Annotated in this window: 42 protein-coding genes (2 of these 42 only partly in view); 21 read left to right on the forward strand and 21 right to left on the reverse strand. The window is 73.1% G+C overall.

The features are described from left to right. From WMF34_RS14605 to WMF34_RS14620, 4 genes are all read right to left on the reverse strand, one after another. Positions 1-1,048 carry the 5' portion of a hypothetical protein gene (locus tag WMF34_RS14605; RefSeq protein ID WP_437993661.1) on the reverse strand. 338 nt of this gene lie to the left of the window's left edge, so the window shows 1,048 of its 1,386 coding nt (coding positions 1-1,048); it begins with the start codon at positions 1,046-1,048; its stop codon lies off the left edge, out of view. A 210-nt stretch (positions 1,049-1,258) separates the two neighbouring features. After that, the gene (locus WMF34_RS14610; RefSeq protein ID WP_012235428.1) at positions 1,259-1,663 is read right to left on the reverse strand and encodes a hypothetical protein; all 405 of its coding nucleotides are present in this window, start codon (positions 1,661-1,663) and stop codon (positions 1,259-1,261) included. 147 nt (positions 1,664-1,810) lie between these two features. After that, positions 1,811-2,569, reverse strand: coding sequence for a CDP-alcohol phosphatidyltransferase family protein (locus WMF34_RS14615; RefSeq protein ID WP_437993662.1), 759 nt, complete (start codon positions 2,567-2,569; stop codon positions 1,811-1,813). A gap of 88 nt (positions 2,570-2,657) precedes the next feature. Continuing rightward, on the reverse strand, positions 2,658-3,854 hold the full coding sequence (locus WMF34_RS14620; RefSeq protein WP_012235430.1) for a serine/threonine-protein kinase: 1,197 nt from the start codon (positions 3,852-3,854) through the stop codon (positions 2,658-2,660). A 75-nt stretch (positions 3,855-3,929) separates the two neighbouring features. Between WMF34_RS14620 and WMF34_RS14625 the strand changes: the two genes are divergently transcribed. After that, complete coding sequence (locus tag WMF34_RS14625) at positions 3,930-4,667, forward strand: 2TM domain-containing protein (RefSeq protein ID WP_437993663.1); 738 nt, start codon at positions 3,930-3,932, stop codon at positions 4,665-4,667. Between the two features lie 357 nt (positions 4,668-5,024). Continuing rightward, on the forward strand, positions 5,025-6,041 hold the full coding sequence (locus WMF34_RS14630; RefSeq protein ID WP_437993664.1) for an AAA family ATPase: 1,017 nt from the start codon (positions 5,025-5,027) through the stop codon (positions 6,039-6,041). A 247-nt stretch (positions 6,042-6,288) separates the two neighbouring features. Here WMF34_RS14630 and WMF34_RS14635 read toward each other — a convergent pair whose 3' ends face one another. After that, complete coding sequence (locus WMF34_RS14635; protein WP_437993665.1) at positions 6,289-7,530, reverse strand: hypothetical protein; 1,242 nt, start codon at positions 7,528-7,530, stop codon at positions 6,289-6,291. Positions 7,531-7,795: 265 nt separating this feature from the next. On the opposite strand from WMF34_RS14635, the gene WMF34_RS14640 reads away from it, so the two are divergent. The 4 genes from WMF34_RS14640 to WMF34_RS14655 all read left to right on the forward strand — a co-directional run bounded on the left by WMF34_RS14640 (position 7,796) and on the right by WMF34_RS14655 (position 18,249). Continuing rightward, complete coding sequence (locus tag WMF34_RS14640; RefSeq protein ID WP_437993666.1) at positions 7,796-12,289, forward strand: DEAD/DEAH box helicase; 4,494 nt, start codon at positions 7,796-7,798, stop codon at positions 12,287-12,289. A gap of 339 nt (positions 12,290-12,628) precedes the next feature. Beyond that, positions 12,629-13,510 carry a hypothetical protein gene (locus tag WMF34_RS14645; protein ID WP_044964891.1) on the forward strand — a complete coding sequence of 294 codons (882 nt, stop codon included), beginning with the start codon at positions 12,629-12,631 and terminating at the stop codon, positions 13,508-13,510. Between the two features lie 235 nt (positions 13,511-13,745). Continuing rightward, the gene (locus tag WMF34_RS14650) at positions 13,746-14,945 is read left to right on the forward strand and encodes an efflux RND transporter periplasmic adaptor subunit (RefSeq protein ID WP_437993667.1); all 1,200 of its coding nucleotides are present in this window, start codon (positions 13,746-13,748) and stop codon (positions 14,943-14,945) included. Position 14,946: 1 nt separating this feature from the next. Continuing rightward, positions 14,947-18,249 (forward strand): efflux RND transporter permease subunit, encoded by a 3,303-nt coding sequence (locus WMF34_RS14655; protein ID WP_437993668.1) that lies wholly within the window; start codon positions 14,947-14,949, stop codon positions 18,247-18,249. 27 nt (positions 18,250-18,276) lie between these two features. Here the strand turns inward: WMF34_RS14655 and WMF34_RS14660 are convergent, their stop codons facing one another. Next, complete coding sequence (locus WMF34_RS14660) at positions 18,277-18,669, reverse strand: DUF423 domain-containing protein (protein ID WP_437993669.1); 393 nt, start codon at positions 18,667-18,669, stop codon at positions 18,277-18,279. A gap of 114 nt (positions 18,670-18,783) precedes the next feature. Between WMF34_RS14660 and WMF34_RS14665 the strand changes: the two genes are divergently transcribed. Then, complete coding sequence (locus tag WMF34_RS14665) at positions 18,784-19,752, forward strand: hypothetical protein (protein WP_012235439.1); 969 nt, start codon at positions 18,784-18,786, stop codon at positions 19,750-19,752. Between the two features lie 72 nt (positions 19,753-19,824). Here WMF34_RS14665 and WMF34_RS14670 read toward each other — a convergent pair whose 3' ends face one another. Both WMF34_RS14670 and epmA read right to left on the reverse strand, forming a co-directional pair. Further along, entirely contained in the window at positions 19,825-20,376 is a 552-nt protein-coding gene (locus WMF34_RS14670; RefSeq protein ID WP_437993670.1) for a hypothetical protein, read from the reverse strand. Then, complete coding sequence (gene epmA, locus WMF34_RS14675) at positions 20,373-21,692, reverse strand: EF-P lysine aminoacylase EpmA (RefSeq protein ID WP_012235440.1); 1,320 nt, start codon at positions 21,690-21,692, stop codon at positions 20,373-20,375. Before epmA ends, WMF34_RS14670 begins: the two co-directional genes overlap by 4 nt. Positions 21,693-21,927: 235 nt before the next feature. On the opposite strand from epmA, the gene WMF34_RS14680 reads away from it, so the two are divergent. Further along, positions 21,928-24,189 (forward strand): MYXO-CTERM sorting domain-containing protein, encoded by a 2,262-nt coding sequence (locus WMF34_RS14680; RefSeq protein WP_437993671.1) that lies wholly within the window; start codon positions 21,928-21,930, stop codon positions 24,187-24,189. A 152-nt stretch (positions 24,190-24,341) separates the two neighbouring features. Here WMF34_RS14680 and WMF34_RS14685 read toward each other — a convergent pair whose 3' ends face one another. From WMF34_RS14685 to WMF34_RS14715, 7 genes are all read right to left on the reverse strand, one after another. Continuing rightward, entirely contained in the window at positions 24,342-24,833 is a 492-nt protein-coding gene (locus tag WMF34_RS14685) for a hypothetical protein (RefSeq protein ID WP_437993672.1), read from the reverse strand. Positions 24,834-24,877: 44 nt separating this feature from the next. Beyond that, positions 24,878-25,534, reverse strand: a complete 657-nt coding sequence (gene pgsA / locus WMF34_RS14690; protein WP_012235443.1) for a CDP-diacylglycerol--glycerol-3-phosphate 3-phosphatidyltransferase — start codon at positions 25,532-25,534, stop codon at positions 24,878-24,880. Continuing rightward, positions 25,524-27,197: a tetratricopeptide repeat protein gene (locus WMF34_RS14695; protein ID WP_012235444.1), complete on the reverse strand. Its 1,674-nt coding sequence runs from the start codon at positions 27,195-27,197 to the stop codon at positions 25,524-25,526. The genes pgsA and WMF34_RS14695 overlap by 11 nt, the downstream gene beginning before the upstream one ends. Positions 27,198-27,234: 37 nt before the next feature. After that, positions 27,235-27,960: a 1-(5-phosphoribosyl)-5-[(5-phosphoribosylamino)methylideneamino]imidazole-4-carboxamide isomerase gene (gene hisA / locus WMF34_RS14700; RefSeq protein WP_012235445.1), complete on the reverse strand. Its 726-nt coding sequence runs from the start codon at positions 27,958-27,960 to the stop codon at positions 27,235-27,237. Between the two features lie 74 nt (positions 27,961-28,034). Next, on the reverse strand, positions 28,035-29,006 hold the full coding sequence (locus tag WMF34_RS14705) for a hypothetical protein (RefSeq protein ID WP_437993673.1): 972 nt from the start codon (positions 29,004-29,006) through the stop codon (positions 28,035-28,037). A 97-nt stretch (positions 29,007-29,103) separates the two neighbouring features. Further along, the gene (locus tag WMF34_RS14710) at positions 29,104-30,636 is read right to left on the reverse strand and encodes a protein kinase domain-containing protein (RefSeq protein ID WP_437993674.1); all 1,533 of its coding nucleotides are present in this window, start codon (positions 30,634-30,636) and stop codon (positions 29,104-29,106) included. A 120-nt stretch (positions 30,637-30,756) separates the two neighbouring features. Further along, a complete protein-coding gene (locus WMF34_RS14715) occupies positions 30,757-31,875 on the reverse strand; it encodes a formylglycine-generating enzyme family protein (protein ID WP_437993675.1) in 1,119 nt (372 codons plus the stop codon). Positions 31,876-32,210: 335 nt separating this feature from the next. Between WMF34_RS14715 and WMF34_RS14720 the strand changes: the two genes are divergently transcribed. The 4 genes from WMF34_RS14720 to WMF34_RS14735 all read left to right on the forward strand — a co-directional run bounded on the left by WMF34_RS14720 (position 32,211) and on the right by WMF34_RS14735 (position 35,787). Further along, on the forward strand, positions 32,211-33,053 hold the full coding sequence (locus WMF34_RS14720; RefSeq protein ID WP_437993676.1) for an SIR2 family NAD-dependent protein deacylase: 843 nt from the start codon (positions 32,211-32,213) through the stop codon (positions 33,051-33,053). Beyond that, a complete protein-coding gene (locus tag WMF34_RS14725; RefSeq protein WP_437993677.1) occupies positions 33,050-33,619 on the forward strand; it encodes a non-canonical purine NTP pyrophosphatase in 570 nt (189 codons plus the stop codon). The genes WMF34_RS14720 and WMF34_RS14725 overlap by 4 nt, the downstream gene beginning before the upstream one ends. A 287-nt stretch (positions 33,620-33,906) precedes the next feature. After that, entirely contained in the window at positions 33,907-34,944 is a 1,038-nt protein-coding gene (locus WMF34_RS14730) for an aldo/keto reductase (RefSeq protein WP_044964900.1), read from the forward strand. Between the two features lie 156 nt (positions 34,945-35,100). Beyond that, complete coding sequence (locus tag WMF34_RS14735; protein WP_157907617.1) at positions 35,101-35,787, forward strand: HAD-IB family phosphatase; 687 nt, start codon at positions 35,101-35,103, stop codon at positions 35,785-35,787. 76 nt (positions 35,788-35,863) lie between these two features. Here the strand turns inward: WMF34_RS14735 and WMF34_RS14740 are convergent, their stop codons facing one another. After that, positions 35,864-36,340, reverse strand: a complete 477-nt coding sequence (locus tag WMF34_RS14740; RefSeq protein ID WP_012235453.1) for a pyridoxamine 5'-phosphate oxidase family protein — start codon at positions 36,338-36,340, stop codon at positions 35,864-35,866. A 381-nt stretch (positions 36,341-36,721) separates the two neighbouring features. Here WMF34_RS14740 and WMF34_RS14745 point away from each other — a divergent pair, with 381 nt between their 5' ends. Beyond that, the gene (locus tag WMF34_RS14745) at positions 36,722-37,672 is read left to right on the forward strand and encodes a sensor histidine kinase (protein ID WP_437993678.1); all 951 of its coding nucleotides are present in this window, start codon (positions 36,722-36,724) and stop codon (positions 37,670-37,672) included. A 19-nt stretch (positions 37,673-37,691) separates the two neighbouring features. Here WMF34_RS14745 and hisH read toward each other — a convergent pair whose 3' ends face one another. Together hisH and hisB are read right to left on the reverse strand one after the other, a co-directional pair. Next, positions 37,692-38,369 (reverse strand): imidazole glycerol phosphate synthase subunit HisH, encoded by a 678-nt coding sequence (gene hisH, locus WMF34_RS14750; protein ID WP_012235455.1) that lies wholly within the window; start codon positions 38,367-38,369, stop codon positions 37,692-37,694. Between the two features lie 3 nt (positions 38,370-38,372). Continuing rightward, positions 38,373-38,960: an imidazoleglycerol-phosphate dehydratase HisB gene (hisB, locus tag WMF34_RS14755; RefSeq protein ID WP_044964903.1), complete on the reverse strand. Its 588-nt coding sequence runs from the start codon at positions 38,958-38,960 to the stop codon at positions 38,373-38,375. 168 nt (positions 38,961-39,128) lie between these two features. Between hisB and WMF34_RS14760 the strand changes: the two genes are divergently transcribed. From WMF34_RS14760 to WMF34_RS14775, 4 genes are all read left to right on the forward strand, one after another. Continuing rightward, the gene (locus tag WMF34_RS14760) at positions 39,129-40,751 is read left to right on the forward strand and encodes a serine/threonine-protein kinase (protein ID WP_437993679.1); all 1,623 of its coding nucleotides are present in this window, start codon (positions 39,129-39,131) and stop codon (positions 40,749-40,751) included. Then, a complete protein-coding gene (locus tag WMF34_RS14765; RefSeq protein ID WP_437993680.1) occupies positions 40,748-41,863 on the forward strand; it encodes a PEGA domain-containing protein in 1,116 nt (371 codons plus the stop codon). Before WMF34_RS14760 ends, WMF34_RS14765 begins: the two co-directional genes overlap by 4 nt. Continuing rightward, positions 41,860-42,768 (forward strand): hypothetical protein, encoded by a 909-nt coding sequence (locus WMF34_RS14770; RefSeq protein WP_437993681.1) that lies wholly within the window; start codon positions 41,860-41,862, stop codon positions 42,766-42,768. Before WMF34_RS14765 ends, WMF34_RS14770 begins: the two co-directional genes overlap by 4 nt. Before the next feature lie 731 nt (positions 42,769-43,499). Further along, the gene (locus WMF34_RS14775; protein ID WP_012235464.1) at positions 43,500-44,348 is read left to right on the forward strand and encodes a hypothetical protein; all 849 of its coding nucleotides are present in this window, start codon (positions 43,500-43,502) and stop codon (positions 44,346-44,348) included. Positions 44,349-44,366: 18 nt separating this feature from the next. Here the strand turns inward: WMF34_RS14775 and WMF34_RS14780 are convergent, their stop codons facing one another. Both WMF34_RS14780 and WMF34_RS14785 read right to left on the reverse strand, forming a co-directional pair. Then, positions 44,367-46,463 (reverse strand): thrombospondin type 3 repeat-containing protein, encoded by a 2,097-nt coding sequence (locus WMF34_RS14780; RefSeq protein ID WP_437993682.1) that lies wholly within the window; start codon positions 46,461-46,463, stop codon positions 44,367-44,369. 88 nt (positions 46,464-46,551) lie between these two features. Then, positions 46,552-48,321 carry an OmpA family protein gene (locus WMF34_RS14785; protein WP_437993683.1) on the reverse strand — a complete coding sequence of 590 codons (1,770 nt, stop codon included), beginning with the start codon at positions 48,319-48,321 and terminating at the stop codon, positions 46,552-46,554. Positions 48,322-48,496: 175 nt separating this feature from the next. Here WMF34_RS14785 and WMF34_RS14790 point away from each other — a divergent pair, with 175 nt between their 5' ends. The 4 genes from WMF34_RS14790 (at position 48,497) to lon (ending at position 54,863) form a co-directional block, all read left to right on the forward strand. Next, positions 48,497-49,507, forward strand: coding sequence for a PEGA domain-containing protein (locus WMF34_RS14790; RefSeq protein WP_437993684.1), 1,011 nt, complete (start codon positions 48,497-48,499; stop codon positions 49,505-49,507). Between the two features lie 5 nt (positions 49,508-49,512). Then, complete coding sequence (locus tag WMF34_RS14795) at positions 49,513-51,468, forward strand: hypothetical protein (RefSeq protein WP_437993685.1); 1,956 nt, start codon at positions 49,513-49,515, stop codon at positions 51,466-51,468. Positions 51,469-51,544: 76 nt separating this feature from the next. After that, positions 51,545-52,396, forward strand: coding sequence for a hypothetical protein (locus tag WMF34_RS14800; RefSeq protein WP_157906679.1), 852 nt, complete (start codon positions 51,545-51,547; stop codon positions 52,394-52,396). A 52-nt stretch (positions 52,397-52,448) separates the two neighbouring features. Then, the gene (gene lon / locus WMF34_RS14805) at positions 52,449-54,863 is read left to right on the forward strand and encodes an endopeptidase La (RefSeq protein WP_012235470.1); all 2,415 of its coding nucleotides are present in this window, start codon (positions 52,449-52,451) and stop codon (positions 54,861-54,863) included. Positions 54,864-54,933: 70 nt separating this feature from the next. On the opposite strand, the gene WMF34_RS14810 is transcribed toward lon, so the two are convergent. Continuing rightward, positions 54,934-57,671, reverse strand: the 3' portion of a protein-coding gene (locus WMF34_RS14810) for a UvrD-helicase domain-containing protein (protein WP_437993686.1). The gene runs 1,306 nt beyond the window's last position; the window shows 2,738 of its 4,044 coding nt (coding positions 1,307-4,044); the start codon falls outside the window, past its right edge; it ends in the stop codon at positions 54,934-54,936.

Consider the following 57,671-nt stretch of genomic DNA (forward strand, 5'->3'; position numbering starts at 1 on the left):
CGTCGCCGGGCGCCTCGAGCGACACCCGGAGCGATCGTGGCGTGTCCGCTCCTGCCGAGAGCTCGATATAGCTGGTGCCGAGCAACATCGGCGCGCGCTCGCGGACGTCGATCCTGCCCGGCCTGGCCTCGACCTGGGCCGCCAGCGAGAGCTTCGCCGCCGCGAGGTTCTGGAGGCCGCCCGCGAAGTGCCGGAAATGGCGGTCGTCGATGTGATCGCCGGTGTACCAGCGCCAGCGCGCGAGCTCGGGGACGGCCTCGACATACCTCATGCCCGCCGCCTCTCGGAGCATCGCATCGAGCGCATCGACGAAGTCAGGCTCGTTGGGCCGCGCGCCGCCGCCTGTGGCGGGGGCATCGCGCGACCCGAGCCACATGCGGGAGACGAACCGCGGATCGCCGTCGAAGAACCGATCTTTGAGGTAGAGCAGCACCATGGAGGCGCCGTACATGGACCATGTCTCGTAATGGTCGTTGTGGTCGATCGCCCATTCCGGGTGCCTCTGGAAATCGGCCAGGCCCTCGCTCGTATAGCGATCCGCGCGGACCTGGTCGAGGAACGTCGCCGACATCTCGAAGACGACGGGGCTCTCGCTCCAGTCGTCCGCGGCCTGCGAGGCGTGCGCCATCTCGTGCACCACGGTCTCCTCGAGAGCGGAGCCGCCGTAAGGCCCCCACGGATCGACGATCATGTACGGGTGCCGATCGTCCCATGAGGTCGACGGCTCGCCTCCGAGGACGTCGACGAGGCAGCTGCGGTGGCCTCTCCACACGAACACATCGAGCGCGTCGTCCGGCCCGCACTCTCCACCATCGCCGATGGGCGGGCGCATGCCGATCTGGCGCACATGATAGTCCCAGCCCTCCTCGACGAACGCGAGGACCTGGCGCGCGGTGTCGCGCTCTTCCGCCTTGTAATGGTGCACGAGCACGGGGAGGGTCGAGGATCGAAGGGAGAAAGGAAACATCTCCTCGAAGTCGGCTCGCCCACAGATGCTCTCGCCTTCCGGCAAAGGGTGCTTGTATTCCGGCGGTGTGGCCTGGGTCATGTCATCGCCCTCTGTGCCGCAGCCAACGGGCCCGAGGCCGAGGGGGACGCAAAGCAGCCAGGGAAGGGCTCTCCGCATCGAGGCGCTTTAACTGAGCCTCCGGGGAGCTTGCAAGGAGCGGCCGCCAGCATAACCGCGCGGCGCGCGAAGTGGAGCAGCACCCGGCTGCGTGCGCGCCAAGGGTGCTGCCCTCGAACCGCGGCAGTCGTGTCAGGCGGACTGGTCGAGTTCTCGCACGATGTCGCGGAGCGCCTGGGCCTCGGCACGCTCGAGGATCACGGGCGCCGAGAGCGGCGTGGGCGCGTGGTCGCGAAACTCCACGGGCTGGAAGGCGGCGAGCGCACCGGACGCGGTGTAGGCGAGATCCAGGCGAACCGCGGAGGTGTCCGGGTCGCCATCCCCGTCCAGCGCGAAGGGGAGCTTCGCGATGGCCGCGAAGTCCCGCCTCTCGAGGGCGGCGGTGAGCGCTCCGATCGGGCAGGTGAAGTAGCGGAAGCCTTCTTCCACCTTCTCACCCGTGGACGTGTAGACGAACTCGCTCAGGATCAGCCACTTGCGACGGGTGGTGAAGCGAGGATCGGCGCGCAGGAAGTCAGACAGATCTTGGATCTCCATCGCGCGTTCATACCGCAACCGGGCCCAGGATCTCCACCAGTCCGTCGAGGCGGATCACGCTGCTCGGTCATCGCACACAGGAACGCAGGGTGGTCGTCTCGACGCCTTCGCCTTGGGACATGGCCCCACGGCGGGGGCGATGAGGGGCTACGACCGACCGAACCTGAGCAGCAGCCCGAGCCAGCCCTTCGCCAGGTAGAGGAGGTTGATCAGCACATACATCCAGAAGAACACGTCGAGCCGGTCCGCGAGCGCGAACGCCCAGATGTGGCTCGGGTAGTGGTTCAGGAAGCGCAGGAACGTCATCACGAGCCCCGCCGCCCGGGCGGCGGGCGACCGGGGCCGCTCCTCCGTGGCGGTCTCGTAATAGGCGGAGACCGAGGTCTCCTTGCCGCTGATCTCCGGGCGGCGGACGAAGTTCGTGAGCGAGATCGCCGAGGCGATCACCGCGACCCCGACGACGCCGGCGAGCAGGAAGCGCGGGTCTCCGCCGGGCCAGCGGTCGCCGTCCAGCCCGAGGCCGCCGGCGCTGAAGAGGCGCATCGAGAGGGCGCCCGAGAGGAGCACCGCCTTGAGCTCGTCCGTGAAGAAGTCGAAGAGGTGGCCCTCCTTCGACGCGAGCTGCTTGTGGCGCGCCAGCATCCCGTCGGCGCAGTCGAGCAGGTAGCTCAGCTCGAGCACGGCGACGGCGACGAGGCCGCCCGCGGCCGTGGGCAGCGCGACGAGCAGCGCCGCCGCGACGACGAACACGGCGAGGTTGAGCAGCGTCACCTGGTTCGGCGTGATCGCGGTCCGCGCGAGGAGCGCGACCACGCCGCCGGCGAGCGGACGCATCAGGTACGTGTTGAAGAGCTGATCGTGCTTCTTCCGCGTGGCCAGGTAGATCCGCTTCGCTTCGCCGAGCATGGCCGGCGCATCCTAGCCGAGCGGCTCCCGTCTTGCTCGGGCGGCAGCGGCGCTTTCGCCACGACGGATGGACCCGCCCGCCGTCCGGTCAGCGCCGTGCCGGGCGCGAGGCGGGCGCGCCCGCGTCGAGCGGCTCGTCGCTCCAGTCGACGGCGATCGAGTCCTCCTTCGCGGCCTCGGGGCGCACCCACTCCTTGGTGATGGAGCCGCCGCTCACGGGCGGCTCGTCGCTCCAGTCGACGGCGATGACATCGATGGAGGTCGAGACGCTCGCGGGGTGCACCGGGATCGTGGCGGGCCCGCCCTCGTCCGTGGCGCCCCGGGGCGACGGCTGCTCTCGCAGCGTGATCGCGTCCGGAGCGAGCGCGTGCGCGAACCGCGACGCGCGCGGCGGCGGCTCGCTGCGCAGGAGGGCGCGCACGTCCTCGAGCATCTGGCGCGCGTCGGGGTAGCGCTGATCGCGGTCGAAGGCGAGCGCGCGATCGACGACGAGGCACACGTCGCGCGGCGCGTGCGGCGCGCGCTGCGCGAGCGGCGGCGCCGGCTCTCTGCCCATCTTCAGCAGGAGGTCGAAGTCGGTGCTCGCCTCGTGGACATGGCGGCCGGCGATGAGCCGGAACATGGTGGCGCCGACGGCGAAGAGGTCGGCGCGGGTGTCGATGTCGCGGCCCTTCGCCTGCTCCGGCGGCATGTAGGGCGTCGTGCCGAGCACCAGGCCCATCCGCGTGAGCTCGCCCTGGAGGCTGGAGTCCTGGCGGATGCGCGCGAGCCCGAAATCGAGGACCTTGATGCGCGGGCCGCCGCCGTGCGCGGGCGAGTCCGCTGCGCCGTCGCCGACGACGTACAGGTTGGGCGGCTTGATGTCGCGGTGGATGATCCCCTGCGCGTGCGCCGCGGCGAGCGTGTCGAGCACCTGCGCGGTGAAGCGGAGCACCTCGGCCAGCGGGAGGCCGCCGAGGCGGCGCTCGCGCTCGGCGAGCGACTCGCCCTCGAGGAGCTCCATCACCAGGAACGGCGCCCCGTCCTCGGCGACGTCGATGTCGCGGATCTCGACGGCGCCCGGGTGGCGGAAGCGGTTCGCGGCCTGGGCCTCGCGCTCGAACCGGTCGCAGATCTCCTTCGATTTTGCGGCCTGCGGGTGCAGGATCTTGAGCGCGTCCCGGCGGCCGATCCGGTGGACGCCGACGTAGACGGCGGCCATGCCGCCGGCGCCGAGCAGCCGCTCCAGCGTCCACTTGTTGCGGATCGTGGTCCCCACGCGTTGTGAGGCGGTTTCGCTGCTCATGGGGTCCTTGCCTTCATGGAAGCGGCGCGGCCGCACGCGGTCAAGCGTATGCTCCGCGCGGTCGCGAGGAGAGCGATGGTGAAACCGGGCAAGCAGAGCGGGCGGCGGTACACCGAGGCCGAGGTGCGGGCCATCCTGGAGCGCGCCCTCCGGGACGCGGAGACGCGCGGTGTGAGCCATGACGAGCTGGTCGCGGCGGCCGAGGAGATCGGCATCTCGCGGGGCGCGATCGAGGCCGCGTCGCGCGACATCGAGCATGTCCGGGGCGAGGAGGCGGCGCGCGAGGCCATCCTCGCGCGCCGGCGCAAGGGGCTCCGCTCGCACCTGTTCTCGTTCCTCCTCGTGAACGCGTTCCTCTTCGCGGTGAACGCGCTCACGGACGGGCCATGGTGGTTCTTCTGGCCGCTGCTCGGGTGCGGCCTGGGGCTCGCCTTTCACGCGCTCGGCGCGCTCTCCAGCGACGTGTCCCCGCGGCAGATCCGCCGGGAGATCGAGCGCAGCGCGGAGCAGGCGCGGAAGGAGCAGCACCGGCGGCTGAAGGAGCAGCGCCGGGTCGAGCGTCTCGAGCGCAAGCAGCGCCTCGAGCAGAGCGCGGAGGACTTCGGGCACGCGGTCGAGGAGGGGGTCGCGACGGTGCTCTCGCGGATCGCGCAGGAGATCCGCGGGAGCGCTCCGCCGCCGGCGCCGGCGCGAGGTGAAGACGCGCCGCGGGGGCGGCGGATCGCGCCGCTCGATGCAGAGGAGGCGGAGATCGAGGAGCTCGGCGAGGAAGAAGCGGATCGCGCGGCCCGGCGAGGCCGTGGCGGGCGCTGAGAGCGGCGCAGGAGGGGGGAAGTGTTGCGCAGGACACGGAATGGGGCGCGTAGGAGGGGGCGGTGCGGCGCACGAGGGGTGGCGGGGCGGCGCAGGAGGGGTGGCGGGGCGGTACAGGAGCGTGGCAGGGCGGCGCAGGCGCTGATTCATGGTTGCGCAGGAGGGCGGCGGGGCTGCGCTGGAGCCGCACAATCGTGATGCGGGACACTGAAATGGGTGTGTAGGAGGGGCGGCGGGGCCGCATAGGAGGGGCGGCGGGGCCGCATAGGAGGGGCGGCGGAGCCGCATAGGAGGGGCGGCGGAGCCGTATAGGAGGGGCGGCGGGGCGGCGCAGTGTACGAGCATGGAGGCCCCGGCGTGCACATCCCCAAGATCCACCGCGTCCGAGTCGAGAAGTTCCGTCGCATCCAGGAACCCCTGGAGCTCGATTTGACGTCGCCCAAGGGCGTGCCATCGAGGAATGTCGTGCTCGCCGGTCCGAACGGCTGCGGCAAGACGAGCGTTCTTGAGGCCGTCCTCCTCGGGCTCGGGCAGGAGCGCCTCATCGTCCGAGACCTTGAGAAGGCGCACCGCGCGCAGCACTGGCGCACTGAGCTGCCGGAGGGCGCGCGTGTCGAGCTCGACGTTACGATCGATGACGGCCCGCTTATGACGTGGATCCGCACGCGCGAGGCGCACGTCACGCGCGCGCCCGCCTCTGGGATCGAGCTCCCTGTCAATCCAGCCTGGCTGCAGCACCTGGCCGTCGAGAACTTCTCCTCTTGGCGCACGCCGGATCTCGCCGGGCCCGTCAAGCCGCTCGTCGGCCGCGGCGGGCGTCCTCAGGATACGGAGACCAACCGGATCTGGCGGCTCAAGCAGAGGATCAACGACGAGCGCGCGCGCGGCGGGTACGCGCCAACACTGCCGGGGTTCGGCAAGGCGGATCTCTGGCTCGAGCGCATCAACGAGGCCTGGACGCGATTCCATGGCGACGACGGGACAAGGATCGACGCGCAGATCGTGGCTCCGGACGACGAGGAGCTGCTCGCGGATTTGTACGTGCTTCGCGGCGAGACGCGGCTCTGCTCCGTCGACGAACTGAGCTCGGGGGAGATCGAACTGCTCTCGTTCGCGGGCTGGATCATCCTGAACGGCTTCGAGGCCGGGCTTCTGGTGATCGATGAGCCCGAGCTCCATCTCCATGCAGCTTGGCAGGCGGCCATCTTCCCGGCGCTGCGTGCGCTTGCGCCGAACGTTCAGATCATCGCTGCGTCGCACTCCGACGCGGTGTGGGATCAGGCGTACAGCTTCGAGCGCTTCCTCCTCGTCTTCGAAGGCGACCCGCGCTCCGCCACGTTCCGCGCGTCGAAGGCAGCCGGGAGCAGCGCATGAGGATTGTCCCCGCGCACCTCTCAGCGCTCTACAAGAACAAGCTCTGCTACCTGTGGGTCGAGGACGAGGACACGATGAGCCCAGCGCCGGAGCCCTCCTCGGTCATCCTCTCCGCCTTATTGCGCCTTGGCGCCTTGGCGTTGAAATCCGAGAATCTCGACGACGCCAGCTGGAGGCGCAATGAGGCGTGCTCCCCAGACGAGGGAGCTCCGGGACGCCTCATGCAAGGAGGAGCGGCGCAGTCGGTTCAGGAGCGCTCGCGAAGGGTGAACTGCCCGCACAGCATCCCTTTCTTGAAGCTCAGCTCGTCCAGGCCGACGGCCACGTCGAGGCCGGCCGACTTCGCGAGCTTGTTCATGTCGAACGCGACGAGCTGGATGTTGGAGGCGAAGCGCGCCACCTGGTCCAGCACGGCGTCCAGCAGGGCGTCGATGGTCTTGTTGAGCGACTTGCGGGCGAAATCGAGCGGGCCCCAGCTCCCCTTGAGCTCGACGTCGATCTCTGAGCGCTTCACGTCGAGGTGGATGGCCGCCTTCGCGTCGCCGTCCAGGCGCTCGAGCCGCACGACGGGCTTGAGCACGCACTCTCCCTCCAGCTTGATGGACTCGCCGATGCCGGCCACTTTCCCCGAGACCTTCGCATACGCCTTGACGCGAAGCGTGCATGTCGCCTTGCCGTCGGAGATCTCGAGGTTCGGGGAATAGACGGTCGCCTTCACCTCGGCCTCGCCCGAGAACACCGAGTAGCTGGCCTTCTCCTTCTCCTTCCAGGAGGGATCCTTGACCAGCTCCTCGAAGGCCACGTTGATGGCGTCCTCGCGGACGACGAGCCGCACGCGCCCGGCCCCCTCGATCGGCGTGAGGTCCGTCCGGGGGATCGCCATGCCAGGCCCCGTGGCCTGATTCCCGCCGAACACCCGCGCATACCCGTTGATCTGGTCGTGCTCGACCTGCGCGCTGATCAAGGTCGCTCGGATGTCGCCGAGCCCCTGCGTCAGCTCCGGAATCAGCAGACGCTCGAGCCACTTGACGAGCGCCGGCACCACCACCCTGTCGAGCACCTGGGTCGCGACGGGATCCACCTGGCCCTGTGTGGTGGCCACGGCCTTGTCCACCTTCATGATCAGCCGCGGCCCGGCCGCTGCGCACGTCGCCAGGATGTCGGCCCTGGCGATGAACTCCAGCTTTCGGTCCGGGAAGGTGAGGGCGAGGTGGATCGTCTCCACCGTGCAGAGCGTGTTGGACCTGCCCACCTGGACCTGGGGCGGCAGCGGCGCCAGGTTGAGCTTCGGCGACTCCGGGATGGAGTACAGGTAGCTCACGCCGAGCTCTGGCAGCGTTCCCTCCTGCTCGAAGTACTCGTCATAACGCCGGTAGTAGTAGTCGACGACGAGCTGCATCAGCGACTCGTCGGCCGCGAGGTACACGGCCTCGGTGCGCTGGGGCTGGATGTTGGGGAGCTTCACTTCTGCGGTCGTGGGGGTAGACATCGTGGTTCTCCTCTCGGGGCTGGAGAGAAGCCTCTGTGAGCCTCGCTCCGGCAGCATGTGCGGTCTCGGGGTGCGTCTCACCCCGCCCTCCGCGCGCTTCACTCCTTCATCCGGAAGGCCAGAAAAGAACCCGACAGGCATCTGTCGATTTCTTTCGTCGAGCGCTCGCACAGGTCGCCGCGGGCCTTCACCCCGCGCCGCCTCCCGCACCGGACGCCGCCCCTCTCGCTTTCGCCTCTCCCCCCGCCGGGCTACCCTCGACGGGATGTTTCACCCCGTCGTCGACCGGTGGTTTCGTGACCGCTTCGGCGCCCCCGCCCCCGCCCAGGAGCGCGCCTGGCCGGTCATCGCGGCCGGCCGCGACGCGCTGATCAGCGCGCCGACCGGCGCCGGCAAGACGCTCGCTGCCTTCCTCTTCTGCCTCGACCGGCTCGTCCGCGACGCGGTGCGTGGCGCGCTCGAGGACCGCACGGATGTCCTTTACATCTCGCCGCTGAAGGCGCTCTCCCACGACGTCCACCGCAACCTCGAGCAGCCGATCGCCGAGATCTCCGCGGCCATGGAGGCCGCGGGCCTGCCCGCGCCGGGCATCCGTGCGCTCGTTCGGACCGGCGACAGCCCCGCGCAGGAGCGGCGCGCCATGGCGGCCCGGCCGCCGCACGTGCTCGTCACGACGCCGGAGTCCGCGTTCATCCTGCTGACCAGCGCGTCGGGGCGGCGCGCGCTCTCCGGGGTGCGCACCGTGATCCTCGACGAGGTCCACGCGATCGCCGGCGACAAACGCGGCGCCCACCTCGCGCTCTCGCTCGAGCGGCTCGAGGACCTCGTAACCAGCCAGGGCGGCGCCCGGCCGCAGCGCGTGGGGCTCAGCGCCACGGTCCGCCCCATCGAGATCGCCGCCCGGCTCGTCGCCGGCGCGCGCGAGCTGCCCCAGATCGTCGACGTCGGGCAGCGGCGGGACCTCGATCTCGCCATCGAGGTGCCCCGCGACGAGCTCGGCGCGGTCTGTACGCACGAGCAGTGGACCGAGATCTACGACCGCATCGCGGCGCTCGCCGAGGGAGCGCGGTCGACCCTGGTGTTCGTCAACACGCGCCGCCTCGTCGAGCGGGTCGCGCACGCGCTCGGCGCGCGGCTCGGCGAGGACGTCGTGGCGGCCCACCACGGCAGCCTCTCGCGGGCCCGGCGCCTCTCGGCGGAGCGGCGCCTCAAGGCCGGGGAGCTCCGGGTCGTCGTCGCGACCGCGTCGCTCGAGCTCGGCATCGACGTCGGCGCGGTCGACCTCGCCTGCCTCGTCGGCTCGCCGCGGTCGATCAACGTCGCCCTCCAGCGCATCGGCCGCTCGGGCCACGCCCTCGCCGCGACGCCGCGCGGGCGGCTCTTCCCGCTGACGCGCGACCAGCTCGTCGAGTGCGCGGCGATCGTGCGCGCGGCGCGCCGCGGCGAGCTCGATCGGATGACGTCGCGCGAGGGGCCGCTCGACGTGCTCGCGCAGCAGATCATCGCCGCGTGCGCGTGCGAGGAACGGGACGAAGAGGGGCTCTACGCGCTCGTCCGAAGGGCCGCGCCTTACGAAGGCCTCTCGCGCCGCGACTTCGACGCGGTGGTGGCCATGGTCTCGGGCGGCGCCGCCGCGGCGGACGACGGCGCGTCCGCGGCCCGCGGCGCGCGGCAGCGGGCCGGGTCGCTCGTCTACCGCGACGCGATCGGCGGCCGGCTGCGCGGGCGGCGCGGCGCGCGGCTCGCGGCGCTCACCTCGGGCGGGGCGATCCCCGACATCGCGGCGGTCGACGTGGTGCTCCAGCCCGACGGCACCAAGGTCGGCACGCTCGACGAGGATTTCGCGATCGAGTCGTCCGGGGGCGACGTCTTCCTGCTGGGCAACACCTCCTGGCGGGTGCTCCGGCTGGAGGGCGGCCAGATGTGGGTCGAGGACGCCCACGGCGCCGCGCCGACGGTGCCGTTCTGGCTCGGAGAGGCGCCGGCGCGCACGCCGGAGCTCTCGGCCGAGGTCGCCGCGCTCCGCGCCGAGGTCGCCGCGCGCCTCGACGAGGAGCGGGCCGATGGAGCGCGGCCAGCGGCCGAGCGGGGCCAGGGCGGCGAGGAGGCGCGGGCGGCGCGGTCCCGGGCGGCGCGCTGGCTCATGGGGGCGTGCGCGCTCGACGCGCGCGGGGCGCTGCTCGTGCGCGACTACATTGAGGCGGGGCGCGCGGCGCTCGGCGCGGTCCCGGGCGGCGCGACCGTCGTGGTCGAGCGCTTCTTCGACGAGGCCGGGGGGCAGCAGATCGTCGTCCACACGCCGCTCGGCGGCCGCGTGAACCGCGCGCTCGGGCTCGCGCTGCGCAAGCGCTTCTGCCGGTCGTTCGACTTCGAGCTCCAGGCGGCGGCGACCGACGACGGCGTGCTGCTCTCGCTGTCGGCGGAGCACGGGATCCCGATCGACGAGGTGCTCGATCTGGTCCGCCCCGAGGGCCTCGAGGAGGTGCTCGTCCAGGCAGCTCTCCAGGGCCCGATGTTCCGCACGCGCTTCCGCTGGGCCGCGTCCCGCGCGCTCGCGCTGCTCCGGTTCCGCGGGGGCCGGCGGGTGCCGCCGGCGCTCCAGCGCATGCGCGCCGACGACCTCCTGCTCTCGATCTTCCCCGAGCAGCAGGGCTGCCAGGACAACCACGGGCTCTTCGCGCACGTCGAGCCGCCGGATCACCCGCTCGTCCGCGAGGCGCTGCGCGACTGCCTGACCGAGCTGATGGATGTCGAGGGGCTGCGCGCGCTGCTCGTCGGCCTGCGCAGCGGGACGATCCGCGTCGTCGCGCTCGACACGCCGGAGCCGAGCGTCTTCTCGCACGAGATCCTGAACGCGAACCCCTACGCGTTCCTCGACGACGCCCCGCTGGAGGAGCGCCGCGCGAGGGCGGTCCGGGTGCGGCGCGGGCTCCCGGCGGAGGTCGCCGAGCGGCTGGGCGGGCTCGATCCGCAGGTCGTCGCCGAGGTGGTCGCCGAGGCGCGGCCGGACGTGCGCGACGCGGACGAGCTGCACGAGCTCCTGCTCGACCGGGTCGCGCTCCCCGCGGAGGAGGGGATCCGGAGCGGCCTCGCGAGGCACTTCGAGGCGCTCTGCGCCGCGGGGCGCGCGGCCGAGGTGGGCGCCGCTCCGGGCGCGGGCGTGCCGCGCGCGCCGCGCTGGGTGGCGACCGAGCGGCGGCCGCTCGTCGAGGTGATCTGGCCGGAGGCGGTGTTCGCGCCGGACGTCGCGGTGCCGCCCGCCGTGCGCGGGGACGCCGGGGCGGTCGATCGCGGCGCCGCGATCACGGCGCTCGTCCGCGGCTTCCTGAGCGCCGCGGGGCCGATCTCGACCGAGGATCTCGCGTCGCGGCTCGACATCCCCGCGTACGAGGCGCAGTCCGCGCTCGCGCGGATCGAGCTCGCCGGCGGCGCGCTGCGCGGGCGCTTCCTGCCGGGCGCGCCGCCGCGGCCGTCGCAGGCCGCCGCGGGCGGCGGCGATCTGTCGCAGGCCGCCGCCGCCCGCGGCGACCTGTCGCAGGCCGCCGCGGGCGGCGGCGATCTGTCGATCGAGTGGTGCGACCGCCATCTCCTCGCCCGCATCCACCGCCGCACCGTCACCGGCCTGCGCAAGGCGATCGAGCCCGCGACCGCGGCGGAGCTCCTCCGGTTCCTCCTTGCGTGGCAGGGCGTGCGGCCGGGCACGCAGGCGCGCGGGCCGGGGGGCCTCGGGCGGGTGATCGAGCAGCTGCAGGGCTTCGAGCTCGCCGCCGGCGCGTGGGAGCAGGCGGTGCTGCCCGCGCGCGTGGCCGGCTACGACGAGGGGCTGCTCGACGCGCTCTGCCTGTCCGGCGAGGTGGCGTGGGGCCGCGTGGTCCCGCGCGACGCGGCGGCGCCCACGCGCGCTGCGCCGATCACGCTGGCGCTGCGCCGCGATCTCCCGTGGCTCCTCGCGCCGCGGGAGGCCGAGGGCGCGCCGCCGCCGGCGTCGCTCTCCGAGGCGGCGCAGGGCGTGCTGTCGTTCCTGACGCGCGCCGGCGCGTCGTTCTTCGACGACCTCGCCGTCGGCGTGGGCGGCGTGGGCGGCGCGGGTCGCTCCCGGGACGAGGTCGAGGAGGCGCTCTGGGAGCTCGTCGCCGCGGGGCTCGTGACCGGCGACGGCTTCGCGGCGCTGCGCTCGCTGCTCGGCGGCGGCGCGGCCGTCGCGCTGGGCGCGGGCCGCCTGCGCGGCGGGGCGCGGCGGGGCGGCCCCGTCGCGTCGGGCAGGTGGTCGCTCCTGCGATCGCGCCCGGACGCGTTGGCGCCCGCTGCCGGCGAGGGCGCCGAGGGCCCCGACGTCGTCGAGGCGCTCGCGCACCAGTACCTCCGCCGCTACGGCGTGGTCTGTCGCGAGCTGCTCGCGCGCGAGCCGCGGCCGCCCGCGTGGCGCGATCTCCTCCGGGTCTACCGGCGGCTCGAGATGGCGGGTCAGCTCCGGGGAGGGCACCTCGTCGCCGGCTTCGTGGGCGAGCATTTCGCGCTGCCCGAGGCGCTCGACGCGCTCCGCGCCGTCCGCCGAGAGCCCCTGTCCGGCGAGATCGTGCAGCTCTCGGCGTGCGACCCGCTGAACCTGGTCGGCATCGTCACGCCGGGGCCGAGAGTGCCGGCCGCGCTCGGGAACGTGGTCATCTACCGCGACGGCGTGCCGCTCCTGCCCGTGACCGCGGCCGCGCCTGGCGGGACGGGACAGGCGATGTCCGCTGCCGCGGGAGCAGCGATGTGAGGGCGGCGGCCCCAGCCCTCTCGTCTCGAGTAAGAAAGCCTGGGATGGACTCCGCTCACCTTTCGAACGACGACGCCAGGGATATCCCCTCTATCCGGACCAGCCATCATTGCTGCGGGAAGTCGGGCGACGAAGCGAACCGCCATGACACGGTGGGCGCCAAGGAACCAGCGGAGTAGGCGCGGAAGATGTCGTGATGGATCTTCCCCTCTTCTCTTGGCGGCCTTGGCGTCATGGCGGTTTTCTGCTGCGCCGGGTGTAGCCGGCGCCCTCGGCGGGCCGGCAGCACGCGCCTTTGACGCTCGACCGCATGGCGCGAGCTGCCGTACGCTCACGCCGATGGCCAGCGAAAAGAAGAAGAAGTCACGAACCGAGGCCGCCTCGGACGCGGACACGCAGGGCGAGAAGCCCTCCGCTGAGCCGCAGCGCGGTGGCAAGAAGAAGAAGCCGGCGCTCACGGCCGCCCAGCGGCAGGAGCTGCTCGATCTCGATCCTGCCTATGAGGCGCCGATCGACCACCCCGTCTCCGATACGTTGCAGGAGGCGCGAGAGCTCGAGGTCGCCTTGAGCAAGCTCGGCAAGGAGATCTACAAGAAGAGCAGGCTCTCGAAGGAGGTCGGCACCTCGATCTCTGCCCGGCGCGACCTGCTCGCCGCCGCCGAGTCCGCCTGGACCGAGGTCCGCACGCTCCCGCTCTCCTCGGACCTGCGGGCGCAGCGCAAGGACGCGGAGGCCCTCAAGCGCGACGCCATCGCGGCGCTCCGCTACTTCCTCGCGGCGGACGAGGAGGTGGAGCGGCGCGTCGACGGGATCCTCCTTGGCACCGGTGTCGCCGACCTGGTGAGCGATCTGGGCCAGCTCGCCGAGCTCCTCGAGCAGCACCGCGACGCGCTGGCCAGGGCCGATCTTCCGAAGCGCGCCCCGGAGCGCGCTCGTGAGCTCGCCGCGGCGCTCAGCAGCGGCGCGGCGGAGCGCGCCGTCGATCCCCACGACAACGCCGCGATGGCACTCCGGAATCGCGCCTTCTGGTGGCTGCGCGAGGCCATGGACGAGATCCGCGCCGCAGGCCGCTATGTCTACCGCGACGAGCGCAAGGTGCTCGCGCTCTTCCGCACATCGAGCGCGCGTGCCCGCGCACGCCGGCGCGCGGTGAAGCAGGATGAGCCCGAGACGACTGGATCGAGCCCGACACCGGCGGCGCCTGAGCCTGAATCGACCTGACGGCAGCGCGATTCGACACGTCGAGAGCCCGATCCGAGCCGCTTTCGCGAAGCGGACACCGCTGCGGCGTGCCCGCGCGCACGTTGCGCTCCCACCCTGATGCCGTCAATATCCTGCGGCGAACACGCGCTCGGGGGGGCGTTCCTGGTCATCTGAGGCCGCCGCCATGTGGACTGTCCTTTCCGAGCTTCGCCAGCCCGAAAACTCCCGTCACCGCGCCTCCGGCCCTCCAAGGGTGCTCTGGACATCGGCGGTCGCGCTCGCGGCCGCTCTGCAGTGCCTCGCGTGCGATCAGGGAGCGTCCCAGCCCGGCGGCGCGAAGGCGGAGAAGCCTGCGGCCAGCGTCAAGGAGGTGACGCTCGCCCCCGTGACGGAGCTCGTCATGGAGCAGGCCGTCGACATCTCGGGGACCCTCGACGCCGACGAGCAGGTGACGCTCGGGGCCAAGGTGGCCGGGCGCCTCGCCTCGATCTCGGTCGACCTGGCGAGCCCGGTCCAGCGGGATCAGGTCATCGCTCAGCTGGAGGCGCGGGACTACGAGCTGCGCATCGAGCAGGCCACGGCCGCGCTGGCGCAGAGCCGCGCCCAGCTCGGCTTGCCCCCGGACGGGCCTGACAGCGAGCTCGATATCGAGGGCACGGCGGTGGTGAGGCAGGCCCTCGCGACGTTCAAGGAAGCGCAGGCCAACCAGGTCCGGGCGCGGGGGCTCGCCAGGGAAGGGCTGATGTCGGGCATGGACCTCGACGCGGCCGAGGCGGCGGCGGTCCGCGCGGAGACCGCCGTGCAGTCGGCGCGGGAGGAGGTGCGCATCCGCGAGGCCGCCGTCCGCCAGCGGCGCTCCGAGCTGCGCATGGCGCGGCAGCAGCTCGCCGACACCCTGGTGCGGTCGCCGCTCGATGGCGTCGTCCAGGTGCGGAGAGCGAACGTCGGCCAGTACCTCGCCGCCGGGGCGCCGATCGTGGACGTCGTCCGGATCGACCCGCTGCGGCTGCGCGTGGCCATCCCCGAGCTCGAGGCGGCCAGCGTGCGCGCGGGCCAGCCCGTGCGCGTGAGCCTCCCGGGCGACAGCGCCACCTATCCGGGGACGGTCGCGCGCCTCGCGCCCGCGCTCGACCCGCAGAGCCGCACCCTGCTCGTGGAGAGCGACATCAAGAACCCCGGCCACCTGCGGCCGGGCAGCCTCGTCAGCGCGCAGATCGTCGTGAGCTCGAGGCCGGTGCCGACCGTGCCGGCGACCGCCGTCGTCCGGTTCGCCGGCCTCGCGAAGGTCATCACGGTCGAGGACGGCAAGGCGAAGGAGAAGCAGGTCACCACCGGAAAGACGTCGGGGGATCGGGTCGAGATCGTGTCCGGCGTCGCGGTGGGGGAGTCCGTCGTCGCGCGGCCCGGGTCGCTCCAGCAGGGGCAGCCGGTGCGCGTGGTGGAGGGGGGCTAGGGTGCAAGCGCTCGCCAGGATCTGCATCCAGCGGCCCGTGTTCGCCGCCATGCTGACGCTCGCCCTCGTGGTGGTCGGCGCCGTGGCGTACTTCAAGCTGGGCGTGGATCGCTTCCCCGCCGTGGACCTGCCGACGGTCTCGGTCCGCACCACGCTCCCCGGCGGCGCGCCGGAGGACGTCGAGTCGGAGATCTCCGAGGAGATCGAGGCGGCGGTCAACACCGTCGAGGGGATCGCCGAGCTCCGCTCGATCTCGACGAGCGGGACCTCCGTCGTCGTCGCCACCTTCAACCTCGACCGGGACATCGACTCGGCGGCGCAGGACGTCCGCGATCGCGTGCAGGCGGCGCTGCGCCGGCTCCCCGTGGGCACCGATCCGCCCGTCATCGCGAAGCAGGACAACGACTCGACCCCTGTCATGTCGATCGCCCTCTCGGCCGATCGATCGATCCGGGAGCTCACCGAGCTGGCCGACAAGCTCGTGCGGGTGCAGCTCGAGCGGTCGTCGGGCGTCGGCGAGGTGCGCGTCGTGGGGGGGCAGCAGCGCGCCATCAAGATCTGGCTGAACGCCGATCGCCTCGCCGCGTACGGCCTGCCGATCACCGCCGTCCGCGACGCGATCGTGCAGCAGAACGCGAACATCCCCGCGGGGAACGTCACGGGGAAGGAGGAGGAGCGGACGCTGCGCACGATGGGCCGCATCGAGGACGCGGGCGCGTTCAACGATCTGGTCGTCGCCACCGTCGACGGGCGGCCCGTCCGGGTGCGCGACATCGGCCGCGCCGAGGACGGCACCTACGAGCAGCGGTCGCTGGCCCGCCTCGACGGCAAGCCCACCGTCGTCCTCGACGTCGTGCGGCAGTCGGGCGCCAACACCGTCGCGGTGATCGAGGCCGTGAAGGCGAACCTGGCGAAGCTCTCCGAGCAGATGCCCGAGGACGTGCGGCTCGAGGTGATCCGCGATCAGTCGGGCTACATCTACACGGCGCTGCACGAGATCAACGTGCACCTCGTCCTCGGCAGCATCCTGGCGTGCGCGGTCGTCCTGCTCTTCATGCGGTCGTGGCGGTCCACGATCATCGCGGGCGTCGCCATCCCGACGTCGGTCGTCGCGACGTTCGGCATGATGTGGCTGCTCGACTTCACGCTGAACAGCGTGACGATGCTGGCGCTCGTGCTGATGGTGGGCATCGTCATCGACGACGCGATCGTCGTCCTGGAGAACATCTTCCGCTTCGTCGAGGAGAAGAAGATGGACTCCTTCGAGGCGGCCAGGGCCGCGACGCAGGAGATCGGGCTCGCCGTGCTCGCGACGACGCTGTCGCTCGTCGTCATCTTCGTCCCCGTGTCGTTCATGTCGTCGATCTCGGGGCGGTTCCTGTTCCAGTTCGGGATCACGGCCACGGTCGCGATCCTCGTGAGCCTGCTCGTCAGCTTCACGCTGACCCCGATGATGAGCGCGCGCCTGCTCCGCGAGGAGGGCGCCCGCGCGCACGGGGCGGGCGGCGGGGGCGAGGCGGCGACGCGGGAGGGCTTCTACGGGAGGCTCGAGGCCAGGTACACGCGCGCCCTCGCGTTCGCGATGCGGCACCGGGCGCTCGTCGCCGTCTCGGGCGCGCTGGTGATGGCGTCGGCCGTGCCGCTCTACGGGCTCGTGAAGCAGGAGTACATCCCCTCGGGCGCGGACGACGCGCAGTTCGAGATCCGCGTCACGGCCCCGCTCAGCGCGAGCATCGGCGCGATGGACGACGTGATGCGGGAGATCAGCGACGACGTCCGCGGGGTGCGCGGGGTGCGGAGCGTGCTCGCCACAGCGGGCGGCGGCTTCGTGGGCGGCGTCAGCGCGGGCGAGGCCTTCGTGCGGATCGCCCCGCACGACGAGCGCACGTTCTCCCTGACACGGCTGCTCCGGGAGACGTTCTCCGGCCATCCATGGCGCGCCTTCAAGGACAACTACTCGCAGAAGGACGTGATGCAGGAGGTGCGGCGCAAGCTGCGCAAGTACTCCGATCTCCGGATCTCGGTGCGCAACGTGCCGTCGTTCAACATCGGCGGCGGGAACTTCGAGATCGACTTCGCGATCCAGGGCCCCGACATCGAGCAGCTCGAGCGGTACGCGAACGAGCTCCGCGAGCGCTCCGCGCAGCTCGGCGGCATCGTGGACGCCGACGTGACGCTGAAGATCGACCGGCCGGAGCTCCGGGTGCTCATCGAGCGCGATCGCGCGGCGCAGCTCGGGGTCCGGACGCAGGACATCGCGACCGCGCTGCGCCTGATGGTGGGCGGAGATCAGGCGGTCTCGCGCTTCCGGGACGAGGCCGAGAACGAGAACTACGACGTGCAGCTGCGCCTCATCGAGGAGGATCGCGATCGGGTGGCGGCCGTCCGCCGCCTGTACGTGCCCCGGACGGCGCGCGCGCAGGCGGCGCCGCAGCCGGGCGGCGCCGGCGGCGCGACGGCGCCCTCGGCCGTGACGCCGCTGCTCCGGGGCGACCTCGTGCGCCTCGACAACCTGGTGCGCATCGAGGAGGCGAGGAGCCCGTCGCGCATCGACCGGCTCGATCGCCAGCGGGTGTCGAGCCTGCGCGCCGGCGTCGCCCCCGGCTACGCGCTCGCCGACCGGCTGGAGGCGCTGCGCGGCGCCGCCCGGGAGATGGACATGCCCGCCGCGTACACGACCAGCGTGCGCGGCCGCGGCGCGGAGCTCGAGCGCACGTTCGGCGAGTTCATCTGGGCGTTCCTCCTGTCGATCGTGCTCATGTACATGATCCTGGCGTCGCAGTTCGAGAGCCTCGTGCACCCGGTGACGATCCTGCTCTCGCTGCCGCTGTCGGTGCCGTTCGCGCTGCTCAGCCTGTGGGCGACCGGGAACACGCTGAACCTGTACTCTGCGCTCGGCTTCCTCGTGCTGTTCGGCGTGGTGAAGAAGAACTCGATCCTCCAGGTCGACCACATGAACAAGCTGCGGGGCGAGGGCGTGCCGCGTGAGGAGGCGATCCTCCAGGCGAACCGCGATCGGCTGCGGCCCATCCTGATGACCACGCTGGCCCTGGTCGCGGGCATGCTCCCGCTCTGGCTGGGCACGGGGCCCGGGGCCGAGGAGCGCCAGACGATCGCCGTGGTGGTCATCGGCGGCCAGTCCCTGAGCCTGCTGCTCACCCTGATCGTCACGCCGGTCTCGTACTCGCTGCTCGACGATCTCGCGCGCAGCGAGCGCTGGGGGCGGGTCCGGTCTCGCGTGGCCGCCCTCCGCGAGCGCGCGTCGGCGCGGTTCGGCCGGCTCTTCGCGCGCAGGACGACCTAGGCGCGGCGGCGCCCGTTGCCGGGCGCCTCAGCCCTTCGCCATCCCGAGCGCGGCCACGGCCACCGCGCCCCAGCCCGCGAGCAGGAGCAGCCCGCCGAACGGCGTGACCATGCCGAGGACGCGGACGCCGGTCACGGTCATCACGTAGAGGCTGCCGGAGAAGAAGAGCACGCCGCCCGCGAAGCAGAAGCCGGCGACGGTCGCCGCGACGCCGCCGGTGCGCGCGGCGAGGTGGGCGGCGAGCGCCAGCGCGAGCGCGTGGGCGAGGTGGTACTGGGCGCCCGTTTGCCACCAGGAGAGGCGCAGCGCGCCGTCCGCCTCCGCGTCGAGCGTCGCCTTGAGCCCGTGGGCGCCGAAGGCGCCGAGCGCCACCGCGAGGAACCCGTAAACGCCCGAGAGCAGGAAGAAGAGACGTTCCATCGGGCGCGGAGCTTAGCCCATGGCCGGAGCTCGTCACGGGGGGGCGCTCGGCTGGGTGCGCAACTGCGGCGGGCTCGCGCCGATGTTCGAGGTGCAGGAGGACGGTCCGTCGACATGGGCAAGCGAGGCCGCAGGCGCCGAAAGGAGGACACGGGGCAGGACGACGCGCCGGACGACGTCGATCTGATCCTCCGCCACGTGTCGCGGCAATTCCCGCACGACGTCGCGCGCGCTCTGCTCGGCGCGGCCGGGCCCATCGAGCCGCTGGGCTGGGTCGACACGCAGGTCACCGGCCGCCAGCGGCGGCTCGATCGGGCGCTCGCCGTGATGGTGGGCGGCGAGCGGCGGCTGCTCCACGCCGAGTGGACGCTGGCGATGGGCGATGAGATTCCGTTCCGCGTGTTCGAGTACCATTGCCTGACGGCGCTGGCGGTGGCGGACGAGGCGCGAGCGAGCGAGGGCGCCCCTGCTCGGCAACCCACGCCGATCGACAGCGTGGTGGTGGTCCTTTCTGGCCGGGAGGCGCCGTGGCCGACGCACGGCGCGTATCGGACATCGTCACCGGACGAGCCGTTCTCCGGCGTGCGGTTCCGTATCGAGGCTGTCTATCAGCGGACGGTGGCCGAGCTGGCGGCGCGGGGAAGCCCGTTTTGGCTGATCTTTGCGCCCCTGGCAGCGGACGCGGATGGCAGCAAGCTGAACCAGGTGATCGAGGCGCTCCGGGCCTGCTCCGGCGAGCGTCAGTTTGCGGAGCTCGGAGCGGCGATGGTGGCCCTGGCCGAAGCGGACACGCGTGAGCGTGGCCTGGCAGATGTGGTAAAATCATTGCTGCCGCGGGAGATCGTCATGCAGAACTCGATTTACAGGGAAGGCAAGGCGGCCGGGCTCAAGGAAGGGCTGGAGAAGGGCCTCGCGCTGCTCGCGCACCAGGTCGAGCGGCGACTGGGGCGCCCGCTCACGGCAGAGGAGCGAAGCCGGCTCCACGAGCGCCTGCACGCAGAAGGCCCGGAGAAGGTGGGCGACGTGGTGCTCGACCTCTCCGCAGACGATCTTTCGGTGTGGCTCACCGCCACACCCTCGTGACGGTCCAGCGGACCACTGGCGCCCGCCCTGCCAGCGAGCCGGCGCCGAGTGCTCGGCCGAGCGCGCCGCGCGTCAGTCTCCCTCCGCCCGCCGCCGCGGGAAGATCGTCTCCCGGATCTCCGCCATCGACGTGCCGAACGTCGCCGCGAGCCGGCCGAGGACGAGGCGGTTCAGCCGGCCGTCCGGCGGCGCCTTGACCGCGATCACGAACGCGGCGTCGACCGGCGCGCCGGCGTGCCTCGCCGCCCGCTCCGCGAGCGCCGCCGCCGCGACGTCGGACAGCTCCTCACGCCGCGCGACGCGGATCTTCACGTAGAGCGCCGCCCGCATCAGCGTGTGGTAGCCGTGCATCCACGCCATCCAGCGCTCCTCCGGGCCCCCGGCGAGGGCCCGTGAGAGCGCGTCGCGGCGCCGCTCGATCTCGTCGAAGGGCAGGTTGTCGAGCTCGTTCAGCGCGCCGGGGAACTCCCCCGCGAGCGCGCGGAACACCTCCTTGCCCGGGATCGGCTCCCCGGCCGCCCGCGCGCGCCGGAGCTCCGCGAGCGTGAGGTACTTGCGGGCGAGCTGCGACAGGACCTCCGGTGAGAGGCGCGCGTCGCCGTCGGGGACCCCCGCGCCTGTCACAGCCAGCCGTGAGGGAACGCGAGGACGTCGCCGATCGACGGGGCGCCGAGGCACAGCGCGACGAGGCGATCGACCCCGAGCGCGTTGCCCGCCGCGGGCGGCATCCCCTCCTCGAGCGCGTCGAGGAAGCGCTCGTCGATCGGATAGACCGGCTTGCCCTGGGCGGCCCGCGCCGCCTGATCCGCGAGGAGCCGCGCGCGCTGCTCGACCGGGTCGGTCAGCTCGCCGAAGCCGTTGCAGAGCTCGACGCCCGCGACATACAGCTCGAACCGCTCGCAGACCCGCGGATCGCTCGGCTTGAGCCGCGCGAGCGACGCGAACGGCGCGGGGAAATCGACCAGGAACACCGGGTGGGGCAGCGCGGCGATCGCCGGCTCCACCGCGTCCACGAGCAGGCGGAAGAACCGCTCCTCGTCGCTCGACGCGAGCGCGATCGCGTCGTCCGCGGGCACGCCCGCCCAGCGCGCGAACGCCTCGCCGATCGAGATCCGCGGGAACGGCCGCTCCAAACGTACCTGCTTGCCGGACGTCGAGATCGTGCCCTCCGCGCCGAGCGCGCCCGCGACGCGCCGCACGATCGCCTCGGTGTCGGCCATCACCTCGTCCACGCCGGCGAAGGCGCGGTACCATTCGAGCATCGTGAACTCCGGGTTGTGCCTGTCCCCGAGCTCCCCGCGCCGGAAGCAGCGCGCGAGCTGGAAGCAGCGCGGGACGCCCCCCGAGAGCAGCCGCTTCATCTGGTACTCCGGGCTCGTGATCAGGAACGTCGGGCGCGCCGCCTGCACCGCGAACGCGTCGAGGTGCAGGTCGAGCCCAGGGGAGGGGACCATGCTCGGCGTCTCCACCTCGAGGAAGCCGCGCTCGGCGAACAGCGCCCGCACCGCGCCGAGCGCCGCCGCGCGCTGGGCGAGCGCCGCGCCGCGCCCGCGATGGATCGCGCGCTCCGTCTCGCTCGACGGGGGCGCCGCGGCGCCCGCGCGCGCCCGCGGCGGCCTCCGGGGCGCGATCCGCTCGACGAGCCGCGCCGACGCGAGCGCGCGGCCAGCCGGCGCCGGCGCGCCCTCGACGATCGCGAGATCGCCGACCTCGAGCGGCGGCGCGAGCGCGCCCTCGAGCGCGACGCGCAGCGCGCTGAACGCGTCGCCGAGGACGACCGCGCCCTCCGCGACCTCGAGCACGCGGCCGCCGACGCGAACCCTGCCGGGCAGCGGCGCGCCGGAGGGACCGGTGCGGCCCGGGGAACAGGCGGAGACGATGTCGCTCGGGGCGAACGTCGCCGGGAATCCAATGGAGGTGTTTGTTTCAGAGAGCGCCACGGGAGCCTGCGTTGAAGGTGCCGGAGACATACCACGCTGGTTGACCAGGGAGGTCACGTAACGAGGCAATCACGGCCACAACTCCTTGATTTTCCGCGAGGACGTCGCGTCGCTTCTCCTTGATGAGGCAACGCAACTCGTTACGTTGGTCGCGCTCGTCGGTCCGGCCCTGCCGCGCCTCACGCGAGCGCTGCTTGCAGAAAGCCAGCAGAAATCCAGCCGGAGAGATGAACCCATGAGACGACTGCCGCTCTTGCTTCCGTTGACCGCACTCGCAGCCTTGGCCTCTGCGGGGCTCGCCGCCGCGTCGGAGTGGCACACGCTACCGAAGGGCTCGCCAGCAACGGCGCTGTCCTTCCGGGGCGCGGATGGCGCGCGGGGCGCGGCGGAGGCGGCGCTGAAGGACGCCGCTTCAGACCTCCGCCTCCAGGGCGTCTCGCTGCGCTACCAGAGCGAGCTCGTGGATGGCGAACACCGCACTGTCCGGTTTGCGCAGGTCCACGCCGGACTGCCCGTGCTCGGCGCCGCGGTGGCGATCGATCTCACCCGGGAGAACCGCGCGGAGGTCGTGGTGCTCGACGTGGCGCGGGACCTGTCGGTCGCGACGACGCCGACTCACGGCGAAGAGGCCGCGCGGCGCGCGGTCGAGGGGACCTATGGGATGACGCTCGCGGAGCGGCCGAACGCGTCGCTCGCGGTGTTTCCCGAGGCGGAGACGGGCGGCAAGCTCGTCTGGGTCGTCGATGTCCGGTCGGATCGCGGCGGGGAGCGCTACCTCGTCGACGCGCACACAGGCAAGCTCGTCCACAGGCGCTCGCTGGCCGTGCACGCGCGAGGGCGCGTTTACCCCATCAGCTCCGCGGTCACGCCCGAGGTCCAGGATCTCGAGCTCAGCGGCCTCGACGCGGCGGATCCTCAGACCTTGAGCGGCTGGAACGGCAACTTCAAGGTGGTGAATTACGTGGATGGCGACCTCATCGGCGGCGTCCCGCTCACCGTGGAGCAGAGCGTCGAGCCGAACGCAGGGGAGGACTTCCTCTACGATCCGCCCACGAGCGCGGACGATGCGCATGACCAGTTCGCGCAGGTCGGCATCTATTACCACCTCACCCGGATGCGCGATTACTTCGTGTCGACCCACCAGATCGACATGGGGGCGCCTGGCTGGAAGCTCGTCGCGGTCGCCAACATGCTGGAGGCGGGCCGGCCGATGGACAACGCGTTCTTCTCGGGAGAGGGCGTGGGCGAGCCCTTCCGCGCGCCGAACCTCATCGCCATCGGCCAGGGCTCGTTCTTCGATTTCTCGGACGACTCCGACGTGTTCCTCCACGAGTTCACCCATTACGTCTCCGCCAACGCGGTCGGCTACAACGGGGGGCAGTTCGCGATCAACGAATACGGGCTCTCCCCCTGGGCCGGCAGCATCGATGAGGGCATCGCGGACTATTTCGCGTGCACCGTGAACGGCGACTCCACGCTCGGCGAGGCGACGCTGGCGCCCTTCGGCATGGCGCGCGACCTCGCGAAGGACACCAAGACGTGCCCCGGCGATCTGGTGGGCGAGGTGCACGAGGACGGCGAGCTGATCGGCAGCCTCGCGTGGTCCTTGCGCGAGAAGTTCGGGGCCAAGGTGGGCGACAAGCTCGTCTGGGGCACGGTGACGCTGCTGACCCCCAACGCCTCGTTCGGCGATTTCGCCAAGGCGCTGAAGCGGGCGACCGGCAAGCTGGTGACCGCCGGCGAGCTCACGGAGGCGGACGCCGGCGCCGTCGACGCGCTGATCGAGAGCCGGGGCCTCGACGACTGCGAGGAGGTGCTCGATCTGAGCGGGGGCAAGTCGCAGACGACGAACATGTTCGGGATCGACTCGCTGGTCTTCGGCTCGGGGGCGTCGTGCGCGGATTACCGCTCGCAGCTCAGCCTGCAGAGCCTCTTCCACTTCAAGAGCAAGCCGGATCGGGCCGCGAAGGGCGTCCGCTTCACCGTGGAGCTCGATCCCGACCGCGGCAACGACGTCGAGTGGAGCATCTACGTGAGGGCCCGTCGGCACGTCGGCTTCACGCTGGGCGAGCTCCTGCCGGAGGCCACGAACTACGATTACAGCGTCGAGGGGATCACGGAGACGAGCGGTGAGCTCGTCATCGACGAGACCTCCGATCCGCCGTTCGATCCCACGCAGACGTACTACCTGGTGATCGGTCACAAGAACTGTCCGTCCTCGTCCGTGACGGTGGAGAGCGAAGATCTCGGGGTGGAGCCGCCGGTCGATCCGACGGAGCCCGTCGAGCCGGAGCCCGCCGGCTCCACGGGCGGCGCGACGCCGGATCCGACGGATCCGGTCGAGGATCCCGAGCCGGAGGCGACGGCCGTGGGGTGCGCTTGCCGCGCCGGCGAGCCGAGCGCGCCCGTCGCGCCGTGGACGGCGCTCGCCGGGGTCGCGCTCGCCGGAGCTGCCGTGCTCAGGCGGCGTGCGCGGGCGCGTCGCGCGCTGGGCTGAAGTGACGGCCTGAGGCCGCTGGCGTCACGCGGCGGGCGGCGCATCGACGCGCGCCGCCGTGGCGCCTGCCCTCCACGCAAGGGCGAGGCTTGGAGCGCTCGCGCCTGTCGCTTCGCTGGGTGTTGTGATGCGCGGGGGCTGCCTTCGCTGCGCTAGCGCCCACCCGCGCCGCCGGTGCCGCCCGCGCCGCCGGTGCCGCCACCGGCGCCGCCCGTACCACCGGCGCCGCCCGTACCGCCGGTGCCGCCCGTACCACCGGCGCCGCCCGTGCCGCCGGCGCCGCCCGTACCGCCGCCGCTTCCGCCCTCGCCTGTACCGCCGCCCCCGGCCGTCCCGTTGCCGCCGGTGCCACCGCCACCGTCGCCGCCGCCCGTGCCGCTCGCGCTGCTCGTCGTCGGATTCTGGTTGGGATCGCAGACCTGCGTGATCACATTCGGTCTGCAGCAACGATGTTGTTGCTGCTGCTGACCGATGCCCATGCACACGAGGCCATCGGCGCAGTCATCGTTGCCGTTCGCGATCTCGCAGGGCTCGCCCTCTCGCTGCTGGCTGCAGCTCGCGGCGGAGGCGACGATCGCCGCGGCGAGCGCGGCCAGGAGGAGCGCGGGGCGCAAGGCGTTGCGCGATGTCTTCGGGGCTTTCACGCGCGCTGGTCTAGCAGAACCAGGCGGGCTTGCCTATTGCCCATCTACTGCGGAGGGGTAGGCCGGTTCTTGGCGTCGATGGCGTCGATGAACAGGCCCATGTACTGCGCGGCGCTCGTGATCGAGAAGACGAGCGATAGATAGATGAGCAGCCGTCCGACGTGCACCACGTCGACCTCTCCGAAGTCGACGCCGAGGTGGATGCGGTACGGGTAGCCGAGGATCAGGCAGACGATCCCGATCATCTGCAGCGCTGTCTTGACCTTCCCGCCGTCGCCCGCCGCGATGACGAGCCCCTCGGTCGAGGCGATGGATCGGAGCGCCGTGATCGTGATCTCGCGCGAGATGAGCAGCACCACCGCCCACGCCGGGATCCGGCCCATCGGCACGAGCCACACGAGCGTGGCGGCGACGATGAGCTTGTCGGCGAGCGGATCGAGGAACTTGCCGAGCACGCTCACGAGGCCCTGCCGCCGCGCCAGGTAGCCGTCGAGCATGTCGGTGATCGCCGCGAGCGAGTAGACGCCCGCGGCCCAGAAGCAGTCCCGCGGCGCGCCCCTCGACAGCAGCAAGAGGACGGCCGGGATCATGAGGATCCGGGCGAACGTGAGCAGGTTCGGGAGGTTCCGCGCGTCCTCCCAGAGCGTGCGCCGCCGCTGCGCCTTGATGCCCCGCAGGGACGTGCCCGCGCTAGCGACCATCGACGAGGACCATCCCCTCTCCGCCGAACGTCACGAAGCCCTGCATGCCTCCAGGCGCCTCGGAGGCGGGCAGCGTGCGCGGCAGGAGCCGGCCCATCCACCCGAGCACCGCGGTCGCGCGCGTCGACGTCGGCCGCGACGGGGTGATCTCCAGCGCGGCGGCGCGCTCGGGCACCGACAGGACCATGTGGCCGCGGCCGCGGAGCTGCACCATCGCGACCGCCTCGCCCTCGCCGGCCGGCAGGCGGCCGTTCTCGTAGCCGATCGGCAGATCGAAGCCGACGAGCACGTCCTCGCGCAGGTAGATGGACTCTTCTCCGAGCGTCACCGGGTGGAGCCGCCGCCCCTCGGGCGCGCCGAGCACGAGCTCGCAGCGCCCGCCGATCTCGATGAAGGGCGTGCTCGGCCCGCCGAGCGGCTCGTCGAAGATGCGCCCGCGCGCCTGCCGCTTCAGCACGTGCGTGGCGGTCCCGGAGTGCACGCTCATGGTGCGCAGCGCGTCGAGCCGGGCGACGAAGCCCTTCGCCGACTGCACGAGAACGACGCCGGTCGGGTGCCGCGTGACAGCGGCCTCGCGCGGGAAGACGAGCAGCCGCTCGCGCGCGAGCGCCGAGAGCGTCTCCAGCGGCGGCGCCGCGGCCGGCGGCGGCGCGGCCGGCGCCGCCGTGGGCGGCGGCAGCGAGGACGACGACGGCCGCCCCGCCGCCTTCTTGCTCGCCGCCGCCGCGTCCGCCGCCGCGGGGACGGCGATCGCGAAGCGGCCCGTCGCGGAGGGCTCCTCGGGCGCCACCGTGCTGCGGCGCACGGTCGGGGCCACGCTCCCTCCCGGCGGCGCCTGCACCGCCGGCATCGACGGGACCGTCGGCGCCGCGCCGACCCTCGGGCCGGGAGCCTTGCCCGCGCCGGGCGGGTTCGACGCGCCTCCCGCGCGGCCGTCCGCCCCGAGGCTCTTGAACGACGGCGGCGCCGGGATGGTCGGCATCATCTCGCGGCCAGGCTCGATGGCCGACCATGTCCCTGACGGGATGCGCGGCAGATCCGAGTCGTGCCGGAAGCCCGCGCCGGCGCGATCGAGCACCTGCACCGCCTCGCCCGCGGCGCGCTGCACCTCGGCCTTGGCCTCGATCGGCGGCTGATCCTCGGTGTCGGGCGGCTCCATCGAGTAGCGACCCGTGGCGGCGCCCGTCATGTCGAGCAGGCGGCGCGCCATCGCGTCGTGGCCGCCCGCCGCGAACGCGTGGCTCGCGCGCTCGTAGTCGCCCATGCGCTGGAACGCGAGCCCCAGGTAGCCCCACGCGCGCTGGTGCTTCGGGTTCTGCTCGAGCGCCTTCTCGAGCTCGGACCGCGCCTGCGCCGGCTGCCCGGTCTTGAGGTACGAGAGCGCGAGGTTGATGCGCGGCTCGACCGCCTCCGGGTGGGCCTGGATCAGCCGCTCATAGATCGCGATCGCCCGCGGGTAGAGCCCCAGCCGGAAGTAGACGATCCCGAGCAGGTCTTGCCCCTTGGGATCGCTCGGCTGGAGCGACAGCGCGCGCTCGAGCTCCGCCTTCGCGGCGTGGACCCGGTTGTCCTGCAGGAGCTCGCTGCCCCGGTGCAGGTGGAACAGGAACTCCTCCGCCGCGACTTCGCGTGTGGAGGGCCGTGGGTCGTCGCGCTCGTGCATTGTCGGGGGGATCGTACACGAAAACGCGCACACGCCGTCAGGCGCTCGCCGCCTCGATCGCCTCGGCGAGCGTGAAGGCCCCCTCGTAGAGCGCGCGGCCCACGATGACGCCGCTGACGCCGGGGATCTGCGCGAGCGCGCGCAGGTGAGCGAGCGATCCGACTCCGCCGGAGGCCAGGACGGGGAAGCCACACGAGGCGGCGAGCTCGCGGGTGGCTTCCAGGTTGGGGCCGACCTGCGTGCCGTCGCGGGAGACGTCGGTGTAGAGGAGCGCCGCGACGGGGGCGCCGGCGAGCGCGCGGGCGACGTCGAGGGCCGTGACGGAGGAGACCTGCTCCCAGCCCTGCACGGCCACGCGCCCGTCCTTGGCGTCCACGGCGACCACGACGCGCCCCGGGAAGCGGCCGGCGAGGTCGCGTACGAGCGCGGGATCGTTCACCGCGGCGGTCCCGAGCACGATGCGATCGGCGCCCAGCGCGAGGTAGCTCTCGGCCGCGGCGGCGGAGCGGATGCCGCCGCCCACCTGCACGCTGCCGCCCTCCGCGCCGAAGGCCGCGATGACGGCGCGGACGGCGTCGGCCTGGACGGGCAGGCCGGCGCGGGCCCCCTCCAGGTCGACCACGTGCAGCCGAGCGCAGGCGCGGCGGAGGCGAGCGGCGAGCGCCGCCGGGTCCTGGTCGTAGACGGTGACCTGATCGTAGCGCCCTTGGTGGAGGCGCACGGCCTGGCCTCCGAGGAGATCGATGGCGGGGATGAGCTGCACGCGGCGGGTCTAGCGCGCCTCCGCGCCGGCGGGTAGAGGCGGCGAAGGTCGCGAAGGTGAACGGCCTCGCCGCGTCACCACGACCCGCTCGCCCCGAGCACGACCCCCTCCGGGCCTGCCGCGAGCACCCCTGCGCGGATCCGCCTTGACGGCGCGCCGGCGGTCATGTCGCTCTGCTGCGGCTCGGTCAGGTAGAGGACCGCCGCCGCCCCGAGCCCGGCCAGCCCCACGCCGAAGCCGATCGTGCTCACGAGCCCGGTGGTGCTCGCGCTCTCCGCCGCGTCCAGGCCCGTCGGGTCGCAGGCCGTCGGGTCGCTCAGGCCGATCCCGCTGCCGCAGTGGTCGCGGACGACGCTCTTCTTGCCGAGCGTGAGCGCGCCCGTCACCCCGCCGAGCACGAGCCCCGCGACGCCGACGCCGCCGGCCGCGTACACGGCCGCCCGCCGGCCTGAAAGGCGCTCGGCGGACGGCGCCGGGGCGCCGCTCACCTGCAGCTCGACGCGCTTCTTCTCGCCGTGCGCGAGGTGGATCCGCGTCTCCTGGACAGGCCCTCCCGGCGCCTGCGTCGACACGACGTGCTCGCCCGGATCCACCGGCACGCTCGCGCCCAGCGCGGCGCTGTCCACCGCGCGGCCGTCGCGCTTCACCACCGTCCCCGCGGGGGCCCCGGGCGGGAGGGAGAGCGCGAGCTCCGGCACGAGCGGGGCGAGCTTCTCGCGCTCCTCCCGGGCGACCCTGGGCCGCTCTCCTTGCCGGCGCTTCTGCTCCGGCGTCAGCTGCTCGTGGAGCGCAAGGTACTCCCCGAAGTGCGCGAACGCGCTCGCGACGCGGCCCCACCTCGACTCGCAGATGGCCAGCGTGAAGAGCGCCCCCGGCTTGGGCTCGATCCGATGGCTCTCGGCGATCGCGCCGCAGCCCGTCTCGTACCGGCCCGCCTCCATCTCGGCGAGGCCCCGGTCGAAGAGGGCTTCCGCGGCCGCGCTGTCCTGCGCCGCGGCGGGCGTCGCGGCGGCGAGCGGCCAGAGGACGAGAGCGAGAGGAGCCATCCGGCGCAGGCGACGTGTCATGTTCTGGGGCATCCACGGGCGAAGGTGTCAACCGGTGTCGGCGAGGGTCGGACCGTCAGCGCGGCGGACATCGGTCTCAATCTCGTCCGAGCAAAGGCACTTGGGGGCGAGCGGCGGCGCCTGTTCGCCCGGTCGAAGCGGGCTTCGGCGCCGCCTTCGGGGGAGCGCCCGCCGCCCCGCGCGCGGCCGGCCTCGCGCTGGCGCTCGCGCTCGTCGCGGGCTGGGTGGGCTCCGCGGCGAGCGCCGTCGCGGAGGCGCTGGGCGCCGGCGCCGGCGGCGCTGCCGGCGGCGTCGCGCTCGGCGCAGCGGCGACGGCGGCGCTCGCCGAGCCGGCGTCCGGCGCCGTGGCCGAAGGCGGCGCGGCCACCGCCGGATCGGCCTCGGCCCCGGCGCGGATCAGGAGCCAGGTCCCTGCGCCGAGCACCCCGAGCCCGAGGACGACCGCGGCGGCGACGAGCGGGGCTCGGTTCGGCGCGATCGGCGTGATGTTCCCCGAAGGGACGGACGTCACCGACGTCTCCATGGTCGCCGCGAGGGGCGCGACCGGGGAGCGAGACGGGTGCTCCGGCCCCATCGGGCCGACGCTCGTCGCCACCGGCGGCATCATCGAGGGCGCCGTGAGCGCGGTGATCGCGGGCGCTGGCGTGGCGAGCGCGTGCGCCGAGGGGCTCGCCAGGGCCCAGGGCGGCGTGGTCGGGCGGGGCGAACGCCCGCTGCTGGCCGGGGCGAGGCCGAGCAGCTCGGAGAGCGCCTGCGCCGCCTCGCTCGCGAGGCGGAACCGCGCCGCTGGATCGACGGCCGTGGCCCGGGCGAACCAGCCATCGAAGCCCTGCGGCAGCACCACCCGCTGCGACATCGCCCGGTGGACCGGCGGCTCCTGCGGCCCGTGGACGGCCACGAGCGCGAACGCGATCACGTCGTTCGCGCTGAGCGCCTCCGGGCTCCAGTACGGCGTCCCCACGAGCAGCGTGTACGCGATCATCCCGAGCGCGTAGATGTCCACGGCGCTGGTGAGCTTCGTGTCGGTGCGGAACTGCTCGGGCGCCATGTAGATGGGCGTCCCGAGGCTCCGCGTGATGCCGGCCGCCGTCCCGCCCTCGGCGAGCAGCTTCGCCACGCCGAAGTCGAGGATCTTCATGCGGGGCGTCCCGTCGTCCCGCTGGGTGACGAACAGGTTCTCGGGCTTGAGATCCCGGTGGATGATGGACGCCGCGTGGGTCCGGTCGAGGGCCGACGCGGTCTGCTGGAGGTACGTCGCGACCTCGCCGGGAGGCAGCCTGCCGAGGCGCTTGAGGCGCTGGCCGAGCTCCTCGCCGCGGAGCATCTCCATCACGAGGAACGGCATGCCCGTCGCCTCGTCGATGCCCGCGTCGAAGACGTCGACGATGTACTCGCTCTCGATGTCCGCCGTGATCTGCGCTTCGCGCTTGAAGCGGCTGCGCATCTCCTCGCTCTGGAAGAGGTACGCGTGCATCACCTTCAGCGCCCGGCGGCGGTTCGTCTCGATGTGCACCACCTCGTAGACGGACCCCATCGCGCCCACGGCGAGGAGGCGCGCCACGCGATAGCGGTGCGCGAAGACCGTTCCGTCCGCGAGCGTGCCCGACACGGCGGGAGGGTCGCGCGCGGCGGCTGTCGCGTCAAGGTTCCAGGGACCCCCGAAGGGCGGCGCGCGCCCTGCGGAGCGGCGGCAGCGACGCCGAGACGCCGCGATGCCCAGCTGCGCGCATCACCGCGCCCGCGCGCACCGCAGCCCCGCGCCGGCGAAGTGGCCCTTCGGCGGGCGCTCCTGGAAGGCGGAGGTGAGCAGTGTCTCCTTCCCGCTGCGCCAGCCCCCGCCCCAGATCATGTGGTTCGTGTCGGGGGTGAGGACGGCGCAGTCATCGCACGCGATCGGGTCGTCCGCCGCGAACGAATCCAGCACCCACTCCCACACGTTTCCCCCCAGATCCGCGTGTCCCCACCGCCCGTCTCCCCGCGGCGACCTCGACCCGCCCGGCTGGAGGTCCGCGATCTCGCACGACCCGTCGAGGCCGCAACCGTACACAGCGTAGCTCTCGTCGGGCTCCGGGGCGCTCTCCGGGCTCGACCATGGATACACGCGCTGCTCGTCCCCGCCGGCGGCCGCGTAGCGCCGCTCTGCTGACGTGGGCAGCCGACCGCCGTCCCACGCGCAGAACGCGAACGCCACGTACCAGCTCACGCAGGCCGCGGGCAGGAGCTCGCGCTCGCCCGCCTCGTCGGTCCATGAAAAATAGGGATCCTCGCAGTGCAGCGACGCCGACAGCGCCGCCCGGTCCACGGGCAAGTTGGCGTCCCACGCGGCGCGCCACCCGCTGTCCGGGATCTTCGGGTGCGCTCCTGCCCCCACCGCTGGCCAGCTCGCCGGGTACTCCGACAGGAACGCCCGGAACCGCCCCACCGTCACCTCGAATCGATCCAGCCGGAAGTCGCTCACCGTCACCAGGCGCGGCTCGGCGCTGCCCCGATCGAACGTGCCTCCGGGCACCACCAGGCTCTCGCAGCAGCGCTCGTCGCCGCGCGGCCCGCAGATCGCGTCCATCTTGGCGCAGCTCCGGGGGACGGTGCAGCGCCCGTCGTCACACAGGGGCGCCTCCGCCGGGCACTCGGGTTCGTCCTGCCACGCTCCGCCTTCGTCGCACGTCTGCGGCCTGTTCTGCGCGCACCGCACCTCCTCTGGCGTGCACGTCTCGGCTCCACCTCCGCTCCCGCCGCCCGCGCCGTCCGCCAGGTGGTACGGCTTGTCCACGCCCACGATCGCCGTGCAGCCCCCGAACACGAGGCATGCCCCCGCCCACATCGCCACGGCAGACGCTGCGATCTGCATCAGCGCCGCGCTCCGAGGCGCTCGACCAGCGCGGACCGGACCGCGCGCAGCGGACGCCGAGCCGCCATCCCAAGGATCTCCATGCGCGGGATACTACTGACATTTCGGCTCGCGAGAGGGCGCGCTCGACGCCGCTCTGCCGCCGTGGAGAGCGAGGTGCGACCGGCGCCCTCCTCCGCGGCGCCGGGCTCTGCCGCGTGTGTCCTGATGCGTCGCGGCTTCTGTCCTCGCGCGCCGGCCGACATCCGCGCCGACATCCGCTCGGGGCGAGGCGCTCCGGCCCGGCGGGCGCTGGTTGCGCGAGGTCGTCGGGCAGATACCATCGCTCGCTGAAGATGGCTGTACTCACGCTCGAGCAAGCGGCGATCCCGCTCCGGCAGGCGTACCGGGAAGGTCGCCTCATTCCCTTTCTGGGCGCGGGCTTCTCTGCCCCGCTCCGGCTGCCGATGTGGAAGGAGCTGATGGGGTGGATGGGCGTCGCGCTCGGCTTCGAGCCGGCGCTCTTCGAGCTGCACGGCCTGCCCCCGCAGCTCGCGGGCTTCTTCGCCCGCGAGTGCGCGGGCGGCCTCGACAGCTTCATCGCCGAGATGCGCGCGCGCTTCCATGCGCGCGAGGTCGACGAGCGGCGCAGGAGCTCGTGCCAGCACAAGGCCCTGGCGCGCCGCGACTTCTCGACCATCTACACGACCAACTTCGAGCACCACATCGAGGAGGCGCTGCGGGACGCGGGAAAAGAGGCCGTGGCGCTCGCCAGGTTCGACGACTTCGCGCGGTGCCCGGCGCAGGGGGCGTGCCACGTCATCAAGTTTCATGGAGATCTCGACTGGCCCGAGACGGTGGTGCTCACCGAGTCGCAGTACTTCGGCCGCCTCCGGCTCGAGGCGGCGCCCGATCAGCGCCTGCGGGCCGATCTGCTCAGCAACAGCTTCCTCTTCCTCGGCTACAGCTTCGGCGACGTCGACATCCGGTACATCTGGTACCGCATGGAGCAGATGCGCATCGAGGGCAGCCCGCAGCTCGCGAGGCGCGCGTCGAACCGCCGCGGCTACTGGGCGACCTTCGGCGCCGGGCTCGTCCAGCCGGCGCTGCTCGAGGACTGGCACATCGACGTGATCGAGCTCGACCCGAACGACAAGACGAAGAGCGTCGTGGACCTGCTCGACGCGCTGGACGCGTGAGGGGACGGGTGAGGGCGATGGTCATGGTCTATTTCGTCTCCTCGAACCACCGCAAGCTCGCGGACATGACGTATGTATGGAAGGACGCCCCGACGCCGCTCCGCGTGCTCCGGCTCGACGTGCCCCAGATCCTCTCCTCGGATCTCGACACCGTCGTACGCGAGGAGGCCCTCGCCGCTTACCGGCTCTCCCTCGTGCCGCTCTTCGTCGAGCACGGCGGCCTCTTCATCGAGCACCTGAACGGCTTCCCGGGCCCACTCGTGATGCCGTTCTGGGAGCGGCTGCAGGACCGGATTTGCTCCCTCATCCCTCCGGGGCAGTCGCGCGCGGCGCACGTGGTCCAGAAGGTGTGTTATTGCGACGGCCGGACGCTGCGTGTCTACACGGGCAGCGTCACCGGCGAGATCGCCGTCGAGCAGCGGGGAGACGAGGGCATCCACTGGGAGCCGATGTTCATCCCGGCCGGACACACGCGCACGCTCGGGCAGATGCCGCGTGACGAGCGCCTCCGGTGCTCCGCGAGCGCGGAGGCGCTGCGGGCGTTCCGGTTCGATCTCGGGCTGTGATCGCGGAGCGCGGCGCTCGCGCTCGTCGACGCGACGCGCGGCCGCGACGCCCCGCCGGCAGCGCCGGCTCGTCCTCGCGTCGCCGGGATCTCGCGCCAGACGGGCCGTGCCGGCGGGCCGCCGCGACGCTCCCTTCTGCTCGGCGCGCTGGCCACGGTGGCGCTTGACTTCCGGAACGCTTTGGAGTTCCTAACCGTCCACGACCGCGGCAAGGGGGCGAGAGCCTGGTGTCCGGCGCTCCTGCCCCTGCGCTCAGAGGTTGTCCCCATTTGGCGCGGAGGCGATTCATGGAGTTCAGACAGCTCGGCGGGTCAGGCTTCAAGGTACCGGTGCTGAGCCTCGGAACGGGGACGTTCGGCGGCTCCAACGAGTTCTTCCGGGGGTGGGGCGCGAGCGACGTGGCCGAGGCGACTCGGCTGGTCGACGTCTCGCTCGAGGCCGGGATGAACATGTTCGATTCGGCCGACATCTACTCCGACGGGCTCGCCGAGGAGATCCTCGGCCACGCGATCAAGGGCAGGCGCGACAAGGTCATCCTCTCCACCAAGGCGACGTTCCGGAGCGGCAAGGGCCCCAACGACGTCGGCTCGTCGCGGTACCACCTGATCCGGTCGATCGAGGGGAGCCTGCGCCGGCTGCAGACGGATTATATCGATCTCTTTCAGCTGCACGGCTTCGACGCGGTCACGCCGCTCGAGGAGACGCTCGGCACGCTGGACGATCTCGTGCGAGCGGGGAAGATCCGCTACCTCGGATGTTCGAATTTCTCCGGCTGGCACCTGATGAAGTCGCTCGCCGTGTCGGAGAAGTATGGTCTCTCTCGGTACGTGGCGCACCAGGCGTATTACTCGCTGGTGGCGCGCGACTACGAGTGGGAGCTGATGCCGCTGGCGCTCGATCAGAAGGTCGGCGCGGTGGTCTGGAGCCCGCTGGGCTGGGGGCGGCTCACGGGGAAGATCCGGCGCGGGCAGCCGTTGCCGGAGGTCAGCCGGCTCCGGAACAAGCTGTCTGTCGAGGGGGGGCCTCAGATCGACGACGAGTACCTCTATGGTGTGGTCGACGCGCTCGACGCGGTGGCGAAGGAGACGGGCAAGACCGTCCCGCAGATCGCGCTCAACTGGCTGCTGCAGCGGCCGAGCGTCGCGAACGTGATCATCGGCGCTCGCAACGAGGAGCAGCTTCGACAGAACCTCGGCGCCGTCGGCTGGAACCTCGCGCCAGAGCACATCGCGAAGCTGGACGCCGCGAGCAAGGCGAAGCTGCCCTATCCCTACTTTCACCAGACCGGGTTCAGCGAGCGCAATCCGTTCCCTGTCGCGCTCTGACGGTCGCGGCCTGGTCGCGACCGGCGGTTGATCCTGCGCGGAGGCCCGGCTCCGGGCGCGCACCGCGCCCTCGCCGTGGAAGGCGATCCCGTGGCGAGGGCCGGCCCGCGTGGCACGGCGGTGGCGTCCGGCGTGGCGGCGTGCAAATCAGCGGTCGTGCTCATTCTTTGCGACTTCGACGGGACCATCACCTGCGACGATCTGACGAACCGGATCTGGGACGCCCATCTTCGCTATGACTGGCGGCAGGTGCTGCTCGCGCCGGCCGCCTCCGGCGAGCTCACGCCGTTCGAGCTCCTCCGCCGCGGCTACGCCGACGTGGATCGCCCGGCCGCCGAGCTCCTGGCCGAGCTGCGCCCGCACGCCGAGCTGCGGTCGGGCTTCGAGGATCTCCTGGCCCTGTGCGCCCGCCGGTCGTGGGTGTTCCACGTGATCAGCCACGGCCTGCCGTTCTATATCCGCGAGTTCCTGCCGCCGGGCACCGCGTTCTCTTGCTTCGATGCCGTCTTCGATGGGCGCTGGCGCGTGACCGTGCCGGAGACGGTGCCGCTCGGCCCCGGCGAGGACTTCAAGATCCGCGTGCTCGACCAGCTGAAGGCGGCCACCGGCGAGACCTCCACGGTCTACATCGGCGACGGCCGGCTGGACTACCCCGCGGCGCGGCGCTGCGATCGCGTGTTCGCTGTGCGGGACAGCGCCCTCGACGTGCTCTGCTCCCGCGACGGGGTACCGTGCACACCCTTCGACGGCTTTGCCGAGATCTGCGCGGCGCTCGAGGGCAGCGGCGCCCCTGACGGGGAGCGCGCGCGGCGCGCGGCCGACGCCACGCCGACACCAGGCTGATCCATCCGAGCTTCACCCGGCCCGAGGACCGTCTCGCTTCGGGGTACGCCTGCTCGATCGCCGCCGCGGGCGCGGCTCAGATGTGCTTCGGCGGGTTCAGCTTGTCCTCCGCCGACCTCCGCTGGACGAGCGCCTTGGCCTTCTCGTAGAGGACCCGCAGCCGCCCGCCCTCGGGCTCCCAGTACTCGGCGCGCTCGACATAGAGCTTCAGGAGGGCGGCGTGAGGGTGGGTGGGGCCGGCCGGCAGCCACGCCTTCCACGAGGGCTTCCAGAGGCTCCGGATCTTCTCCTCGTTCCTCTCGATCGTCGCGCGCGCCGAGATCGAGATGTACGCCCGATCCCGCGGCCTGTAGCAGCAGACCGCCACCTGGTGCTCGCGGGCGATCTCGCCTGTCTTCGCCGCCTCGTCCTCCGTCACGAACCAGAGATCGCAGTCCATCAGCTCGGCCGGCTCCTGGATCTCCATCGGCCGCCCCCGCATCAGCCCCTCGGGGGTCATCGTGACGAGCATCGCGGTGTCGAACTCCCTGAGGAGCGCGTGCAGCTCGCTCATGGATCCGCGGACCTGAGCCCTGGCCCCCGGCTCTATACTCCGGTGTTGCTCTTCACTCTGGTGTTGCATGCGGACAAAGCTGCTCCGCGGACCCCGGCCCGCAAGCAGGGGCGCGCCCTGACCCGTGTACCGCCGGAGCCTGGCGGCGCTCCGGCGTGACCCGAGGCGCCGCGCGCGGCAGTGCCGTCCAGGCGGCTCGGCGCACATCGCTGGTTTTTTGCGCAGTGGACGGCGCGATGCGACGCCTTGACGCGCGTCCGCTCGGCAGATGGGGCGCTCTCCTGCCGCCAGAAGTGCCAATCTGCGGGCCCTCCCGGGCGGCACACTCTATGCGTTCGCGGGCGCGGGGGCACACCACAACTCCGCCCAGCAGGCTCTGCCATGACCGCGTTTTTGGACGACGTCGACCCTCGTATCCCCGCTGTCCCGATCCGGGATGACACCGCCCGGATCCGGGAAGATTTCCTCGTGCTCGCCGCGCACGAGATCAGGACGCCCGTGACATCGCTCCTCCTGCAGCTCCAGCTGACGAAGCGAATGAGCCAGCAGGAGCCGGAGAAGACCCCGGCGTGGGCGGCGGCGATGCTGATCGTCTTCGACCGTCAGCTCGGCCGCCTCGCCCGGCTCTGCGACGACATGTTCCAGGCGAGGCACGGCGGCCTGGCCCACGGCGCCCCGACCCGTGAGCCGGTCGATCTCGTCGGGCTCATCCGCGAGGTGGTCGCGACGGCGGTCGCGCACCGGCCGGCCGCGTGCGGCGCCATCTCGGTCGCGGCCGAGGGCCCGGTGATCGGCTGGTGGGACCGGTCTCACCTCGAGCGCATGGCGTTCCACCTGATCAAGAACGCGCTCACCTTCGGCGAGGGCAAGCCGATCTCGATCGAGGTGCGCGCGTCGCGCGCGCGGGCGCGGCTCATCGTGCGCGACCACGGCATGGGGATCGCGCGGGAGGACCAGGAGCGGATCTTCGCGCGCTTCGAGCGGGCCGTCCCGGTGGAGCGCTTCGGCGGCCTGGGGCTCGGCCTGTACATCGCGCACGTCGCGGCGCGCGCGCACGGCGGCGCGATCCGCGTCGAGAGCGAGCTCGGCTGCGGCGCGGCGTTCATCGTCGATCTCCCGCTCGCCCCGCGGCGGCCGCAGCGGGTGAGGGCGGCGCGGCGCTCCTCGTCGATCTCCTCCTCCTCGCCGATTCCCCGCTCGCGCCCGGCGCGGGCGCGGGCGCGGCGCGGGCGCGGCGCGGGCGGGGCGCGCCCGCCCGAGCTGCCCCTGGGCGCGCACCTCAAGCTCGCGCAGGTCAAGCAGGTGCACCAGCGCCTGCTGCGCGCGCACTGACGCGACGCGCGCGGGCGGGTCAGCCGTTCAGGAAGCGGGCGAGCAGGCGCAGGCCGGCGGCCTGGCTCTTCTCGGGGTGGAACTGCGTCGCGGTGACGTTGTCCCGCTCGATCGCGGCGGTGACGCGGTGCGGGCCGTGCTCCGTCGTCGCCGCGACCAGCGCGGGGTCGAGCGGGACGGCGTGGTAGCTGTGGACGAAGTAGACGAAGGGGCGCTCGCCGGCGAACACCGCGAGCGGGCCCTCTACCTCGCGCGCGAACGCGATGCGGTTCCAGCCCATGTGGGGGATCTTGATCCCGACCCAGGGCTCGCCGGGAGCCGCGTCCGCCTCGGCCGCGCTCGGCTGAGGGGTGAGGCGCTTGACGGTGCCGGGGAACACGCCGAGCCCGCGCGCGCCCTCCGCCTCCTCGCTCCCGTCGAAGAGCGCCTGCATGCCGAGGCAGATGCCGAGGTAGGGCGTCCCCTTCCGGATCTGCGCGCGCAGCGCCTCGCCGATGCCGCTCTGCAGCGCCGCGGCGCAGTCGCGGAAGGCGCCCTGGCCCGGCACCACCACCTTGTCGGCCCGGCCGATGATCTCCGGGTCGCCCGTGCGCGTCACCGCGCACGGCGCGCCGGCGTCCTCGGCGGCCTTCTGGAGCGCCCGCTCCACGGAGCGCAGGTTGCCCATCCCGAAATCGACGAGCGCGATGGCTTGCATGGCTCAGAGGCTCCCCTTGGTGGACGGGATGCCGGCGACGCGCGGCTCGATCCGGGTCGCCTTCATCAGCGCCTTGGCGAACGACTTGAAGCAGATCTCGACGATGTGGTGCAGGTTGTCCCCCTCGATGAGGCGGACGTGGAGGTTCGCGCCGACGCCGCGCGCGAAGCCCTCGAAGAACACCGGGGCGAGCTCGACGTCCCAGGTGCCGAGCTTCGCCTTGGGCAGCGGCACGCGCCAGACGAAGTACGGCCTGCCGGAGAGGTCGAGCGCGCACTGCGCGAGCGCCTCATCCATGGGGAGCGTCGCCTCGCCGTAGCGGGCGATGCCCGCCTTGTCGCCGAGCGCCTTCTGCACGGCCGTGCCCAGGGTGATGCCGCAGTCCTCGGTCGTGTGGTGGCCGTCGATCTCGACGTCGCCCTCGGCGTGGATGGTGAGATCGAACAGGCCGTGGCGGGCGATCTGATCGAGCATGTGCGTGAGGAAGGGGAGCGGCGTCTTGATCTCCGAGCGGCCCTGGCCGTCGAGATCGATCTCGATGCGGATGTCGGTCTCGCGCGTCTTGCGCTCGACGTTGGCGATGCGGGGCATGGCGCGTAGGGTAGTCGCCCTTCGCGGCAAGGGAAGCGGCGTGATCCCGATGACGTGGCAGGCAACGCGGCAATGGCCTTGGATGCGAGCGCCGGATCGCATAAGGTGGCCCCCTGGATAACGTGGCGGTGGTGGCGCCCTGGAGGCAGCCCCAGCGCGGGAGCGTCCGTGAGCTCACCGGTCACCGAAGGTCAAATTCTATCGGGGAAATACCGGGTCGAGCGCATCCTCGGGCAAGGCGGCATGGGCGTCGTCGTCGCCGCGTTGCACGAGCAGCTCCACCAGCGGGTCGCCATCAAGCTGCTCCACCCCGGCGCCAACGACGAGATGGTGGAGCGCTTCGTGCGCGAGGCGCGCGCGGCGGTGCGCCTGAAGAGCGAGCACGTCGCGCGCGTGCTCGACGTCGGGACGCTCGAGACGGGCGCGCCGTTCATGGTGATGGAGTACCTGGAGGGCAGCGACCTCCAGGAGACGCTGCGGCGGCGCGGCCCGCTCGAGCTGGAGGAGGCCGTGGGCTACGTGCTCGAGGCCTGCGAGGCCATCGCCGAGGCGCACGCGGCCGGCATCATCCACCGCGATCTCAAGCCGGCGAACCTCTTCCTCACGCGCGCGGCGGACGGCAGCGGCATGGTGAAGGTGCTCGACTTCGGCATCTCGAAGGCGCTCGCGGACCCGTCGACGGCCGGGGCCGAGCCGGAGCTCGGGCTGACGAAGACGGCGATGGTGCTCGGCTCGCCGCTCTACATGGCGCCCGAGCAGATGCGCTCGGCGCGCTCGGTCGACGCGCGCGCGGACATCTGGTCGCTCGGCGCCATCCTCTACCAGCTGCTCACCGCGCGTGTCCCCTTCGACGCGAGCTCGCTGTCCGAGCTCATCCTGATGATCAACACCGAGCCGCCGCCGCCCCCGACCACGTTCCGGCGCGACCTGCCGCCGGGCCTCGAGGCGGCGATCCTGCGCTGCCTCGAGAGGGACGTCGCGAAGCGCTTCAAGTCGGTCGCCGAGCTCGCGGGCGCCATCGTCGATTTCGGGCCTCCGCTCGCGCTGGCCTCGCTGGAGCGGATCGAGCGGACGCTGGGGCTCGTCCCCGCGGTCTCCTTCCGGGAGCGGGCGAGCTCCGTGCGCGAGCGCATGAGCACGCCGCCCCCCTGGCAGACGTCGCAGGAGCGCGCGAGCGGCGTCCCCGCGGCGACCGCGCGGCACAGCGCGGCGCCGCCTGCCGGCGCGACGGCGGGCGGCGCGGCCGGCCACACCGCCGGCCCGGCGGGCACCGCGCCCGGCTGGACGGCCGGCGGCGCCGCGCCCGGGACGCGCTCGCGGAGCGGCGTCGTGCTCGCGCTGGCCGTGGTGGGCGCCGCCGTGGTGATCGGCGGGATCCTGCGCTTCGTCACGTTCCATGGCGGCGCGGACGCTCCTCCCGCCGACCCGTCCGCCGTGTCGGCGACCGCCTCCGCCGAGCCCTCGGCGCCCGCGACGCCGGCCCCGCCCCCGCCGGTCGCGCCTCCGGAGGTGACCGCGGAGCCGCAGCCGCCGGCGACCGCGGCGCCGTCAGCGACCGTGTCCCCGGTGGCGACCGCCGCGCCGGTGGCCACCGCGGCGCCGCTGTCGACCGCCGGGCCGAAGGCGCCGGCGAGCGCGACGCCGTTCGCCACGGGGCCTCGGCCGAAGCCCACCGCCGCGCCCTCGGCCCCACCGGCCGCGACCGCCGCGCCGACCGCGACCGCGACCGCGACCGCCGCGCAGCCGGGGAGCATCTTCGATGTGCTGAACGACAAAGGTAAGCCCAGATGAGTTGGCCAGGAAGCGAACGGCTCCCGCCGTGGAGCAGCAGGAGCCTGCGCGCCGGCGCCGCGGTCGCGCTCGGCGGCGCCGTGCTGGCGGCCCTCGCGCCCGCGGCAGCGCAGCCGGCGCCTGCGGGAGCGCAACCGGCGCCCGCGGCAGCGCAGCCGGCGCCCGCGGCAGCGCAGCCGGCGCCCGCCGCGGGCGCGCCTGCCGTCCAGGGGCCGCTGTCCGCGACGCTCACCGGCGAGGCCAAGGCCGAGTACGAGGCCGCGCGGATCCTCTTCAACGACGGCGACTACCGCAACGCCATCATCAAGTTCGAGCGTTCCTTCGAGCTCTCCGGCGACCCGCGGCTGCTCTGGAACATCGCCCTCTGCCAGAAGAACCTGAAGCGCTACGCGCGCCTGCTCGGGACGGTCGAGAGGCTCCTCAGGGACGCCGGCCCCCAGCTCGGGGAGCAGGATCGCAAGGACGCCGCGGCGCTCATCGAGGCGACGAAGGCCTACGTGAGCCGGCTCGATCTGAAGGCCAGCGAGGCGGGGGCCACGGTCTTCGTCGACGGCGAGGAGGTCGGCCGGACGCCGCTGAGCGAGCCCGTGCTGCTCGACGTCGGCACCCGGAAGATCCGGGTGACCAAGAAGGGCTTCAAGGACGTCGAGGTCTCCCAGCAGGTGACGGGCGGCGGCGAGGTCACGGTGACGGCCACGCTGGAGAAAGAGGTCCATCAAGGGCGGCTCATCGTCACGGCGGCGCCGGACGCCGTCATCTCCATCGACGGTCGCGTGGTCGGCCGCGGCGGCTACGACGGCCCTGTGCCGAGCGGCGGTCACGCGCTCCGCGTCACGGCGTCCGGCATGGTGACGCACCAGTCCGAGGTGATGATCCAGGATAACCAGACGCGCCGCGTGCAGGTCACGCTGGTCCCGCAGCCCAAGCAAGGGAACGTCGAGACCTGGCTCTGGATCGGCGGCGGCGTGCTGGTGGCCGCGGGCGCGGTCCTGGTCGCCACGGGGGTCTTCGGCCCGGAGCCGCCGGTCGACGGCCGCACGTCGCCCGGCTCGGTCTCCCTGGCCCGGAAGGGCGGCGCCACGTTCACGATCCCCTTCGGGGGTGGCCGATGAGCGCCGCCGCCCGGGCGGCGCTCGCCGCGCTCGTCGCCGTCGCTGTGGGAGGGTGCTCTCCGCCGGACGAGATCATGCTCGCCGTCTCGACGGATCTCGCCATGCCCGACGACTTCAGCGCCCTCCAGGTGCAGGTGTTCGAGGGCGGAACCCCCAAGTTCTCGGCGTCCTACGAGCGGCTCGGCAAGCCCGACGCCGCCGCGCGCATGCCGGCGACGATCGGCTTCTACTCCTCGAACGGCGGCGGCGACGCGATCCGGATCAAGGTGAGCGCCCTCATCGGAGACGAGCTCGGCGCGCCGCGCATCCTGCGCGAGGCGGTCACGAGGATCCCGAAGGACCGCGTCGCGCTGCTGACGCTGCCGCTCAACTTCCTCTGCGACGACTCGGGCGAGAGCGACGAGAGCGGGGGCGTTGTGAACAAGCACTGCTCGGAGGGGCAGACCTGCGTCGCGGGGGCGTGTGTGTCGAGCGAGGTCGACGCGGGCGCGCTCCCCGACTACGCGCCCGGGGACGTCTATGGCGGCGGCGACGGCGACGGCGACGGCGATTGCTTCGACGTGACGGCCTGCTTCCAGGGCACGACGCCTGCGGAGGTCGACGCGGCGTGCTCGATCGCGGGCGAGGCCGGGGTCCCGCTGAACGTGGCGCTGGAGACCGCCGCGGGCGACGGGATCTGCGATGACGACGACCGTTGCCTGGTGGCGCTCGACGCGGGCAGCGCCGATGGCTTCCGGGTGGCGGAGGACGGGCGGATCCAGCTGCCGACCGCCGTCTGTGATCAGGTGGCCGCCGGCAAGATCGCGGCCGTGGTGACGTCGCCGGTGACGGCCGCGTGCGTCCAGAAGACCATGGGCCTGCCGACGTGCGGGCCGTGGTCGGCGTCGGGCTCCGCGAAGCCGTGATGATGGAACCGCCAAGTCGCCAGAAGACGCCAAGAACAACAAAAACATCTTGGCGTCTTCTGGCGACTTGGCGGTTCAAAACACCCTGTCTTCGGCCGAAGTACCCCCTCCACCCAGCCGAGCGCTCGCCGTCCGGCGTTCCGGCAGGTCGCGATCTGGGCGAGCGCTCGATATCGATGTGCCGGCGAGAGCGTGACCTGACTTGACGCTCGTCGTCCGGCGTTCCGGCAGGTCGCGACCTGGGAGATCGGTCGATGGCGACCCGCCGTCAAGGACGTGACCTGCGCTGACGCTCGTCGTCCGGTGCTCCGGCAGGTCGCGATCCGGGAGGACGCTCGAAATCGGGTGTCCCGTCGAGAACGTGACCTGAGCTGACGCTCGTCGCCAGGCGCTCGCCCAGGTCGCGATCTGCCCGAGCGCCGGATTTCGACGTGCCGCCAAGATCGCGATCTTCCCAGGACCTTGCCGACATCGCGGAGCCCAGGTCCACACCTGGGCTTCCCTTCAAAATTACGCTGCGCGCCAGATCGGGGCCGCCTTCCGGCTCCTGTGAGCCTCGGCCCATGACGGGCGCCGGTGAGGGCCGTCACGTCGCGTCGGTCACCCCGAGGCGCGCCTTGGGGCCGCGCTGCGCGCTCCGCGGTTGCTCCTGTAATCGGGTGTCATCGACAGGACACGAGACCGGCGCTTCCCTGGCACGACACGCTGTCCCCCACGTGGAGGTCTGTCCCATGTTGAAACACCTGATGATTGAAGAGATGGTCGCCCTCGTCGCTCCGTGGATCGAGGATGCCCAGCGGAAGCGGCTGTTCCTGTCGATCCCGGAGATCGCCGGGCTGCACGACAAGGTGGCCGAGGTCCACGGCGCCGTGCTGGCGGTTCGCCCGAGCAGGACGGGCGTGTCCGCCGCGATGACGGCCTTGAACGACGAGCTCTCGAAGGTCGACGAGCGCCACGATCACCTGGCCAAGGCGGTCTCGTACGGCATCGACGCGCACCGCGAGCACTGCCTGGCGGAGGAGCCGCCGGACGTCGGGGGGGCGGAGGCGTGTGATCAGGCCCAGGCCAGACTGTTCCCGACCGGGCTCGCCATCATCAAGGCGTCGCCCACCGCGGAGTCGGGCAACACGGCGCGGATCGGCCGGCTCCTCGACGAGGAGCCCTCGACCGCCGCGTTCCTCAAGGCGATCCCGGCGCCGGGCAAGACGACGCTGCTCCACACCGTGCAGCGGTGGATCGCGTCGGGCAAGGAGCTCTCGACGATCGAGCACCGGCGGGACGCGCTCGCCGCCAAGGAGAAGACCGCGCCGGTCGTGAACGCGACGATCCTGGCCGCGCGCAATCAATGGCTCCGCGTCGTCGCCGCGGTGCTCTCCAACCTGGAGATCTCCAGCGCTCCGGCGGAAGCCATCGAGACGATCCGCGGCCCCGTCCTGAAGGCGTCCGAGCGAGCCGGCAGGCGCTACGCCAGCGGCAAGGCCGGGAGCGCCGGCGCCGAGGGGCCTCGCCAGCCGGCGGCAGCGGGGGAGGGGGGCGCCGCCGCCGGAGGCGCGCCCGGGGTCAGCCCGCCTGTGGAGTGACGCGGCCGGCGGCGCGCGTCACCCGCGCCGCCGCCGCCACCGCGCGACGAGCGCCGCGGCGGCGAGGCATGCCGCTGCCGAGCCCGCCGCCCCGTCGACACCCGCCGCGAGCCCGCAGCCGTTGCCGTGCGCCCGGGGGTCGCCGCGCAGCGGCCTGGGGGCGGCGCCCTCGCCGCCAGAGCCGCCTTCGCCGCCGTGGCCTCCGCCGCCGCCCGGGCCCGCGTCGCCGCCGCCCGGGCCCGCGTCGCCGCCGCCTGCCCCCGCGTCACCGCCGCCCGCCCCGTCTTCGCCGCCCGCGCCGCCGCCTCCGCTGCCGGCGTCATCGGGCACGCAGCCGCCGGCCACGCAGGTGCCGCCGGGGCAGCGGGCGCCCTCGTTGGGGAAGAGCGCGCACTCGCCGTGCCTCGGGTGGCATCGCGCGGAGGTGCAGACGTCCCCGGAGGGCGCGCACACGACCGGATCGGCGCCCTTGCAGACGCCGCCGTCGCAGGCGTCGGTCCGGGTGCAGGGGTCGCCGTCGTCGCAGGGCGTGCCGTCGGGCTTCGCCGGCGCGCTGCAGTCGCACGCGTCGCCCACGTCGTCGCCGTTTGCGTCCTCCTGCCCTTCGTTCGAGAGGAACGGGCAGTTGTCGTCGGCGTCGGGTACGCCGTCGCCGTCGTCGTCGTCGTCGCACCGGTCGCCGTAGCCGTCGGCGTCGACGTCGCTCTGGCTCGGGTTCGCCGCGAGCGGGCAGTTGTCGCCGTCGTCGGGCGCGCCGTCGCCGTCGTCGTCGCCGTCGCACGCGTCGCCCTCGCCGTCGCGGTCGAGATCGGACTGGTCGGGGTTCGGGACGGAGACGCAGTTGTCCACGCCGTCCTCCACGCCGTCGTCGTCCCTGTCCAGCGCGTTCAGGTCGCACGCGTCGCCCCGGCCGTCCGTGTCGGCGTCGGCCTGATCGGGGTTGGGGACGAGCGGGCAGTTGTCGGCCTCGTCGCCCAGGCCGTCGTTGTCGTCGTCGTCGTCGCACGCGTCGCCGCGCTCGTCCGGCGGCGACTCGTCCTTGTTGTTCTCCTGCCCCGCGTTGGGCGCCGACGGGCAGTTGTCGACGTCGTCGGGCACCCCGTCGCCGTCGTCGTCGGGATCACAGGCGTCGCCCGCGCCGTCCCCCTCGAGGTCGGACTGATCGGCGTTCGGCGTGAGCGGGCAGTTGTCGTCGCCGTCGAGGACGCCGTCGCCGTCGTCGTCGGGATCGCAGGCGTCGCCCGCGCCATCGCTGTCGGCGTCGGCCTGAGCCGGGTTCGGCGCGGACGGGCAGTTGTCGTCGAGGTCCTTCACGCCGTCGTCGTCGCCGTCGCCGTCCACGTCCCAGTTGACGACGAAGGCCCGCTCGGCCGCCGACATCCCGGCGAGCGCCGGCGCCGGGAGCGCGTCGAGGTGGGCCGCACCCGCGTGGGAATCGGCCCGGCTCGCGCGCTGGCCGCCGAAGTGCATGACGACCCGCGTCGCTCCGGGCGGCAGCAGCAGGGTGAACTCGACGACGGGCCCCTGCGTCTCCGCGCAGTCGAAGGTGGCCATCCCGACGCTCCCCGGGGCGATCGCCGCGGAAGGCCCGTGGAAATTGAAAAAGAGGCTCGGATCCCCCGCCATGTCGGCGGCGTCGTCGGTGGCGAGCCATCGATCCTCCGGCGTGAAGTCCAGATCGCCGGTGTGCGACTGCGTGATGGTGGTGCCGCGGTCGGCTCCGACGTTCGTCTCGATCCGCACGACCGTTGCCCGCTCTCGGCTGGTGGGGTTGTGGAGGATCTCCAGGAAGCGCGCCCAGCCCTCGTCGGTCGGCACGTACACCTTCCGGGTGACCTCGAGATCGCCGAGGAGCGCCGGCCCGTGGACGAGCTGCCGCCCGTCCATCTCCTCCGCCCGGGGCGAGGCAGGAAAGGCGACCCCGTCCACCCGAAGCAGCATGCCGCTGTCGAAGGCGTCATTGGTCCCGTCGCTGATCACCCCCTCCGTCCCGACGTCCCACCGGAAGTTGAGACCATCGACGAGCTCCTGAACGGGCCCTGTGACAGTGCACTGCGCCGCCGCGCTCCGCGGCGCCGCGGCGAGGGCCAGCGCGGCGCCGACTGCTGTGGCCATGACGGTTCGCTTCATCATCCCTCTCTCGCTCCCCGGGCCGCGCCGGACGGCCTGACGCGCTCGTCAGCGCTCCGGCGCCGCCCGCCGGCTACTTCTTCTCCAGGACGAGGAGCTGCACGCGCCGGTTCTTCTCCCGCCCGGCCGCGCTCCTGTCGTCCGAGATCGGCTGGCTCGCCCCGTACCCCTTCGCGACCAGCCGCTCGGCCGCGATGCCCTTCCCGACGAGCCACCGGCGCACGGCCTCCGCGCGAGCGGTCGTGAGCGTCTCGTTGAACCTGGCGTTGCCGGCGCCGTCCGTGTGCGCGGAGACCTCGATCTTCACCCACTCCGGGTGCTGCCCGATGACGTCGCGCACCTCGGCGAGCACCGCCTCGCTCTTCGGATCGATCGGCGCCGGGTCGTTCTTCAGCACGCGGAACACGACGGGCTCGAGCAGCACGATCTGCTCGCCCTGCACCCGCACCCGCGTCGGGCAGCCGCTCGCGCGCGCGTCGCCGCTCGCCGGGCCCTTCTCGCGCGGGCACGCGTCGGCGTCGTCGGGCAGGCCGTCGCCGTCCTGGTCCGTGGGCTGGCGAGGAGCAGGGGGGCAGCCAGGGCGCGTCGCGCCGCCCGCTGCGTCGCCCTTCTCCGCGGGGCACGCGTCGAGCGCGTCGGGCAATCCGTCGCCGTCCTGGTCGGCGGGGCAGCCGCGCCGCGACGGATCGCCGCCCCCGGGGCCCGCGGCCGTACGGGGGCAGAGGTCGTCCTGATCGGCGACGCCGTCCTCGTCCTCGTCCTCGACGGGGCAGCCGTTCCTCTTCGCGTCGGCGCTCGCCGGGCCGTGCGCGTACGGGCACGCGTCCCGCGCGCCGGGGATGCCGTCCATGTCCGGATCCGCGTTCGCGCCGGCGTCCGCCGCGCCGGCGGGCGGCGGCTCCGGAGGAGCCCACGCCACCGTCCCCATCGCGCGGAACGACGGCGTGCCGATCGCGTCGCCGATGCCCGGACCGGCGGCCGCCCCGACGACGAGGCCAGCGAGGGGGCGGAACGGGCGGAACGGGCGGAACCGGGCGCCGAGCAGGAGCTCGGCGCTCGTCGTCCTCTCCACCTCGACCCGCTCGCGCGCGGTGAGCGACAGGGAGCCGCCCTGGAGCATCGTCTCGGCGTACACCTCCGGGCCGAGCTGCAGCCGCTCGTCCCAGAGGAGCACGCCCGCGCCGCCGCCATAAGCGAGCGTCGAGGGGCTCTCGGAGCTCCGCATCACCGCGCCGGCCGCGACGCTCCACACGACGCGCGCGATGCGCCCGCCGAGCAGGAGCTGCGGCGTGACGCGGACCGCGCCCTCGCCGACGTACGCGTCCGAGCTGCCCGTGGGCAGGTGCAGGGACGCGCTCGTGCCGATCTGGAAGGGGTCGCCGTCGTCGCCGAGCAGCCGGACCCGCACGCCGAGGCGCAGATCGCCGAGCTCCGGGGAAGAGGGCGCCTCGGGCGCGCCCGCGCCGGCCGCCGCCGCCGCGCCGTCGCCGCTCTGGGCGAGCGCGAGCGGCAGCGACGCCGAGACGAGCAGCCGATCCCACAGCGAGAGGGAGCCGCCGACGTGGAGGAGCGACTGGCTGCCGACGATCGCCCGCTCCGGCGAGCCGCCGCCTCCGAGCGTGAGCGGATCCTCCGCGTGGTCGAACAGGGCGAGCCCGCGCGGGACCAGGTGCCCTCCGATGAACGGCGACGGCACACCGAAGAGCGGATCACCCGCGGGTGTCGGCTCGAACCGGCTGAGCGCGACGGCGCCAGGCCCCTCCGCGCGCGCGGAGGACGGGCCGAGGGCGATGCCGATCAGCGCGCCCGCGAGCGCCGCGCCCACCGTGATGAAGCCTCTCATGGGCGCCGGATGGTATCCCCGCCACCGCGAGCGGAGCAAAGGCGATTTGTCCGAGACGTTTCCAACAGTTGCTCGTGCGGCGCGTGCATCGGGTAGGATCGCGGTGATCCGAGGTGGAGAGTCGGAGAGTCGGGGCGCGGCCATCGCGGCGCGCCTCCGCCAGCAAGGAGCATCGATGCGAGGGAAGCACCTGGGCCATTGGGGGCGCGCCGCCGCGGCCGCGCTCGGCGTGGGGCTCGCGGCGGGCGTCGCCGCGGCCCAGCCGGCGCCCGCCGCGCCAGCGGGGACGACGCCCGCGGGGACGCCGCCCGCGGAGACGCCGCTCGCGGAGTCGCTGACCGGGATGGCCAGGGCCGAGCACGGGGCGGGCGCGGCGCTGTTCGACGACGGCGACTACGCGGGCGCGCTCGCGCGGTACGAGCGCGCCTACGAGCTGTCGCGCGATCACCGGCTGCTCTGGAAGATCGCGCTCTGCCAGAAGAACCTGCGGCGCTACGCGTCGATGCTCGCGACGCTGCGCCGGCTGGAGGCCGAGGGGGGCGCCGCGCTGTCGGCGCGCGACAGGCAGGACATCGCCGATCTGCTCAAGGCCGCCGGGATCTTCGTGTCCCTCCTCGCGATCACGGCGAGCGAGCCGGGGGCCGCTGTGTTCGTGGACGACGAGCCGGTCGGGACGACGCCGCTCGCCGCGCCGGTGCCGATCGACATCGGCGAGCGCCGCATCCGCGTGTCGAAGCCGGGCTTCGTCGATTTCGTCCGGCAGGTGAAGGTCGTGGGCGGCGACAGCGTCGCGCTCGTGGCGCAGCTCGACCGGGCGGTGCACCGGGGGCGGCTCGCCATCGCGGCGGGGCCGGACGATCTCATCGCGATCGACGGCAAGGTGGTGGGCAAGGGCCGCTGGGAGGGCTCGGTGCAGAGCGGGACCCACGCGCTGCGGGTGACGGCGCCGGGGATGACGCCGCACGAGGCGCAGATCCTGGTCCGCGACGACGAGCGCCGCCGGATCGACGTGTCGCTGGAGCGCGCCGCGCAGCGGGGCGGCGCGAGCAAGTGGCTCTGGATCGGCGGCGGCGCGGCGATCTTCGCGGGCGCGCTCGTCGCCGGCTCGCTGCTCTTCGAGCCGGGGACGCCGGCGGAGCAGGGCAGCCTGGGCACGGTCCCGCTCGGCTTCGGAGGGAGACGTTGATGCGGATGAAACGGACGAAGCGGACGGGACCGATGTCGGCGGTGTTGCTCTCGCTCGCGGCGGCGGCGGGGTCGGGCTGCGGCGGGGAGAAGGGGCAGCTCATGGTCGTCTTCCAGACGGACATGTCGCTGCCGAAGGACATCGATACGGTCCGGATCGAGGCGACGCTCGACGGGTCCGTCGTCTACGACGAGACGTTCGAGCGGCTCGGGAGCGAGGGATCGATCCTCCTGCCGGCGACGCTGGGCTTCCTCACGCCCGACGACCCGTCGCAGGCGCTCCGGGTGCGCGTCATCGCGAGCCGCGGCGGGAAGGACGGGGTGCGCCTGCTCCGCGAGGTGCTGACGACCGTGCCCGAGGGGCGCACGGCGACGCTGCACATGCCCATCCAGTTCCTGTGCGACGGCTCGGCCGAGGTCGAGCGCGACGCGCAGGGCAACGCGCTGCGCGACGCGGAGGGCAACGTGCTCGTCAAGAACAGCTGCCCCGAGGGCCAGAGCTGCGTCGCCGGCTCGTGCGTGCCGCGCGAGGTCGACTCGCGCGAGCTGCCCGATTACGAGGCCGTGACCGTGTTCGGCGGCGGGGCAGGCGACGGCGATGGGCTCTGCTTCGACACCTTGCGGTGCTTCGCCGCCGCCGCGTCGGCGCCCGTCGATCTCGAGGCGTTCGCCGCGGACGGCACCGTCTGCCGGGCCGCCGCGCCGAGCGGCGACGTGAACGTCGCGCTGCTCACGCAGGGCGGCGGGATCTGCGGCGAGACCGCGTGTTTCGTGCCGCTCGACGCGGAGAGCGACGCGGGCTTCCGGGTGGAGGCGGGCAACGTGCTCCGGCTGCCGGTCGAGGTGTGCCGGCGGGCGCAGAGCGGCAAGCTCGCGGGGCTCGCGATCGCGGCGGCGGGCGAGGGGCAGTGCCGCAGGAAGGGCACGGATCTGCCGACGTGCGGCCCTTGGTCGGCGCTGATGGGCGGCGCGTCCACGGAGCCCGACGCGTCGGCGCCCGTCCCCGTGGCGGTGGCGCAGGTCCACCCGGTGTCGCTGCGGGTGGCGGCGGGCGGCGTGACGTGGATCGCGGGCGCCACGTTCGACGGCGAGGGGATGGCCCGGGAGGACGGGGCGCTGAAGACGGCGCCCGTGGACGGCGGCGAGCCGCTGATCCTCGGCGCGACGCAGGCCTCGCCGCGGGATCTCGCGATCGACGAGGCGCGGCAGGTGGCCTTCTGGACGAACGCGGAGGACGGCACGCTGCGGGTGGTCCCGCTCGCGGGCGGCGAGCCGCGCGTGCTGCTCGCGGATCTGGAGCAGCCCGAGGGGCTCGCGCTCTCGGGCGGCGCGCTCTCGTGGACCGAGCTCTGGGGAGGCGGGGTGTTCCGGGCGCAGCTGAGCGGCAGCGGCGCGGAGGTCGAGCTCGGCGCGCCGGAGGAGCTGACGCCGACCGGCACGGCGTTCTCGTCGCCCTACCGCGTGGCCAGCGCGGGGGACACCGTGTGCTGGACGTACCAGGGCACGCTGGGCAGGACCGACGGGGCGGTGGCGTGCCGCGTGGGAGAGGCCTCGGTGACGGTCGCCGCGGAGCAGCGCACGCCGCGGGAGATCGCGCTCGACGTGGACGGGGAGGGGAACGCGGCGGCCGTCTACTGGGCGAGCTTCGAGGGCGGCAGCGTCTTCCGGGCGGATCTGAGCGGGGCGGAGGTCGGCGCGCCCGAGGAGATCGTGTCGGATCAGGGCCAGCTGAACGGCCTCGCGGTGGACGAGGGGCACGTGTACTGGACGCGGCGCGACGCGGGGACGGTCGTGCGCATGCCGAAGGGCGGCGGGGAGCAGGAGGTGCTGGCCTCCGGGCAGGCGCGGCCGGGCGACATCGCGGTGGACGAGGCGACCGTCTACTGGATCAACGAGGGATCGCCGGACGGCAGCGACGGCGCGCCGGTGAAGGACGGGGCGGTGCTGAAGCGCGCGAAGTGACGGGGACGGCGGCGAGCGCAGGGGGCGGCGCGGCGCCATCTGCGCGCTCGCCGCCGCGTGTGCTATGGCGCGATCCGTGAAACGCACGGCGCTTCTCCTGCTCGCCCTCGCGCTCCCGGCGTGCGGATCGAGCTACGCACAGCAGGGCCCGAGCGACACGCTCCGGGCCTACGCGCAGGCGCTCCAGGAGGGGCGCGTCGACGCGGCCTACCGGCTGCTCTCGGACGAGGCCAAGCGGTCGATGTCGCTCGAGGCCTTCCGGCGCGCGGTGCGGGACAACCCGGACGACGCGCTCGAGATCGCCCGCGCCATCGCGCGGCCCGCGGCCGATCCGGTGGTGACGGCGACGGTCACCATGCCGAACGGCGAGGAGCTCCTGCTCGTCTTCGAGGGCGGTCGCTGGCGGCTCGACGCGGCGGCGGTCGATCTCTACGGTCAGGCGACGCCCCGGCAGGCGCTGGTGGGGTTCCTGCGGGCCTTCGAGCGGAGGCGCTACGACGTGATCATGCGCTACGTTCCCGACGCCGAGAGGGAAGGCCTCGTCGAGCCCGCGGGCGCCGCGCCCGATGAGGCAAGCGCGCTCGCCGAGGCGGGCTCCGCGCGCGCCGGCGGCGAGGGCCCGGCGCAGCCCGCCGGACCTGGAGCCGCGCCGGGGACCGCGGGAGCTGACGCGGCGCAGAAGCCTGGCGGTCGGCCCGGGACGGTCAAGGCCGCGGCCGCCTCGGCGCAGCTGACGCCCGAGAAGCTGAAGAGCGCCTGGGAGGGGCCGCAGAAGGAGCAGATCAACCGGGTCGTCCAGGCGATCAAGGCGGCGCTGCCGACCGCGACCATCGAGGAGACCGGGGACAGCGCGTCCATGGCCTATGGCGCCGGCGGCACGGTCGCTTTCACGCGCGAGCACGGGGTCTGGAAGATCAAGGACTTCTAGCGGCGCGCCCGCGTCATGGCTTCGAGAAGAGCGCTGTACTAGGGTTGTCTGCATGCCGACCGGCGATCCTTCTTCGCGAACGCCTCCCTCGCCCGACGCGGATAGCGTCCCGATCCTCCCGCTGCGCAACTCGGTGCTGTTCCCGATGTCGGTCGTGCCGATCAACGTCGGCCGGCCGCGGAGCGTGCGCCTGGTCGAGGATCTCCTCGGCCGCGAGCGCGCGCTGGTCGGCGTGATCAGCCAGAGGTCGCCCGACGTGGACGAGCCGACGTTCAAGGAGCTCTACTCCGTCGGGACCGTCGCGCGCGTGGTGAAGGTCATCCGGCTCGGCCCGAACAACTACTCGGTCGTGCTGAACGGGCTCGGCCGCTTCCGGGTGAAGTCGGCGTTCTCGCTGGAGCCGTACATGCGCGCGCGGATCGAGCGCATCCCGGAGTCGCTCGTGCGCGACGTGGAGCTCGAGGCGCTCGGCGCGGGCCTGCGCGAGGCGACGCGCGAGGTGCTCGGCCTGATGCCGAACCTGCCGCGCGACACGGCGGGCATCCTCGACAACGTGCGCGAGCCGGGCGCGCTCGCCGATCTGATCGCCTCGAACTTCCCGCAGGCGCAGGCCTCGGTCGGCGACAAGCAGGAGATCCTCGAGGCGTTCGACGTGAAGGCGCGCGTCCGCCTCGTGCTCGCGATGGTCGGCCGCCAGCTCGAGGTGCTGCGGGTCAAGAAGGAGATCTCCTCCATGGTGCAGGAGGAGATGGGCAAGTCGCAGCGCGAGTACATCCTCCGGCAGCAGATGAAGTCGATCAAGGAGGAGCTCGGCGAGGGCGGCGACGACGACGAGATCGAGGAGCTCCGCGAGCGCATCCGGCGCGCCAAGGTGCCGGCGGAGGTCGACAAGGTGGTCCGCAAGCAGCTCAGCCGGCTGCGCTCGATGGCGCAGCAGTCGGCCGAGTTCAACGTGACCAAGACGTACCTCGAGTGGATCGCGGATCTGCCGTGGTCCAAGACGACGGTGGACAAGCTGAGCGTCGAGAGCGTGCGGCGCTGCCTCGACGAGGATCACCTCGGGCTGGAGAAGGTGAAGAAGCGGATCGTCGAGTACTCGGCGATCCGGCAGCTCCGCACCGACAAGAAGGGGCCGATCCTGCTCTTCATCGGGCCGCCCGGCGTCGGCAAGACGTCGCTCGGCAAGTCGATCGCGCGCAGCATGGGGCGCCGCTACGAGCGGATCGCGCTCGGCGGCGTGCGCGACGAGGCGGAGATCCGGGGGCACCGGCGCACGTACGTGGGCGCGCTGCCCGGGCGCATCCTGCAGGCGCTGAAGAAGGCGGGGACCAAGAACCCGGTGCTCGTGCTCGACGAGGTCGACAAGATGGGCGTCGACCTGCGGGGCGATCCGGCGGCGGCGCTCCTGGAGGTGCTCGATCCGGAGCAGAACTCGACGTTCCAGGACCACTACCTCGACCTGCCGTTCGATCTGTCGCAGGTGATGTTCCTCGCGACCGCGAACAACTGGGACGGGATCCCGGGGCCGCTCGTCGACCGCATGGAGGTCATCGAGGTGCCCGGCTACACGCGGACGGACAAGCTGGGGATCGCGCGGGAGTTCCTGGTGCCGAAGCAGCTGTCGGCGCACGGGCTCACGGACGAGCGCCTGGAGTTCACGGAGCCGGGCATCGAGGCGGTCGTCGACCACTACACGCGCGAGGCGGGGGTGCGCGGCCTGGAGCGGCAGATCGCGGCGGTGTGCCGCGCGACGGCGGTGAAGGTCGCCGAGGGCAACGACGTGCGCGAGGTGGCGACGCCCGAGCACGTGGAGCAGGTGCTCGGCCCGCACAAGCACCGCCCCGAGATCGCCGAGCGGACGCTCCAGCCCGGGGTCGCGACCGGCCTCGCGTGGACGCCGGCGGGCGGCGAGATCCTCTTCATCGAGGCGACGAAGATGCCGGGCAAGGGCAACGTGGTGCTCACCGGCAACATGCGGAACGTGATGCAGGAGTCGGCGAGCACGGCGGTGAGCTTCGTGCGCAGCAAGGCCGATCGGCTGCACCTCGATCCGGAGTGGCTCAAGGAGATCGATCTGCACGTGCACATCCCGCAGCACGGGACGCCGAAGGACGGGCCGAGCGCGGGCGTGACGATGTTCGCCGCGGTGGCGTCGCTGCTGCTCGGGGCGCCGGTGCGCAGCGACGTCGCGATGACGGGGGAGATCTCGCTGCGCGGGCGGGTGATGCCGGTCGGCGGCGTCAAGGAGAAGCTGCTCGCGGCCCACCGCGCCGGGATCCGGCACGTGCTCATCCCGGCGAAGAACCGGCGCGACCTCGAGGACGTGCCGCAGGACGTCAAGGATCAGATCAAGATCACGATGGTGTCGTCGATGGAGGAGATCCTGCCGCTGGTGCTGGAGCCGCCGCGGCGCGCTCCGGCGCAGAGCGCGTCGCCGGAGGAGCTCGAGGAGCAGGCGGGGGTGTAGCGGGAGGGCGCTCCACGAGCGCCTCCCCGCCTTCGCTCGATTTCGATCGTGCTCCGGGGCCGCGGCGACGCTAGCCGTGGCAAGCGCGCACGAAGCCGCAGCGCAGCTTGCGGCACGCCTCGACCGGGACGCCGTCGAAGCGATCCTCGGCCCTCGCCTCGGCGAAGCGCTCGGCCAGCCGGGCGAGCTCGCGCTCGAACCGCGCGTGCTCGTCGTCGGTGAGCGTCCCCAGGGGGCCCGAGGCCGCGAGCCACACGGGCTCGACCTCGGCGCCGACGAAGAGCACGCCCGCGCGGACGGGGCGGTCGGGGTGGCGCCTCCTGAGCGCGAGCGCACACGCGCGCAGGCGGAGCTCGTACGGCGAGAGATCCGCCCGGGGGCGCGCGCGCTTGTACTCGACGACGTCGATGAGGCCGCCCGGGTGCAGGACGGCGAGATCGATGGCGAGCGAGAGCGCGAGCCTCGCGCCGCGCCGCCGTCCGGCGCGCTGGGGCTCGACGTCGAGCACGAGCGCCTCCTCCCGGAGGAGCGACGCCTCCTCGCCGCGCACCTGCCGCGCGTAGGGGCCGTCCAGGAAGCGCGCGATGCGCTCCGCGGTGCGCAGCACGTCCGGGCCGTGCGGCGGGAACCCCTCGAAGGCGAGGCGGGCGGCGACGTCCTGGGGCTCGGTCGGCTCACCCCAGCGCGCGCGCGGCCAGCGCTGGAGCACCCGGTGCACGGCGCGGCCGGGAGGGCGAGGGTCCGCGCCGTCCTCGAGCTCGACGCGCTCCTCGCCCGGGAGCTCGGGCGGGCCCTCGACGTCGAACAGGCCGAGCTGGCCCTCGCCGGCAGGCTCGGCGATTCCGAGGAGGTGGCGCAGCCGGAAGCGGCGCGGGCACGCCTGGAACGCCGCCAGCGACGCCGCCGCGACCAGCACGGTCTGCGCGCGGGCAGGCCCGATCGTCGGCGGCGCCCGGGGGGCCGGCGCGGCGCGGGCGTACGCGTCGGTGCCAGGCGCGGGCGCCTTCGCCCCGGCGAGCAGCGAGCTGGCGTCGAGCGTCGCGCGGAGGGTGCCGGCGAGCGTGGGGGCCTCGACGCCGACGTCCGCCGCGGCGATGCGGGGCTCCGCGTCGACCGCGGCCGCGGCCCGGGGCTCGGCGTCGACCGCCGCCTTCAGCGTGAGCCACGCCGAGCCGCTCCGCGGCTTCGCCTCGGCGCCGACGAGCACGAGCTCGCGGCGGGCGCGCGTGATCGCGACGTACGTGAGCCGCTGCCGCTCGGCGCGCTCCCGCGCCCGCACCTCGGCGCGCGCCGCCTGGAGCGCGGGCGTGCTGACGGGGAACGACGGCCCGCGCGCCGACGCCTCGGCGTCGTGGAGCGAGCCGGTCCGCGACCGCCCGTCGACGATCCGCGCGTAGTGGCGCACGAGCAGGGCGGCAGGCCGGTCCCCCGCGGCGGGGACGTAGCTCAGGCCAGGCTGAGACGCGCGGGGCTCCGCGTTGAGATCCAGGAGCACGACGGCCGGGAAATCGAGCCCCTTGCTGGCGTGGATCGTCGTGAGCCGCACGGCGTCGTCCTCGGGCGAGAAGACAGCGGCCTCGGGCTCGTCCGCCTCGTCGCGGATGCGGCGGTCGAGCCAGCGGACGAAGCTCGCGAGCGAGCCGCCCCGGCGGCGGGCGATGGAGACGAGGCGGTCGACGTTGCCGAGGCGGGCCTGGGCGCGAGGGAGCGCCGCGAGGACGCGGTCGAGATCGAAGGCGGTGACCGCGGCGCGGATCGCCTCGCCCGGCGTCGAGCGGAGCGCCGCGCGGCGCAGTCCGGCATAGCGGGCGCGGAACGCCTCGAGGCGCTCGCGATCGCCCGCGGGCAGGCGCGCGAGGACGGGGAGCGGGCGCCCGTCGTCGAGCTCGGCGTCGTCCGGGGAGGGCGACCAGACCCCCTGCGCCAGCGCGGCGGCCGGCCAGCGGCCGAGCAACGGGACGGCGAGGCCGCGCCCAGGAGGCGCGAGGAGCGCGAGCGACGTGTCGGAGAGCGCCACCACCGGGCCGCGGAGGACGGTCGCCAGGGCAAGGCGATCGCGCGGATCGAGCAGGAGGCGGAGGATCGCGGCCAGATCGCGGACCTCGGCCGCGTCGAAGAGCGCGCGGCCGGCCACCACGTACGGGATCTCGAGGCGCGCGAGCGCGAGCTCGACGAGCGGGATCGTGCTCCTCCGGCGGGTGAGCACGGCGACGTCGCGGAAGCGCAGATCGCCGGTCGCGGCGCCGTCGCCGCCCGCAGCGCCGTCGCCGCCCGCGCCGCGGACGCGCCGCGCGATGTACGCTGCCGCGATCAGCGCCTCGCGCAGCTGTCCGCGCGCGTCCCGGACCAGGGCGTCGACCCCGTCCGGAGCGCCGCCGCCGTCGCTGACGAGCACGACGTTCGTCGGGCCCTCCGCGGCCCTGCCCGGCGCCGCGACGAGGTGCTCCGCCGCGCTGTAGGCGATCTCGAACTCGCGCGGCGGACTTCCAACCTCGCGCGCGCCCGCGCCGCCATCGCCCGCGCCGCGGTCCTGGGCGAAATCGCGCGCGGAGAAGGCGTTGATGAACGCGAGCAGCTCGGGCGTCGATCGGCGGCTCTCGCGGAGCGCCACGAAATCCGCGCTCGGATCCGGCGACCAGAGCGCGGGCGCGAGCTCGAGCGCGCGGCCCGCGGCGGCGCCGGCGAGCTCCGCGCAGACGCGGCAGAAGATGGAGACGTCGGCCCCGCGGAACCCGTAGATGGATTGCTTGCGATCGCCGACGAGGAACAGGCCATGACCGGACAGGCCGGCCGCCGTCGGGGCCACGC

Source organism: Sorangium sp. So ce145, assembly GCF_051525985.1.
Classification (GTDB): Bacteria; Myxococcota_A; Polyangia; order Polyangiales; family Polyangiaceae; genus Sorangium; species Sorangium cellulosum_B.

What these genes read in the sequence shown, in the direction of transcription:
- WMF34_RS14610 (WP_012235428.1), bottom strand. Translation starts at nt 1,663, where the DNA reads ATGGAGATCCAAGATCTGTCTGACTTCCTGCGCGCCGATCCTCGCTTC.
- WMF34_RS14615 (WP_437993662.1), bottom strand. Translation starts at nt 2,569, where the DNA reads ATGCTCGGCGAAGCGAAGCGGATCTACCTGGCCACGCGGAAGAAGCAC.
- WMF34_RS14620 (WP_012235430.1), bottom strand. Translation starts at nt 3,854, where the DNA reads ATGAGCAGCGAAACCGCCTCACAACGCGTGGGGACCACGATCCGCAAC.
- WMF34_RS14625 (WP_437993663.1), top strand. Translation starts at nt 3,930, where the DNA reads ATGGTGAAACCGGGCAAGCAGAGCGGGCGGCGGTACACCGAGGCCGAG.
- WMF34_RS14635 (WP_437993665.1), bottom strand. Translation starts at nt 7,530, where the DNA reads ATGTCTACCCCCACGACCGCAGAAGTGAAGCTCCCCAACATCCAGCCC.
- WMF34_RS14640 (WP_437993666.1), top strand. Translation starts at nt 7,796, where the DNA reads ATGTTTCACCCCGTCGTCGACCGGTGGTTTCGTGACCGCTTCGGCGCC.
- WMF34_RS14645 (WP_044964891.1), top strand. Translation starts at nt 12,629, where the DNA reads ATGGCCAGCGAAAAGAAGAAGAAGTCACGAACCGAGGCCGCCTCGGAC.
- WMF34_RS14660 (WP_437993669.1), bottom strand. Translation starts at nt 18,669, where the DNA reads ATGGAACGTCTCTTCTTCCTGCTCTCGGGCGTTTACGGGTTCCTCGCG.
- WMF34_RS14665 (WP_012235439.1), top strand. Translation starts at nt 18,784, where the DNA reads ATGGGCAAGCGAGGCCGCAGGCGCCGAAAGGAGGACACGGGGCAGGAC.
- WMF34_RS14680 (WP_437993671.1), top strand. Translation starts at nt 21,928, where the DNA reads ATGAGACGACTGCCGCTCTTGCTTCCGTTGACCGCACTCGCAGCCTTG.
- pgsA (WP_012235443.1), bottom strand. Translation starts at nt 25,534, where the DNA reads ATGGTCGCTAGCGCGGGCACGTCCCTGCGGGGCATCAAGGCGCAGCGG.
- WMF34_RS14695 (WP_012235444.1), bottom strand. Translation starts at nt 27,197, where the DNA reads ATGCACGAGCGCGACGACCCACGGCCCTCCACACGCGAAGTCGCGGCG.
- WMF34_RS14705 (WP_437993673.1), bottom strand. Translation starts at nt 29,006, where the DNA reads ATGGCTCCTCTCGCTCTCGTCCTCTGGCCGCTCGCCGCCGCGACGCCC.
- WMF34_RS14715 (WP_437993675.1), bottom strand. Translation starts at nt 31,875, where the DNA reads ATGCAGATCGCAGCGTCTGCCGTGGCGATGTGGGCGGGGGCATGCCTC.
- WMF34_RS14720 (WP_437993676.1), top strand. Translation starts at nt 32,211, where the DNA reads ATGGCTGTACTCACGCTCGAGCAAGCGGCGATCCCGCTCCGGCAGGCG.
- WMF34_RS14730 (WP_044964900.1), top strand. Translation starts at nt 33,907, where the DNA reads ATGGAGTTCAGACAGCTCGGCGGGTCAGGCTTCAAGGTACCGGTGCTG.
- WMF34_RS14740 (WP_012235453.1), bottom strand. Translation starts at nt 36,340, where the DNA reads ATGAGCGAGCTGCACGCGCTCCTCAGGGAGTTCGACACCGCGATGCTC.
- WMF34_RS14745 (WP_437993678.1), top strand. Translation starts at nt 36,722, where the DNA reads ATGACCGCGTTTTTGGACGACGTCGACCCTCGTATCCCCGCTGTCCCG.
- hisH (WP_012235455.1), bottom strand. Translation starts at nt 38,369, where the DNA reads ATGCAAGCCATCGCGCTCGTCGATTTCGGGATGGGCAACCTGCGCTCC.
- hisB (WP_044964903.1), bottom strand. Translation starts at nt 38,960, where the DNA reads ATGCCCCGCATCGCCAACGTCGAGCGCAAGACGCGCGAGACCGACATC.
- WMF34_RS14765 (WP_437993680.1), top strand. Translation starts at nt 40,748, where the DNA reads ATGAGTTGGCCAGGAAGCGAACGGCTCCCGCCGTGGAGCAGCAGGAGC.
- WMF34_RS14770 (WP_437993681.1), top strand. Translation starts at nt 41,860, where the DNA reads ATGAGCGCCGCCGCCCGGGCGGCGCTCGCCGCGCTCGTCGCCGTCGCT.
- WMF34_RS14775 (WP_012235464.1), top strand. Translation starts at nt 43,500, where the DNA reads ATGTTGAAACACCTGATGATTGAAGAGATGGTCGCCCTCGTCGCTCCG.
- WMF34_RS14780 (WP_437993682.1), bottom strand. Translation starts at nt 46,463, where the DNA reads ATGGCCACAGCAGTCGGCGCCGCGCTGGCCCTCGCCGCGGCGCCGCGG.
- WMF34_RS14785 (WP_437993683.1), bottom strand. Translation starts at nt 48,321, where the DNA reads ATGAGAGGCTTCATCACGGTGGGCGCGGCGCTCGCGGGCGCGCTGATC.
- WMF34_RS14790 (WP_437993684.1), top strand. Translation starts at nt 48,497, where the DNA reads ATGCGAGGGAAGCACCTGGGCCATTGGGGGCGCGCCGCCGCGGCCGCG.
- WMF34_RS14795 (WP_437993685.1), top strand. Translation starts at nt 49,513, where the DNA reads ATGAAACGGACGAAGCGGACGGGACCGATGTCGGCGGTGTTGCTCTCG.
- lon (WP_012235470.1), top strand. Translation starts at nt 52,449, where the DNA reads ATGCCGACCGGCGATCCTTCTTCGCGAACGCCTCCCTCGCCCGACGCG.